The following is a 57,671-nucleotide window of genomic DNA, read 5'->3' on the forward strand; positions in this document are numbered from 1 at the left end:
ATTTGATGGGCCAGCTGTATCAATTGCAGAGGTAATGACATAGCCATCAATACCATTTGCTAACCAAACCCCAGCGATACCAAATAGAGCAGCAAGAGCAACACCAGCAACTTGGGCAGCTTTTGCACAGCGAACTCTTAACTCGCCTTCCGTCTTCATTTGTAACCAAGCGGCACCTTGTAGCATCACCATTGACACAGCGACTAAGCCAGCTAATAGTCCAAATGGATTAAGTAGACCCAGTAAACCACCATGGTAAGTTGCACGTAAATACTCATCAAAGTTGAATGGTACGCCTTGTAATAGGTTACCAAATGCAACACCGATAATGAGTGGAGGCACAAAACCACCAACGAACAACGCCCAATCCCATGACTTACGCCATCTTGGATCTTCAATCTTAGAACGATAATCGAATCCAACAGGGCGAAGGAACAAGGCAAACAATACCAACATCATCGCGACATAAAAGCCTGAGAAAGATACTGCATACACTGTTGGCCACGCGGCGAATAACGCACCACCAGCAGTAATTAACCAAACCTGGTTACCATCCCAATGCGGCGCAATCGAGTTAATCATAATGCGACGCTCAGTGTCATCTTTACCTACAATAGGCAATAACGCACCAACACCCATATCGAAGCCATCAGTGACTGCAAAACCAATCAGCAGCACACCAATTAAGGCCCACCAGATAAATCTTAAAACTTCATAATCAAACATAATTAGGCCCTCTGATTACGCATCTTGGTTTTCAAAGTGATAACGCCCTGTCTTTAAGCTACTTGGGCCTAAACGCGCGTACTTAAACATTAAGAACATTTCAATCACTAATAATACGGCATAGAACAAGGTGATTGAGATGATACTGAACCAGAGATCTGAAACCGTTAAGCTTGAGGCAGACATATGCGTCGGTAACACTTCTGAAATGGTCCATGGTTGACGACCGTATTCAGCAACGAACCAACCACACTCAATGGCAATCCAAGGAAGCGGTAATGAGTATAGAGCAGCTTTAAGTACCCACTTCTTCTCTGCAATCTTATGACGCGTGCTCTGCCAAAATGCTGCAGCGAATACAAATAGCATAATTACGCCACATGCAACCATGATCCTGAATGACCAGAATAGTGGGGCAACGTTTGGAATTGAATCTTTAGCAGCGGCCTTAATTTGTTCTTCTGTCGCATCAACTACGTTTTCTGTATAACGCTTAAGCAATAAACCATAACCTAAGTCGCCTTTGGCTAGTTCAAATGCTTCACGTACTTCAGGCGCATCATTACCTGACTTAATTTGTTCAAGTAGAGAGTATGCAATCATACCGTTACGGATACGGATTTCATGCTCGTCAATTAAGTCTATAATGCCTGTCACTTGCTCATCTAAAGAACGTGTTGCGATAATCCCCATAACAAAAGGGATCTTAATCGCAAAGTCAGTTTCCATTTTTTCTTGATTCGGGAAACCGAACGCAGTAAACGCTGCTGGCGCTGGCTCAGTATGCCATTCAGCTTCAATTGCTGCTAACTTAACGCGTTGAACTTCACCAACTTCATAACCTGATTCATCACCGAGTACCATTACAGATAGAATTGCAGCCATACCGAAGCTGGCACCAATGGCGAATGAACGACGTGCAAAAGGCAAATCACGACCTTTTAGGATGTAGTATGAGCTGATAGCTAAGACGAACATAGCACCTGCTACATAACCCGAAGCGACGGTATGAACAAACTTAACTTGTGCAACAGGGTTGAAAATCACCTCTGCAAAGCTGGTCATTTCCATACGCATGGTTTCATAATTGAATACCGCCCCAACAGGGTTTTGCATCCAACCATTTGCAACAAGAATCCAAAGCGCTGACATATTAGAACCAAGCGCAACTAACCAAGTTACGGCCAAATGCTGACGCTTACTAAAACGGTCCCAACCGAAGAAGAACATACCAACAAGCGTAGACTCTAAGAAGAACGCCATTAGGCCTTCAATAGCGAGCGGAGCACCAAAAATATCACCCACGTAATGCGAGAAATATGACCAGTTAGTACCAAACTGGAATTCCATCGCCAAACCGGTTGTGACACCTAGTGCAAAGTTAATACCGAATAATTTACCCCAAAACTTGGTCATGTCTTTATATATTTGCTTATCAGTCATCACATACAGTGACTCCATGATGGCTAATATAAATGCCAAGCCTAGCGTTAATGGAACAAATATAAAGTGATACATGGCTGTCAGCGCAAATTGCAAACGCGATAGCTCAACGACCTCTTCAATAATCATTGGCGACTCCTTACTTCAGTACGACCAAATTTATTTATGACTTCCTAAAAGACAATGTTTGCAGTTTAGGTTCCCTAGACAACTCACCCAATAAAACGTAGCAACTCAGAAATCGCTTGAAAGCCTATTTGTTAATATTTTGTATTAACCAGTTAATTTCTCGTGCTACGCTTCGTTTTTTAAAATTCCTTCACCAGGCAGCAAACTTAGATGAAGGTCACGCTTTATTGAAAACTGTGACTTGCAATGCGCAACCTTAACTTAACAAGATTACTATATCCTTGAAAATCATAAGCTTAACAACTTACAATTCCTCATCAGACCTTAAGTTTATACCACTGCAATTTGATTCAAATCAATTGAATAAAGCGGTTTAAGTGGGTTTTGAGGGGAGGCGCAAATTACAATAATAGAGGTATTGAGATAGGCGAATATCTATGCTAGGGATTTTTTTACAAATTTTCAATAACCACCAACAAACACCAAAAACCACACAAACTCTTCCGCCAAGCAAGATTTAACACAAATTAACAATTCTCTTCATTATTTATGCGAATGACAACAGCTACAACGAACATATGCAAACGCATGTAATACAACATTAAAAACAAGTGAGCGGTTAACTAAACAACTAAAACACCATTGATTCAGATTAGAATAACTAATCAAATAAATTCATTTTTATCGTTTGTCAGCTTATAGACTGGCACGTATCATATGCCTTAAGTTAAGTAGACGTATGCAGTCAATGCCAGGGAGTCGTTCGCTTAACCAACTAATGACTGTTTTACTGACGAGATAATGAAATGACCAAATTAATGCAAAACCTAGCGAACCTATACAAGCGTGCATTTTCCGAGATGTATAGAGCAAGAGAGCTTTAAATAGCAATTGCGACCAGCAAAAAGAAAGGGCCACTTCAATTTGAAGTGGCCCTTCTTAGTTTGTATCTGTTTACACAAGCCTATTCTTCAGTTAGGGCAAGCTTCACAGCATGTTGTGAGTGAATCCTAGCCGTATTCAATAGAGGTATTCCAATATCAGATTGATTAACCAGCAAACCAATTTCGGTACAGCCTAAAATCACAGCTTCAGCACCTGATTCTGATAAATGGCTAATTATCCTAAGGTAGTCAGCTTTAGACTCTGCTTGAACTTTCCCTAAACAGAGTTCTTGATAAATAACTTGATGTACCCGGAGTCTGTCAGCTTCATCTGGCACAATAACGTCAATACCAAATTTATCCTTTAACCTTGCTTTATAAAAATCCTGCTCCATTGTGAATGCAGTGCCTAGTAAGCCAACTTTACTCACTCCAAGCTTTAACACTTCAGCACCAGTGGCATCAGCGATATGTAATAACGGAATAGACACTGATGCTGCAACTTCGTCTGCCACCTTGTGCATCGTATTGGTACATATTACTAAAAAATCTGCACCCGCAGCTTCTACATTTTTTGCGGCTTGGCTTAGTATCTTTGCAGTGGCTTGCCAATCACCTTGATGTTGCAATGCTTCAATAGGTGCAAAATCAACGCTATACATTGCAATTTGGGCTGAATGTAACCCACCTAAAGCCTGGTTAACCTCATTATTTATAGCCTTATAATAATCCTGAGTGCTTTCCCAGCTCATGCCACCCAATAATCCTATGGTTTTCATTGTTAAGCCCTATTCAACCTGCGTGGTATTATCTTAACTAAAAAAATGACAAAAAAAACACCGCTAATTAGAGCGGTGTTATTCATAATGATTTAGTTGTATTGAAGTCTACTTAGCATGCAAACGAATAATTAATTCTGCCTCAGCTTTAGGTAACTCACATTCTTGCATGAGCTCATCTATACCTGCACCCAACTCAACCATCTTAAGGGCTCTAGAGTAGAGTTTTGCCTGTGGATCTTGTTGGCTAGCCTCTTCAATGACTTCCGATTGTTTAATCAGTTTCTTTTCTAATTCAACAATCCTGCGCCCCATGCCAATGGTGCCACTGCGTAATTCATTTAGTTCTCGTTTTACCGTTTCACGCTGTTTGTCAGACTGCTTAACCAGTACAGTTAGCGCTTCTACCTTTGTCGATAATTTAGTGATTCTTTTAAATAAGAAAATTACTAAAATAAGGCTGACTATGACACAAGCCAGCGCGGCAATTAATAACTCATCACCCATTAACACTTCCTATAAAAACCAAGCAAAGCCGACATGAAAACTGGCTATTATGGATGAAAATCTTACTAAATATGAGACAACTCTGCCCACTCTTCATCAGAGAGTAACTTATCTAGATCAACCAAGATCAATAGTTCATCATCACGATTACTCACACCTTGAATAAACTTAGCGCTTTCTTCAGTACCAACATTTGGAGCATTATCGATTTCTGAACGGCGTAGATATACAACTTCTGCCACACTGTCTACAAGAATACCTATCACTTGCTTTTCAGCTTCGATTATTACAATACGTGTGGAATCATCTACTTCAGACGAAGGTAAGCCAAAACGTGAACGGGTATCAATTACCGTCACAACGTTACCACGTAAGTTTATGATACCTAGCACATAATGCGGCGCACCTGGGACAGGTGCAATTTCGGTATAACGCAAGACTTCTTGCACTTGCATTACATTGATACCGTAAGTTTCATTATCTAATTTAAATGTTACCCACTGTAGCACTGCGTCATCATTACCCGCAGCAACAGCTGCAACACTTCTAGAATCACTCATAGTCAACCTCTGTCAATCGTATCCTGACAACCTAAACCTGCTTCCAGCATTTCAATTAATGCTTTGACATGTAATATCCCACACATTTGTTCTTTTACCACGCCGGCAAGCCATGGGCGCTTTCCGGGCTTCTCACGCCAATTCACGTGAGATTTATCAATTTTTACTGCATTGACCAAAGACTCACAGGTCAGTCCCCACTCGCTGTCTTCTAACATGACAATATATTGATAATCCAAAGTTTCTGCCAGTTCTGGGGTATATTTTTCTGGCATTACCCAAGCACAAGAATCGACAACATTAATTTGCCCATCTCGATGAGGCTGAACCCCCATAAACCACTTCGGACGACCAATGATATTATTAATTCGTTCCCTTTTAACTATGCCGCCCAAACTTACTAAAGGAACGGCTAGCGTCAAGCCCGCAACGTTAAAAAACAATACTTGGAATTCATCATCTAAGACATCTTTTAAATTATATACCACCTCTGGTGGCATACCATCTTTACCTACTTGAGTCTGGGCAACATTTTGCTGTTCACTATTAATAATAGCTTCTTTTGCCGGTTCAAGTGCGCTTGGTACTAATTTAATATCGGCTAAGGAGTTGATTTCTTTATCAACTACCTCAGCTTTCTGCACTACTTGTTGAGCTTTTGGTGCAGGCTTTTCTAAAATGGCTTGACGTACTTTAGCTGCACTAGCTTTAATCTGCTGTTCTGTCGCTAGGGTTTCTGGTTTAACCTTTGTCTCAACAGTCCCAACTGTGGGTTTAGACACTGCTGAGAGTAACTTTTCAAGCGCTTGCTTATCAACAGGCTTCTCGACTGTGGGTTGTGCAAATGATGCATTAGGCGTTGCCCTAGCCACCTGCGGTTGAGCTTTTGGATACTCGTCAGGTGTTGAAACCTTCAAAGGATCACGGTTAGTTTGATTCGGCTGCCGAGTCTCAACAGTCTTATTAATCAAAGCGGCTGCTACTTCATCTAAAGGCTGAGTTTGATTCGTCGTGGCTGAAGATTTTTTAGTGTAAACCTTGTTAGACTTCTCAGCTGCCAAAGGCGCTGGATCAGGCTGCTTATTTTCCTTCAGCTCTGCCGTAGCGTCTGTTGCAGGTTCTTGCAACAGCATAGCAAAATAATCAAAAACAGTTTCATCAACCGATTTTGACATGTGAGAACTCCTGAGAAAGCAGATAATCAAGCAGACGATTATACGCCTTTACGCCACGGCTACGTGAAGAATAATGAGATGCTGGTAAATGGGCGAGACTTGCATCACGAAATTTAGTATCTACCGGTATGACATCAGGCCAGAGTGTTTTGGCATATTTATCCTGTAAATAAGCTAATGCTATAGGCGATGCTTTAGTTCGTTTATCAAACATAGTCGGTAAAATACTAAAGCTATATTTGGTCTTTTTCGAACGACCCATCAGATCCATCGTTTTAATCATACGATCGAGTCCTTTAATCGCCAGAAACTCCGTTTGTACCGGAATGATAATATGCTGACTGGCTGCTAAAGCATTAACCATTAATACACCTAATACCGGTGGGCAATCAATAATCGCCACGTCATACTCATCTTTTAGTAAATTGAGTAAATTACGCAATACCAACCCCATACCTTCTTGATGACCTAACGCTCTATCAAGCGTGGCTAATGCCATAGTCGCTGGCATAATATCTAAGCCTTCAACTTGTGTAGGTAGAATATGTTGTTTTACAAACTCAGTGGTTAGTGATTGGTGCTTAACGAAAACATCGTACAATGAACCAGGTATTTCTTCTGAATCAATACCTAGATAATAGCCAAGTGATGCGTGGGGATCAGTATCAATCATGAGTACACGTTGCCCACGCTTAACTAAAGCCCCCGCAAGGCTGGCCACTGTAGTCGTTTTACCTACACCACCCTTTTGATTTGCTATTGTCCATACTTTCAAAGCTGCCTCACTGAGTTTTCTGAGTTTTCAAATGACTTCAACTAACCCTGATTATTATTTTGTTGCTGTTCTCGTGTTGTAACCCGAATACCACCATGGGGTAAACGAATAACTTTTACGCCATCTTCATTTTCAGAGACAACCTGAAGTTGATTAGCCCCTTTTTGCTCTTTTTGAGAGTTGCCCTCTAAATTCGATGTTGCTTCTGTTTCAGCTTTTGGCGGTACTGATTGTTGCTCCACCGTCACTGCTTGATTAGGCGTTTGACTTGCCATATCAAAAATGGCTTGGGTTTGCTCAGGGTGAGAGTCAAGCCAAGTCGCTAAGGCTTGCGCTTGATCTTCTGGCACCATCAGCAACACTTGTGATTTTTCAAGTTCACTCACCTGAAACTCAAGTAATTCTATCTTCTTAACAGCATCAAAATATAAGCTAACCGATGTCACACTCGCCACAACCAGCAAGAGCATACACGCTTGTTGCCATGGTCGCATTCTCATAGGCTTAGCCACGAGAAGTCTCTTTGAGTATCGATTCAGCCATATCATCAAGGGCAATTGAATGACTAGCTAAGCCAGCTGAAGTAACAGCCTGTGGCATGCCATATACCACACAACTTGCTTCATCTTGTGCCCAAATATTTGCACCTTGGGCCTTCAACAATCGAGAACCTTCTCGACCATCTGCTCCCATACCTGTTAATACAACAGCGAGAATGTCGCTGCCATAAGCTTTTGACGCAGAGGCAAAGGTAATATCTACACTAGGCTTATAATTCATATCTTCTTTGCCAGCTAACACCTTAAGACGACCACTCACGCCACTTTTTTCTACCAATAACTGCATCCCGCCTGGAGCCAAATAAGCGCAACCAGGGCGAAGTGCATCGCCATTCTCGGCTTCTTTGACACTGATTTTGCACAGGCCATTTAGACGTGCGGCAAAAGCTGGGGTAAAAGCTGCGGGCATATGCTGGATCAACAATATTGGATGTGGGTAATCTGCAGGGAATCGCGTCAAGATTTTTTGTAATGCGACTGGCCCACCGGTTGAAGTGCCAATTAACAGTAATTTATACTGTTTACCACTGGCTCTGATCGACGTTGTTACCTTAGCTTGAGCCGGCGTCGACGCTTTAGGTGCTGCTGGTGAGCCTATAGGCGTACGAGGAGAGACACCTCTGAGAGGACGATTTACCTCACTAGTAGAAGCTAACGACTTTCGTGTGGTTAATGGCTCTTTATCTCTTTGACCAAGTGGTGTTCTTGGCGCTGCACGATAAACTCGACGACGACCAATAGCCTTTATCCGTTGTTGGAGAAGCGCAATGGCATCTGCTTTATTCGTTGCAATATCTTCAAAACGTTTAGGTAAAAAGTCTACAGCACCTGCTTCAAGTGCATCTAATGTCGATTGTGCCCCATCATGGGTGAGTGAAGAGAACATTAAAATTGGAGTAGGACTATCAGCCATAATATGACGGACAGCAGTTATACCGTCCATCACAGGCATTTCAATATCCATTGTGATCACTTGTGGTTTCAGCTCTTGAGCAAGTTTGACAGCCTCTTGGCCATTAACTGCTACACCGATAACTTCGAGGTCAGGATCTTGATTGACAATCTCACTGACTCGTCGGCGAAAGAAACTTGAGTCATCAACAACTAAAACTTTTATAGCCATTTAATCCCTTAACACTTGGAACTTTTAATTCTTATTCTTGGCGTAATGTTTTAATAGACCAGGCACGTCAAGGATCAGAGCGATGCCGCCATCAGAAGTAATTGTTGCACCTGCCATCCCTGGAGTACCTTGTAGCATACTACCAAGTGGTTTAATCACAACTTCTTCTTGACCTATTAAAGCATCGACCACAAAACCAATTTGCATTGTGCCTAGTTGCACAATCACCACGTGGCCATGTTGCTTGTCACCATGCTTGAATGACGTTTTATTGCGATGCAACCAATGCTCAAGATAAAATAACGGTACAGCTTTTTCCCGCACGATAACGGTTAACTGGCCATCAACGATATTGGTTTTGGTCAAGTCTAAATGGAAAATCTCATTAACACTCGATAATGGCAATGCAAAGACTTGCTTAGACACGTCAACCATCAATGTCGGCATAATCGCCAATGTTAATGGGACTTTGATTTCTAATAACGTGCCCTTGCCCGGCATAGAATCGATATGAACAGTACCATTTAACTGAGTAATGCGAGTTTTCACCACGTCCATACCCACGCCACGGCCTGAAATATCAGAGATTTCTACCTTAGTAGAGAAACCTGGGGCAAAGATGAGGTTATAAGCTTCATTGTCTGTCATTCTTGCTGCGGCATCTTCATCTAACACACCACGGCTGATGGCAATTTCCTTGAGCTTTTCAGCATCCATTCCCGCGCCATCATCTTCAATTTTCAATAAGATGTGGTCACCTTCTTGGCTAGCAGATAAAGTAATCGTACCCGTTCTTGGCTTGCCATTCGCTTCACGCGTGAGCGGCATTTCAATACCATGGTCAACCGAGTTACGCACTAAGTGAACGAGGGGATCGGCTAATGCTTCAACAAGGTTTTTATCGAGATCTGTGTCTTCACCGACCATTACCAAATTAATTTCTTTATCGAGCGAACGTGCAAGGTCGCGAACAACCCTTGGGAAGCGGCCAAAGACTTTCTTAATTGGCTGCATACGGGTTTTCATTACCGCACCCTGTAAATCAGCCGTCACCAAGTCCAGGTTCGCTAACGCCTTACTCATCTCTTCATCTTCACGAGTAATGCCAAGGCTGACTAATCGGTTACGTACTAATACTAATTCACCGACCATATTCATAATTTCGTCAAGGCGAGAAGTGTCAACACGAACCGTTGTTTCACCTTGTGGTACTGCTGTTGCGGCTTTACCGGCTTTATCTTTAACTGGTGCTTTAGCTGCAGGTTTTGCAGCTACTGGCGCAGGAGCTTGAGCGGCAGGTGCTGGCGCTGCTGGTTTCGCGACAGGCTTGCTTTGAGGCGCAGCCGCTTGTGGTGCTTTAGCCGCTGGTGCTGCAGGCTCAACACTGGCATTAGTCACTGGCGGCTCTATGCTTTTCTTCGGTGCACTACCTTTACCGTGAAGTTCATCAAGCAATGCTTCGAACTCATCATCGGTAATATCGTCTGCATCGACTTGCGGTTCAGGTGCTACTTCCGCTGGTTTTTCATCAGCTCCCGCCGCTTTAAAACTGCCGCTACCATGAAGTTCATCCAGTAATGCTTCAAATTCATCGTCAGTGATTTCATCACCAGCACCTTCTGCGGATTCAGCTTTAGGCTCTGGCGTTGCTGCAGGCGCAGACGTAGGGGCTTTACCTGAACCATGAAGCGCGTCTAATAAAGCTTCAAACTCTGACTCATCTATTTCATCGATAGTGTCGTCGCCGGATGTAGGTGCAGCTTCAACCACTGTTTCAATAATAGGCTCGGGTTCTGGTTCAGACTCTATGACTTCAGGCGCAGGTGCTTCTCCCATTTCGGATGGTAATGGAGCACCAGAACTAAGTAGTTTTAATTTTTCAAGTAATTCTGGAGAAGCGGGGTCTTGTTCAATGCCCTGTTGAGTTTGCTCAAACATACTATTAATGGCATCAACAGCCTGCAAGATGATATCCATCAATTCTGCATTTACAGGGCGTTTGCCCGTACGTAGCAAATCAAAGGTATTTTCTGCTTCGTGGCAAACATCGACCATAGGGGTCAAGCTTAAAAAGCCTGCACCACCTTTAACGGTATGGAACCCACGAAAAATTGCATTTAGTAAATCACTGTCATCAGGATTATTTTCAAGAGCGACAAGCTGCTCTTGCAGAAGCTCTAGTATTTCACCAGCTTCAATTAAAAAGTCCTGGAGTATCTCTTCATCAACATCAAAGGACATTAAATTGACTCCTAATTAGAAACCAAGACTCGATAGCAGATCATCAACTTCATCTTGACCCGTCACAACGTCTTCACGCGTTTCTGCATCCATAATAGGGCCTTCGGCCTCAATCTTATTATCATTTTGTTCTGCATCTTGTGCGGCTTGCTCACCAAACACCGTCAGCATGGAGACTAAGTTACTTTCAACTTCTCTCACTAGATCAATCACTCGGCGGATCATTTGTCCCGTTAAATCTTGGAAATCCTGAGCCATGAGGATTTGATTTAACAGCTCTCTCAAACGGTTGGAATCTTGTTCACTGTTAGCCATGAACTGCTGAACATCGTGACAGAGTGTTTTAAATTCACTCAATTGAATATCACGGCGCATCAGCTTATCCCACATCGGAGTCACTGTTTGTATATTATTAATTATGGTATCGGCCAAAGGTAAACATTCTTCAACCGCATCCATGGTTTTATTTGCTGCTTGCTCTGTCATGTCAATAACATAGTTAAGACGTTCTTTAGCATCAGGTATTTCAGTGTTAGCTAATACTGCTAGACGCGTGTCTAATTGGAAATCTTGCATGGCAGTGTGAAGTTGTCGTGTCAGTTTCCCCACTTCTTCGAATAACTCACGCTGCAATGGCGCTGCAAGGTCTCGAATCACTTCATCAGCCTGCTCTTGTAAACCTGCACCGAGCAACTCAACAAGATGTTGCGCCTGTTCGAGAGTGATTAACCCCGATTGATTTGCCTGCATGGACAGTCCTTGTTATGCGAGTCGTTCGAAAATTTTATCCAGCTTTTCCTTAAGAGTAGCTGCTGTAAATGGTTTTACGACATAGCCATTAACACCCGCTTGCGCTGCGGCAATAATTTGCTCACGCTTAGCTTCAGCAGTTACCATTAACACTGGAAGGTGTTTTAACGCATCATCTGCACGTATAGCTTTAAGTAAATCAATACCCTGCATTCCAGGCATATTCCAATCTGTTACAACAAAGTCAAAATCCCCTTTTTGTAACATAGGTAAGGCGGTCGAGCCGTCATCTGCTTCTTGGGTATTGTTGAATCCCAAGTCTCGCAACAAGTTCTTGATGATACGTCTCATTGTTGAAAAGTCGTCAACAATAAGAATCTTCATATTCTTGTCCAAGGTTTCCTCCGGTGAGCTAACACTCTATAGTGCTCTAATTAATAATTATTCTTGTGTCCAATGCTTGAGCTTGCCTTTTAATCTGAGCATTGCCTGACTTAATATCTGACTCACCCTAGATTCACTTACTTCAAGTATTGCGCCAATTTCTTTTAAGTTTAATGCTTCGTCATAATACAATGATAGTACTAAAGCATCACGCTCTGGTAATGTTTTAATGGCTGCTACCATAGCGGTTTGAAACTGAGTTTCTGCTAGCGCTTCAAACGCCTCATTCGGTGTATCGTTATCTACAACTAACACATCTTGCGAAACGCCTAAATCTTCTATACCAATGATCTTTCCTACTGAAACATCATTAAGAATATGATGATATTCATCTAACGACATATCAAGTTTTTCTGCTATCTCAGAGTCTCTTGCATCCCGCCCAAGGGTTTGTTCTAACTCTTCGATAACTTGTGAAACTCTTCTGCTGTTTCGGTGCACTGAACGTGGCACCCAATCGCCGCGACGAATTTCGTCAATCATTGCACCCCTTATGCGGATCCCAGCAAAAGTTTCAAACTTTGCCCCTTTGCTACCATCAAACTTTGATGAAGCTTCAAGCAAGCCCATCATCCCAGCTTGTAACAGGTCATCGAGTTGTACCGATGCCGGTAGACGAGCAAGCATATGGTGTGCAATTTTCTTTACCAACGGGGCATACTGTTCAACAATCGACGTTTTGTTATCGAACTGAGTATACGCAGCGGCTTTATTCACTCGCTCTTTCCTCTGCTTTCACTGGACGTTGCACTAAACGTTCTACAAAGAACTCTAAGTGTCCACCAGGTTGTTGAGGAATTGGCCAACTCATGATCTTATTGGCTAATCCGTGGTATGCAATAGCTGCTGGCGATTTAGGGTACGCCTCGATGACCAACTTTTGCTTTCGAACCGACTTTCTCAGGTTCTCATCAAATGGCACCGTTGCGACTAACTCTAAAGCAACATCCAAGAATCTGTCAGTCACTTTACTGAGTTTAGCAAATAATTCCATGCCCTCGCGCAAACTTCGTACCATATTTGCAACAATTTTGAAGTGGAACACGCCATGCTCACGACTTAAAATCTTAATTAAAGCATAAGCATCGGTAATTGAGGTGGGTTCATCGCACACGACGATGAGTACATCTTGTGATGCACGAGAGAAGCTTAACACCATATCAGAGATACCGGCGGCAGTATCAACAATGAGTACATCAAACTGAGTACGCATTTCACTGAAAGCCCTAATTAACCCAGCATGTTGTGCTTGGGTTAACTCGACCATGGCTTGTGTACCTGATGTTGCAGGTACAATTCCGATCCCTTTAGGGCCTCGGACAATAATATCATCTAATTCAGCATCACCTGATAGTACATGAGATAGGTTCTTCTCAGCCCGAATGCCCAACATGACATCGACATTGGCTAAGCCTAAATCCGCATCAAGTACTAAAACACGTTTGCCCTTTTCAGCTAATGCAACAGCAGTATTGATGGAAACACTCGTTTTACCGACGCCGCCTTTACCACCTGATACGGCAATGACTTTGACTCTTTCATTATTTGGTTGATTCATCATACGTAAACCACTTGCTTGATCTCGGGTCATATCTTTACTCGAATGCGTAAGCCATATCTTGCGCGTTGTGAGACGCAGTTGGCATTTGTTGTTCTGTTTCATTTAACGCTGCGAGTGCTTGTTTTGCGAGCGCTAGCGTATCCGCGACCTGCATATCCTCAGGAACACGTTGACCATCAGTTATATAACTCAATGGTAACTCATTTTGAATCAATACGCTCAATGCACCTGCAAGAGAGAGTGATTCATCTAACTTTGTCAAAATTGCGCCAGACAATGGAATGCGTTTAAATTGATTAACGGCATCTTGTAACACACGGCGTTGTCCGGTAGCTGACATCACTAAGTAGCTTCGAATGGGAATATTGCTATTCGCAGTTAAATTATCAAGCTGTTGATTTAAGCGCATATCTCTTTGTCCCATGCCCGCCGTATCAATCAACACTAGCTTACGATTACGGAATTGGTACAAAATTTGTTCTAATTCATTTAAATCATGCGCTTGCTTTACTGGACACCCCATTATTTTGCCATAAGTTGCTAATTGCTCAAAGGCTCCAATGCGATAATGGTCAGTTGTGATAAGTGCAACTTGTTCAGAGCCATGATGTGCAGCAAATCTTGCTGCAATTTTAGCCAAAGATGTTGTTTTGCCTACACCGGTTGGACCGACAAACGCGACCACGCCACCTCTTTTTACAATATCGTCACCTTGGTTATCTAATAGATTAGCTAAACTCTGCGGTAATGCTCGGACTAGATCTGCAGGAGTATAGTTTTGGCTTAATGAAGCAAGGCTTGCTGCTACAGAGGGGGAAAACTCAGCGGCTAGTAATTTGCTTTCAAGCATAGCGCCAACTGGGTCATTGCGTTTTTTCTGATCTTTCATCAAAGAGGAAACTTGATGAGTCAGCAAACTGCGTAATGAAGCCATTTCTTCACGTAGTTCATCCATTTCTGCAGAGCTAGCTTTAGTCGTTCTAGAAGTGCGTTCCATTTGCGGTGCAGGCTTTGGCTTCACTTGTTGAGGTTGACGACTGGCTTCTAGCTGTTTTGCCCACTCAGGTAAGTCACTATCATTTGATTTCGGAGTCATCTGCTCAGTCAAGCGGTTATGCTGTTTCTCAAGCAATGCTTGTAATGAATCTGCAACTGGAGGTGGACTTAACTTTGTTTGAGCTTTGACTGCTGGCTTGGCAGTATTTAACGACACTTTATCGTCAGAGATATCCATAAACCCAGGAGTCGGCGTTGCGGTAGCGGCTTTTGGCTCGTCATAATCAACAGCTGCAACAATTTCAATACCGCCAGTCACCTTCTTATTGGACATAATAACAGCATCTGAGCCCAGTGTTTCTTTCACTTGAGCAAGTGCTGCACGCATATCCTTGGCAAAAAATCGTTTAATCTTCACTTGAGCACCTCATGAACAGACTCTATTTTTATTGTCCCACTGCTGACACGATTCTAATTTGTTTCTCATCTGGTATCTCTTGATAAGAAATCACCCTTAAGCTTGGGATTGTATATTTTACAAATCTCGACAAGGTGGATCTCAACATGCCTGATGTCAATAATATGGCTGGTTGACCGACCATTTCTTGCTTCTGTGCTGCATCAATAAGTGACTGCTGCATTCGTTCTGCAAGGCCTGGTTCAATATTTGGCCCTTCACCACCTGTCGCCTGCATAGACTTATGCAACATCTGTTCCAACTCAGGCGCCAATGTTATGACAGGGATTTCTAATTCAGGGCCTGAAATTTCTTGGACAATCATGCGTTTCAGTGCAATACGTACAGCAGCTGTGAGCACCTCAGTGTCATTACTTTTTGCGCCATATTCAAGTAGTGTCTGCACGATTGTTCGTAAATCGCGCACTGATACACCTTCATTGAGTAAATTCTGCATAACTTTTACAACATTACCTAATGGCATGACTTCTGGAATAAAGCCATCAACAAGCTTAGGTGATTGCTTACCTAGCATGTCCATCAACTGTTGAACTTCTTCGTAGCCCAATAGTTTCGCAGCGTTATTGCTTAAAATCTGACTAATGTGTGTTGCTACTACCGTCGCAGTGTCTACTACTGTATAACCTAATGTTTGCGCATGTTCACGCTGCTCAGGTGCAATCCAAACAGCTTCAAGACCAAAGGCTGGATCTTTTGTTTCAACACCATCTAGCTTGCCATACACTTGGCCCGGATTAATAGCAAGCTCGCAATCATGACGCACTTCAGCTTCTCCAACAACTACGCCCATTAATGAAATCTGATAAGCATTAGGAGAAAGGTCAAGGTTATCGCGAATGTGAACCGCTGGCACTAAAAAACCTAGCTCTTGTGACAATTTCTTACGAACACCTTTAATTCGGCTAAGTAACTCTCCACCTTGGCCTTTGTCAACTAATGGGATTAAACGGTAACCGACTTCTAAACCAATGGTATCGACATGCCTTACATCATCCCAACCCAACTCTTTTGGCTCTTTATCTTTTGCTTCTGCCGGTCCTTTTTGAACCTGCTCTAAAGCTTGCGCTTTCTTATCTTGAATACGCTTATGAATAAAGTAAGCGGCACCTGCGGTAATACACGCAAATGATAAAAAAGCAAAATGCGGCATACCAGGCACGATACCCATTACAAACAAGACACCTGCTGCAATGGCCAATGACTTGGGGCTGTCAAACATCTGACTGATCATCAATTGTCCCATGTCGCCAGATTCGTTTTGACGCGTCACCATCAATGCCGCTGCAATCGACAATAATAGACCAGGAATTTGCGCAACCAGACCATCACCAATGGTCAATAAGGTATAAATCTCTACTGCACTAGATAAGTCCAGACCATGCTGCACCATACCAATGACAAAACCACCTAAGATATTGATCACTAGAATTAAAATACCGGCAATGGCATCACCTTTTACAAATTTTGAAGCACCATCCATCGCACCATAAAAATCCGCTTCTTTAGTCACTTCAGCACGGCGTACTCTCGCCTGTTCTTGGTTTAAAATGCCTGCGTTAAGGTCGGCATCAATGGCCATTTGTTTACCAGGCATAGCGTCTAAGGTAAAACGTGCGCTCACTTCTGAAATACGCCCCGCACCTTTGGTGACTACGGCAAAGTTAATAATGATTAAAATCAGGAACACCACGAGACCAACGGCATAATTACCACCGATGACCACAGAGCCAAAAGCTTCAATAACTTTACCAGCGGCATCACCACCATTATGTCCTTCAAGTAACACAACACGCGTTGAAGCGACATTAAGAGCCAGCCTTAACAGTGTGGCGACAAGTAATACTGTGGGGAATGCCGCAAAGTCGAGCGGTCTATCGGTATATATCGCCACCAGCAAGACAACGAGTGCAAGCGCAATATTAAATGAAAATAAGATATCCAAGAGGAATGCTGGCATTGGCAAAACCACCATCCCGAGGGCAGCGAGTACTAATACAGGGGTACCAATACCTTTAAAGCTGGAAAGTTTGACTTGTTTAAACTGCCCGAGTGTGGCTTTTACATCCATTCTACAAACCTTTGCTAAAAACGAGAGTAAGCTGTCTTTTTGACGCGTTACCTCTTTAAAGCAAAAAGCAGGCCAGTAAGTGGATTAATGCTTTAATTCATCAGGGATCGGTTGATTTAACGGCACGGGAGTCGGTTTGCGGCCTTTGCCTTTTTGGTACTGACGCAACTGAAAGACATAGGCGAGTACTTGTGCAACCGCCGTAAATAAGCCTTCAGGCACTTGTTGCTCTACTTTAGTTGTATGGTATATCGCCCTTGCTAAAGGCGGTGCAGAAACAATTGCCACATCATGCTCACGTGCAATTTCACGAATTTTAAACGCCACATCATCCACACCTTTAGCAATTAAAAAAGGTGCAGATGAGCGAGAAACATCGTATTTAACAGCTACAGCATAATGTTCTGGGTTAACCACAATCACATCCGCATTGGGTACTTCGGTCATCATGCGGCGTTGCGCCATTTCACGTTGTACCTGCCGAATACGACCTTTCACTTCTGGCTGACCTTCAGTGTCTTTATGCTCGTCTTTAATTTCCTGCTTGGTCATTCTTAACTGTTTATTGTGATTCCATATCTGAAAAGGCACATCAATGATCACGATAACTAACATGGAACAACACAAGAGGATGAACATCCATACCAGCATATCTAGTGCTTGGTACACATTGCCTGGTAAGTGCCCACCCGATAAGCTAAGGATGTCATAGAAGTAAAAACTAAGAAGTAAATAGGCAGTAACCACCACAACCGAAAACTTAGCCAACCCTTTAACAAGTTCAATTAATGCTTGCGGACCAAACATCCGCTTAAAGCCATTGACAGGGTTAAGTTTGCTGCCTTTTGGCATGAAGGCTTTAACTGAGAATGAAAAACCACCGAGTGCCACATTACCCAAAAAAGACATGAACGCCAGAAAACAAATAAAGCCTAAAATAGGCCATGCCAGTTCATTGCCAATGATCCCCCAAACCTGCAACATATGGTTTTTATCAAATATTTGAGCCCGTTCTAAGGTCATCATTTTAGTCATGATCGCATGCATAGCCCCTGCAATAGCAGGGCCTGTCATGGCAAAACCGACCGCCGCAGACAGTAATACCGCTGCTGTACCTAGCTCTTTTGAACGAGCAACTTGCCCTTTTTCACGCGCCTGTTGAAGGCGCCTACTGGTGGGTTCCTCGGTACGTTCCTGACTGCTATCATTCTCTGCCATCGACTCTCCTTAGAACGTCATTGTGCCAGATGTTTGGCATTGCAGAAGTAATATATCGCACATCAAAATTTGTGCCTCATGCCACACTTCACCGAAGTGAGCCATTATCGGGCCAAGTGTTAACCAAAGAATAAACAAGCCGCTCACCATGGTCACAGGGAAACCAATGGCAAAGATATTCAGCTGAGGTGAAGCACGTGTCATGACCCCGAACGAGAAGTTAATCAAGAGCAAAGCAACAATGGCACTAATGGACATGGTTAATGCCGCACCAAACATATAACTCGCCCACATGGCCATTGCTCGGTAGTTTTCAACACGTATACCTTCAATAGAAATTGGAATCGTCTCAAAACTGGCGACAAGCATTCGAAACATCATCAAATGGCCATCTACAGCGAGGAAGATAAGCGTCGCGAGCAATAGAAACATGTTACCGACGATGGGTGTTTGCTGCCCTGATGTGGGATCAACCATCGATGAGAAACCTAAGCTGGTTTGCATACCGATAATTTGACCTGTTAGTACAAAAGTTTGCATGACTAACTGAGTTACAAATCCCATTGCCGCGCCAATCAGTACTTGTTGCAAAATGATAAAGGCGGTACTAAATGCAATGAGTTCGATAGGTTCAATAGGTGGAATGACGGGGGCAACAGCAACTGTAATCGCCACACTCAGCATCAAGCGTATACGGGTTGGGGTGGTATTTGCGCCAAAGACGACCATTACCATCAACATGGAAGAAATACGAAATAGCGGCAATATATATGACGCTAATGTTTGACTGATTTCATCAAACAAAATCTCCATGCTCTAGCCTATGACAATTGGAATTAAATTAACCATACGGATAAAAAACTCCATCATGGTTTGCACTAGCCAATGACCCAGAAACATTAAGGCACTAAGCGTCACTAATAGGCGGGGTAAAAAACTTAACGTTTGTTCGTTAATGGACGTTGCCGCCTGAAATACCGCAACAATTAGTCCCACGAATAGTCCCGGCAAAATAATGGCCGAGACAATCATCACGATGACGGCAAGCGCTTCTCGGAAAATATCAATTAACGATTCTGGAGACATAATAGGCTCCTATATGCCGAAACTGTTTGCTAATGTGCCCATCACTAAACTCCAGCCATCAACTAATACGAACAGCATGATCTTAAAAGGCAAGGATACGATCATAGGCGACAACATCATCATACCCATGGCCATCAGAATACTTGCTACCACCAAGTCTAAAACCAAAAATGGTACAAATAACATAAAGCCAATTTGGAAAGCAGTTTTCAGCTCACTGGTAATGAAGGCGGGGATCAAAACACTCATTGGCACTTGCTCAGGAGACTCAATATTTTGATAACCGGAAATTTCAACAAAAGTGTGTAAATCGGTTGTACGTACTTGGGAAAGCATGAACTCTTTTAAAGGCCCCTTACCCACTTCATATGCCTCTGTTAATGTAAGAGATTCATTAACATACGGTTCTACAGCCTGAGTATAAATTTTATCAAACACCGGTGCCATAATGAAAAATGTTAGAAATAGACTAATACCGATTAATACCTGATTAGATGGTGTTTGTTGCAAGCCCATCGCTTGACGAAGAATCGATAACACCACAATAATTCGAGTAAATGAAGTCAGCATTATGACCATTGCAGGAATAAAGCTGAGCGCTGTCATTAACAGCAAAATCTGCATAGTGACAGAATATTCAGTCGCGCCATCAGCCCCAGTCGTCACTGTGACAGCAGGTAACACACCATCTTGTGCTAACACTTCAGGCGAGATGCTAACACCGACTGAAATTAACAAAAATAACAGGCTATGACTGATCCACTTTGGCATTTGATGCTTCCTTGGCTTTTTTTAATCGTTCGGCAAACGTTGTATTGTCTACCACTATCGGTGTCTCAAGTTTATCTATCAAACTGATTTGCTGAGCCGTCACACCGAGAAAATATTGCTGGCCATTAAGTTCAACCACCATCAACTTCTCTCGTTGACCAATTGCTGAAACAGCTACCGTTTTGAACGTATTATTTTGAGTCGGTGTTAAATTGAGTTTCCTGACAATATAAGCCATGACGAAAATCAGTATAAGTACCACGATAAGGCCGCCAATCATATTGGCAAATGTGGAGATTTGCGACAACTCTGAAGAGGTATTGATGCCAGTGCTAGCAACTTCAGCGACATCTGCTGATGAGACTTGAGTTGTTGCTGTCAATGTTGACATGAATTGGAACACTCAATCATCCTTAATTAATGATGGCGCCCAATCACGAGCGCCGCTGATGATATCAAGACTTTAAAAAACGCTTAAGCCTATTATTTTAGTTTTTTGATCCGCTCAGTTTGGCTAATGACATCAGTCAGTCTGATACCAAATTTGTCATTGACCACGACCACTTCGCCATGAGCAATTAGGGTACCATTGACCATCACATCTAATGGTTCACCAGCAACACGATCTAGCTCAACCACTGAACCTTGGTTTAATTGCAGCAAGTTACGAATGCTGATAAAACTGCGCCCTACTTCCATGGAAATCGTCACTGGAATATCAAGGATTGAATCAAGTTTTTCGGCTTCTTCTTTACTTAACGGTGCAGACTCATCTTTTAACTCGTCTAATTCGACTTGCGAAGCTTCTGCCTGCTGGGCCTCTTCAATAGCCTGCTCAGCCATTGCTGCAGCCCAATCGTCACCGGTATCTTCTGTACTCATTTTCTCACCTTATAATTCCGACATACTACGTGACTTCCCTTTGCGAGTCACAAGTTGCAATTCAGATTTAACTGTTTCTGGGCGTGAGATTTTCTCACTCACTTTCAACGCCAAATTATCTCGTGATTTACCCATCTTACAGCGGAAAGTCGGTAAATCTTCAATTCGCATCATCACATGTTCAGGCAGTTCGACGGGAATAATATCACCCGGTTTTAGCTCCATAACCTGACGTAAACTGAGCTCATGCTCAACAATATTGGCATCAAAGCCAACGTCTACATCCATGATTTCATCACGCAATGCTTGAGACCAACGCATATCAGTGTCTTGTTTATCACTTTGTACACCTGCATCGAGCAATTCCCGAATGGGCTCAATCATGGAATACGGCATAGTGATGTGGAAATCACCACCACCGCCATCAACCTCAATATGGAATGAGTTAATCACAACCACTTCAGTGGGGCTCACGATATTTGCCATCGCAGGATTCACTTCTGAGTCTAAATACTCAAACTCCACATCCATGACAGGTGCCCATGCATCTTTGTAATCTTCAAATATGATTTTTAGTAATAACTGCACGATGCGACGTTCAGTAGGCGTAAACTCGCGACCTTCAATTTTTGCATGAAAACGGCCGTCACCACCAAAAAAGTTATCCACCAAGATGAACACTAACCGGGCTTCCATTGTGATTAAGCCAGTCCCCTTAAGTGGACTGAAACGCACCATGTTCAAACTGGTTGGTACAAACAATGTGTGTACATACTCACCAAACTTCAGCATCTGTACACCGTTAATGGAAACTTCCGCCGCGCGACGCATCATGTTAAACATGCTGATGCGTAAATGACGTGCAAAGCGCTCATTAACAATTTCCAGTGTCGGCATGCGGCCACGGACGATTCGATCTTGCGAAGAGAAGTCATAAGTACGCGCATCCGCGGCCCCTTCATCAATTTCTTCTTCGTCTACGTCATCCACGCCGTGCAATAGCGCATCGATTTCGTCTTGGCTTAATAAATCACTCACATTCAGACCTTATATAATCTTGAATACTGTTACCGCTTTACTGCATTACAAAACCAGTAAATAGCACTTGTTCGACAACTTGCCTACCCGTCACAGCCTGCAGTGTATTTTGTACATTCAATAATGCTAATTGACGTAACTCATCTTTTCCGGCTTGGGTACTCAGTTTTTCTACGTCTGCGCTACTGAATGTTGTTAATAGGGCATCTTCGATTAACGGAATATGCTGCCTTGTTAACACGTCATCACTACCACGCACCATTAACTGCACTTTTATTTCAACCAAACGAGCACGATTCGCCCCAGGTAAATTGAATAAAAATGGTCTAGGCATCCCTACATAATTAGCTTTACCGGTAGGCGCTGCCGTTGCAGATTCCATTGATTGTTGAGGATCCGCTGAAGCATCAGCTTCAGGCTCACTCGAGCCTAAAAAGAACCAAACAGCCCCGCCAATTGCCAAGAGTAATACCAACCCAATGACGCCAAAAATAATCATTTTCTTCTTTTTACTGCCAGAATCTTTTTCGTCTAACTCTAATTCTTCAGCCATGGAAAATCCTGCCTTTAAAAAATAGGTTACATAATCTCAACAGATGTCATGTAATGCTTTAGCAAACCAATTCACATTACTATAGGTTAACCGCTTATGCATAATAATCTATGCCCGAATGCGAGTTTGACGGCGATTTTTCCATCAATACAGACTCTTGCACGGTTGTTTCGTCGATATGTTCACCTTGAGTATGGCCTGCTGACTCTTCTCGATGGTCTTGTTGTCCACTCTGCCCTTGCTGTGAAACATGGCTATCGGCTAATGCCAACCCTTGTTGCTCTAGCATTTCTCTTAACCTAGGCAGTGCCTGCTCTAAAACATCACGTGTTTGACTTTGGGCTACCTGAAACTGCACCTGAGTTTGATCACCTTGTACTTGAATCTTGACCATCATTGAGCCTAACTCTGGTGGGTCTAAGCGAATTTCAGCCTGACCAATACCTTTACTTACCATCGACATGAGTTGCTGCTTCATCACGGGGGCAAAGCGCTGGATCATTTGCTGCATAGACACATTCGCATCTGCTTGTTGTCGCAATGAAAGCTGGACTTGTGGCACGTCAGTCTTAATGAGATTATTTGAAGAAGATTGATTCTGTAGTGAAGATAACTCAACGGTATCATCAGCGAGTTGCGCATGAGCTATTTCAGACTGTACTTTGGGGATAAATGATTCAACATTCGCCAAGGGAGCGGAGGCAACTTTACGCATAACCACGGATATTTCGGTGTTGACAAAAGGTTTATCACCACCCAATTCAAGCTTATTAACGCTAGTAACATCAGCCTTAGTCGCTAACTCCAAAACCGATTTTTCGCCCAGTATGGCATTAGGTATACTCAGACTTGATGCTTGAGTGTTTGTGGTTTGCTTTACATTTTGTGTGCTCATTTGGGATGAAAGGGTAGCGACTTCTGCGATGACTTTAGCGTCAGTTTTGTCAACTTTCATCGCGTTCAGGTCAACTGTTTGATTGGATAATACTTTGCTTTGCGCCTGCTCGGCTTGATTTGCCACCTGGACGTTATTGATCAAAGGTCGTGAATCACCCGTTTCTTTATTAGCTTGATTAGCTTGGCTTTCTTTGCCACTGGCTAACTGCGATTTATCAGATATTACGTTTTGCGCTGTTAATTTATCGACGGATACTTTATCAACTGGTATTTTCTCAAATAGCAATCTATCAATAGGCAAACCTTCCCTATGTTTCTCACTATTTTGTACCAAGCTTGTGTCTCGCATTAATTCAGCATTGCCTTGAGTGAAAGAAACATTGTCTAGTGGGACGGCCCCTGATACTTGAGCAACACCTTTTTGTTGACTTAGATTACTGACCAATTGAGTTAACTCTGCTTTCGTCATTACGCCAAGCTCAGTAAACGACTGCCCAGATAAGGCGATTAATTTCGAACTTTGGGCATGGCTTAGACTCGACAAATATTCTTGTGATGTTTGCGAAGCATTCAACTGAGGAATGATTGTGTCATCGGCTTTGACAGTGTTACTTAATTGCGCTATTTGCTTGGTAAGCGTTTCATCTTCAGTTGTATCACCTGAAAGCGGCAATGTTTTTCCGTCACTCACAATGGTTCCAGATCCTTGCTCAGCATTGCTGTCCGCTAATTTTATATGCTCAGCCATGTCAATTTGAGCAAATACTAATTCAACATTTTGCTCAACGTCTAAATTATCTGACTGCAGTTCATCAATAGGTAAAGTAATCATTTTACCATCTTGTAAAAGCTGATCTTTAGCTGCAGATGTAAGCTCAGCTTGATTAGCGTCAGTCAACAGAGCGTTATTAGCCTGATGAAAAAGCTCGGTAAACTCCTGATTAGTATCAGATTTAGAAACATTAATCGCAGTTTTACCTGAGATCTTAGTTGACTCACCTAATAGAAAGTTACCCATCTGCTGCATGATGTTGCCTCATATCAATAGAATGCTTACTCGCGCCAATGCGCTAAGTGGTGCCACAGCGATATTAATCAGCAATCAGCTTTGAATAGCACTTAAAGAGTTGCTGTCATTTGAATGACACACTACGACGACCAATAAAAACAAAGCAATTTAAATGCCAAAAATAAAAATACCGCTCGATTCATTCGAGCGGTATTCGTCGTTTAAGCTATTTAAGGCTTACTCAAACGATTGTGTATTTAACACCTTGCATACCAAAGCCGTTAACTTAAGGTCTATTGATATTCTTGATAAGCTTCACCTTCAGATAGCCACAATGGCGCTGGCTTACCTTTCAAGTAATGCTCAAAATACTCCATCATTTTGATTGAGTAATCCAATTTGTTTGGATACTTTTTCAAATGATGTGGCTCATCTTGATACTGCAAGAACACCACATCTTTGCCAGTACGACGCATGGCCAGATACATTTCGACACCTTGCTCCCAAGGCACCGCATCGTCTTTGTCACCAAACATAATCATCATTGGCGTTTGAATACGCTCTGCGTAAAACACTGGAGAATTCTCAATGTATTTTTGAGGACTTGAAAATAAGCTAGAGCCGATACGACTTTGTCCAGTTTCATACTGAAACTGTCGAGCTAAACCGCTGCCATGGCGAATACCACTGTATGCACTGGTCATATTGGATACTGGCGCACCACTTACTGCAGCTTTAAAAATATTGGTTTGGGTAACAGCAAATGCTGTTTGATAGCCACCCCAAGAGTGCCCTTGAATACCAACAGCATCTGGGTCGGCAATACCCATATCGATAATTTTCTGTACCCCAGCTGTTAATGCCTTCACAGCTGAAATCCCAGGATAACCTTCCTCAAAACGAATATCCGGTAAGAAAATGGCATAGCCGTTGTCTGCATACCAAGCAAAATTCGGACGATGGTTAATTTTCATATCAGGAAATGCATGTAAACGGTCGCTCATAAATCGATAGAAGTACACCAAAACCGGATACTGTTTCCCCTCTTGATAATTGGTTGGCTTAATTAATACACCGTCAGCAGGTAAACCATCACCATCTCGCCACTGAACAAGTTCAGCTTGTCCCCAAGCAAAAGCCTGTCTTTGCTTATCCAGTTGTGTGATTTGCTTAGCATTTTCAAAGGAGCTTAATTCTGTAACTTGAAGGTCTGGATATAGATCATAGCGTTGCTCGCTAAACACTAAGGTTTCAGTGTTTTTCGCTCTAGCCAATATTTTGCGCTTTTTCTCACCTGTTGTTACCTGCTTAATTTCTGCAATACCTTCTTTACCAAGGTAAAACTGATCGGCTTTATTGATATGGCTATAACCATGGAATAACAGGGTTTGTTCATTACTGATTGTTGGCTGGAAAGGCGTGTTATCAGCTAGAGCAACTAATCTAAACTGAGTGCCCGTTTTACGCCCTTCACCGTTAGTCAGCATGAAGCCACTATGAGAAGTGCTATTAAATTGCCACGCATCATACTTGTCATAAACGATCACGCTGCTGCCATCTTCAATCCATGGACCAAAACCATAACCAGGAGCGGGGCTTGGGTAATCGTGATCTTCATTAGCAAACGGCGTTGCAATATTCTGAGTCAGATTAATTTTGCGGCCATTGGCTATATCGAATATAAACACATCACCCATTTTAAAATAGGCCATGAAGCGTGCATTTGGTGACAACGTTGGCATTTGGTAACTAGATTGCTGTGGCAAAATCAGTAATTTATTACCCGTGTTGATGTCTACAAGGTAAATATCACGGTAAAAGCCTGCCCAAGTTATCATTTTTTGGTATGGCAGATCAGAGCTACCAATGAGGTAACGTTTTTGCTCACCTAATTCAATATCAGGTACCTGTTGATCTGCTAGTTGAACGATGCGATTTGCTTTGACATGTAATACTGCCAAGTAAGTACGTGCCAACTCATCTTGATACTCTTTCACTTCCTGCGGCTTAATTTTTTTATCTTCACCGTGCCATACGCGTAAATTTCTTTTACCGGTGATGATATCGATATTAAGCACATCAGCTTTATCTTCAAATTCAGCGATGCTTGCTTGTTCATTTACACTAGGAACACGGCCAAAGAACAAACGCTCATTATCTTGTGAAAAGTTCAAATTTGAATGTTGATTTAACGTCCAGTTCTTCTCTGCTTGCGGTAACGATAGTGCGGCATGATTATTGAGGTCATATAAGCCTAGTTGATACTCGCGCCCCCACCTTTTATTGGCTTGTTCACCGTAAGTAAAAGCTAACTTACTGGCATCAGGGCTGATCGCCAGCTCACCAATAAAATCTGTTGCGGAAGTCAATAATGTTGTCGTGGTTAGCTGTTTTAACTCAACGGCTAACAACTGGTGTTGTTTTGCTTGTGCGTCGTTGATAGCAAGTGCTAACTGCTCACTTGAACTATTTATCACAAATTGGGTGACATGTTGAAAATCAAGTTGTTGTTTATTGGCTAGCGCTATCACACTCAATGGCGCACCAACATCAGCATCTTCTACTTTAACTTTGTCTTCAGATTCTTTTTTCTCAGCATCTTTATCTTCTTTGGGCGGGCTAAACCACACCACCAAGAATTGACCATCTTCACTGAAACTGGCTGACTTTACATCTTCAAATTGCTGCTGCGTACCCGTTTGTGTATCCAGTAGCACTAATGCATCTGATAATTTGTCTTCTTTTTTGGCCGTTTCTTTACTAAACAAATCAGGCGACATTGTAGCAATAACAAAACGACCATCAGCTGACGTTTGTGGTTTAGATGCACCAACTAAATCAAAGGTTTTATTGGTTTCTAGCTGCTTTACAATTGATCGGCTATTGCCTCTATCAGGTTTAGCTTCAACAGCAACCACTGAACCGTTATCAGCAATCACAGGTTTTTGCAGAGATTCAAACTGCATGATGTCCTGTAGTTGTATCGGTTGAGTCTGGGAAGCATGAACCGAGGCGGTCGCAGCTAATAATGCGATAGGTAGTATTTTAAATCCTTTCACAATCGTCCTCTTATTATTGTTTTATAAGGGTATTCGACCAAAGTCGTCTTTCTAAACATCAGTTGAATCGTATGCTATTAGCAATCATCATAAATTACACGACGCTATTTAACTAGCATGTTTGAGCATCAGAGTGAGTCATCTCTAACCTCATATTCTCGGCTAAATTGATTACGATTACGCATTTGTTGCCAAGCATCATAAATCAATCTGGAGATGAATAATTGCCAAACCACAAAATTTATGTGATTTAGCTCACTATTTTCTGTAAATAAAGATGAAAAGTCGTTAAAATACGCCGCAGAAATTAGAAGACTTTCAGTGTCATGTAACCGTGAGTAACACGGAATGACCATCGCAGTAACCACAACCGTGGAAGGACAATACATGTCAAAACGTAAAATAACCGTGATCCCAGGTGATGGGATTGGTCCAAGCATCATTGATTCAGCTTTAAAAATTCTAGACAAGGTGGGTTGTGATTTCGAATACGAATTCGCAGATGCAGGCTTAACAGCGTTAGAAAAACACGGCGAGTTACTCCCTCAGCGCACGCTTGATTTAATCGAACAAAATCGCATTACCTTAAAAGGACCACTCACCACACCAGTAGGTGAAGGTTTCACTTCAATCAACGTTAGCTTGCGTAAAAAGTTCAGCTTATATGCCAATGTACGTCCAGTGAACTCTTTCAAAGGTACGCAAGCCCGTTACGAAGATATCGACATTATTACTATTCGTGAAAACACAGAAGGTATGTACTCAGGTCTTGGCCAGAAAGTATCTGATGACGGTGCGACTGCTGAAGCGACAAGTATCATTACTCGTCAAGGTGCAGAACAAATCACGACATTCGCATATGAACTTGCCCGTAAAGAAAACCGCAAGAAAGTGACTATCGTGCATAAAGCAAACATCATGAAGTCAACCTCTGGTTTATTCTTGAAAGTTGCCCGTGAAGTTAGCGAGCGCTACCCAGATATCACGACTGAAGAAATGATTGTTGATGCGACTTGCATGAAACTAGTGATGAATCCTGAAAACTTTGATGTGATTGTAACCACTAACCTATTCGGCGACATTCTTTCAGATCTTTGTGCGGGATTAGTTGGCGGCTTAGGCATGGCACCTGGTGCAAACATTGGTAAGGATGCGGCAATTTTTGAAGCGGTACACGGCAGCGCGCCAGACATCGCGGGTAAAAACCTTGCTAACCCGACTTCTGTTATTCTAGCTTCTATTCAAATGCTTGAATACTTAGGTATGGGCGATAAAGCAGAGCAAATCCGCAATGCTATCTCAGCTGTCATTGAAGAAGGTGACCGTACTACTCGTGACCTTGGTGGTACGCATGGTACAACTGATTTCACTCAAGCTGTATTAGATAGACTCGGATAAAAAGCTACACATTTACAGCAAAAAGCCCTTGGATCATTCAAGGGCTTTTTTATTGAGCAAGCATTAGACTTGTTAACCCTGAATACTTGCTCAGGCGTAATTTACACCCTTTTCAGGGAACAACCACAAATGAACAGTGACTTCATCTCGGTCATGGTACAAGTGCTTGCACTGCATTTCGAAGTCGATATTATTTTCGGCTAAAATGTCGCTCATAGTAGATAAAATGACTTTAACTTCTTTATAGCGGCTTTTCATTGGTAACTTTAGGTTGAAAATGGCTTCTTTAAACCAACCATTAATCGCCCAAGCTTCCATTAACTCAGCCACACGAGATGGCTTTTCAACCATGTCACACACTAGCCAGTAGATATTTTTTCTTGGCGGTTCGAAACGAAAACCATCAGCGCGGTAATGTTTAACCTGCCCCGTCTCCATCAGCTTTTCATTCATTGGGCCATTATCAATCGCCGCAACCATCATACCGCGGCGTACTAATTGATATGTCCAACCACCTGGACACGCACCTAAATCAACGGCGTTTAAACCACTTCGGCATCGTTTCTCTTGCTGCTCTTTTGTCAAAAATGCGCCAAACGCTTCATCTAACTTCAATGTTGAACGGCTCGGGGCATCAGCTGCCATTTTAAGCCTCGGGATCCCCATAAAGTGAGGTGAGCTATTGTGGCTCAAAGAATAGCCAACATAAGCTTTACCAGGTGCGATAAAGCACACATGAATAATAGGTCGCTTAGGGTTTTCTTTGTTTAATAGAATTTGCTGCTTTTTAAGTTGCAGCCTTAACGGCACGGTAAACTTACGGCAAAATGCGGAAAGCTCTTTTGCTTCATTGGTATCGGGCGTTTCAACTCTTAAATCACCGCACTGCGTTAACTCAGATAACGCTTCAGCAATAGGACTAACGCGATCTTGCTCAGGTAAGTTGCTCAGCAACTCGGCTGCGGCAAACATTTGTCTCGCAAATACAAGTGAGTTCAGCGGTAAATTAAGCATTAATGTGTCTGCACCATCGTCTTCAAAACATTGAAAAACGACAAAAGCATCATTCACATTGGTTTTTACAAAACCGCCCACATTCAACTGTGCTGCACGATCTTGGATTTCCGCAGCACAATCTTTCTCATACCCTGCACGGCAATATAAAACGAGGTTTTTCATCTTTAACCTTATACCAGAAACAAACGCTGGCGATTATAACGCATTACCCTGCCGAGGTACTATGTCCATTCTTGGCTATTCGCTACTTTCTTTAAAAGTGCTACTGATCAATACAAAGGCAAATAATCCCCAGCCTAATAATAGTAAGCAGCCCCCAATCGGGGTGATGGGACCGACCCATTTAACACCAGTCAATACGTACAAGTATAGCGATCCCGAAAATAGTACGGTACCGAGCACAAAGCTATATGCTGACCAGATAAGTTGCTTTGAAGGAATGTGTGCATAACTGAGCGCTAGCGCAACAAGTGCAAAGGTATGATAAAACTGATATTCAACTGCGAGCTTAAAAATACTGATGAGTTCAGGTGGCGCAATATGCTTTAATCCATGGGAGCCAAATGCGCCCAATGCAACAGCAATGAAACCTGAAACAGCAGCGACTAACATTATGTTCTTATTCATCATTAATTTAAATACTCTGTTATATAGTTAACGGCGACATCCAGATTGCCCTCAAAATCAAAGCCGGATTTTTTACGCGGTTTAAAACTATGGTCGCCATCTCCAATCCATTTAATTTCCACGCCGTGGCGTATTGACCATTGCGGCAATTGTTCGCGATTGCCAAACGTGTCACGCTCACCTTGAAGAATCAGAATTGGCATTTGGCTTTGGTTTAATGGGGATAACCTTGGCTCCTTGCCTTTCGGTGGCAAAAATGGGTATCCAAGGCAAATAACATGTGACACCTCTTTTTGCACCAGCTTGGCAACGTCATTTTCAATTTGATGTTCATCTGACATCAAAATAGCAGACATGCGCCCGCCCATGGATTTACCGACTAATACAATACGATGGTAATGCACTTTGCCTTCTTGCTTAAGCGAATCAATCTTTTCCAGCACAGACTCATAATGCGCCAGCAACTTAGGCGCTCTATCAGGCGGTCTACGTTTACCATCTGCCATATTGGCTTGCATGTATAAGAAGTTAAAACGCAGTACTTGGAATTGGGCTGCAACTAATTTTTGCGCCATTTGCGCCATAAATTCATGGTGCATATTGGCACCAGCACCATGGGCAAACACAATCAAGGTGTCTGAAGGAGTGCCTTGTAAAAGATAATCTGACACTAAATCTTGCGTAGGGATATTCGTTTCGCCTGAGATATTATTATTTTGACTCATGCTTTATCCTGCCAAAAGGTCACTACGTGACTCTTCTGCAAACATATCGACCATCCACTCTCTAAATGCAGATACTTTGCCTAACTCTGAATGGCTATGTTGACACACTAAATAATAAGCATCCTTACTCATCAGCACTTCTGAAAACGGACACACAAGACGACCAGCTTTAATATCAGGCCTCGCTAATACACTGTAACCTAAAGCAATTCCCTGACCATGGGCGGCTGCTTGTAATACTAATGATGAATGACTAAAGATTGGCCCTTGGTTAACATTAATATCGCTAATGTCACACTGCCGAAACCAGGCTTGCCAATCATGGCGGCTAGAGTCGTGTAATAAGGTGTGATGTTTTAAGTCTCTAGGCTCTGCCAATGGCTTAGGGCCATTGAGTAATAATGGCGAACATACTGGTATCAGCACTTCGTTACGCAGTTTATCAGCACGTAACCCCGGCCAATTTCCCTGACCATAAAAAATAGCAACATCCACATCATCGGTTAAGGCACCTTCATCACTATCAACCGCCTTGATACGCACATCAATGTCAGGATTTTTCTCACTAAATTTTGATAAACGAGGCACAAGCCACTGAATAGCAAAGCTCGGAGACATGCTTACTGTCAGTGAGCCAACAGCACTTCTTGCCAGTAGCCTGTCAGTTGCTTCACCTAATTGAATAAAGATATCTTTTATGTCAAGAAAATAGCTCTGACCTTCTTCTGTTAACAATAATGATCTATTTTTACGTCTAAAGAGCTTAAGCCCTAAAAAATCTTCTAATGCTTTGATTTGATGACTCACAGCAGCTTGTGTCACGAAAAGCTCTTCTGCAGCCCTTGTAAAGCTTAGGTGTCTTGCTGCGGCTTCAAATGCTTTCACTGCATTTAACGGTGGTAATCGTCTAGACATAGTGATCTATCTCAAAATTTTTAATTAGTTTTTCTAATGATTATGGTTATTTTTTGTCGTTTGTAAAGAACACTGCGTTTGCGTAAAATTTAGCCATTGAAATTTGAGGTTGGACAGTCTCTACGACGTGAAAGGGAATGTCCGACAGATGAAAAGTTATCTGCCCGGAGGCAACCCATATGTTTAACACAAAAACTGTTTTAGCAATTGCTCTTACTAGCGCACTCTCGTTCACCGCTTCAGCTAACGAAACATTAGCCCTAGATTTTGATGACTTACATGCCAGCATCAACGCTGAGCTGACTCAGGGTATGGAAGACATGCAAAAAGCAGCGACAGCATCAACTAACCTAGAGTTAAAAACTGAAACGAAGCAAGAAGTTGAAACTGTTCAATTATCACTTGCTGACTAAGCAATGCTTAGATTAACGATATAATTCGTTAACACAACAAAAAGCCGCATTTATTGCGGCTTTTTTAGTATTTAACTGTCAATCGTCTTCACCCAGTATACGTTCACTCACTTTTCTGTGCTCAGTATTCCCCACACTGTAAAAGCAAGGTCATATAACTAAGTACGCTAATATTGCGTTCGAAGCACAAATACAAAAAAGGCACTATCAAAATAGTGCCTTAAAAATTAATCGCCTATTAGACATCAAACTTTCGAGCTAATAGTCACCAAAACGCGCTTATGGTCGATAAACTTTAACGTTAGTATTGCCTTGTTCAATCAAATACAGCGCCTGAAGCTTACTCATCACACCACGGTCACAATATAGCAGGTAAGTTTTAGATTGATCTAAGTCAGCAAATTTTGTGGCCAGCTTAAAGAATGGAATCACTTCAACATCAACACCATCAATATCCAGCGGTGATTGCTCTTCTTCTTCTGGTGCTCGAACATCAATAACAACCTCGCCTTTGGCGATGTCTTTAACCGTTTCGGTTTCTGTAATTTGCTGATTCATTTCGGCTTCAATATCTCTAATGTCCATAACGACGGCTGATTCAACGACTTTATCAATCATATCTTCAGTAAATTTAGTTTCTTCAGCTTCAATCTTTGAAAGCACCGCCTTAACGGTAGGCTTTTGCGAAATCACACCACAATATTCAGGGATAGATTTTGCAAAGTCTTCAGTACCAATTTCACGGCTCTGATTGATAATATCTTGCTTGTCCATCGCGATCAGAGGACGCATGATTAATAAATCAGTACAACGGTCAATCACATTTAAGTTAGTTAAGGTTTGGCTAGATACTTGACCTAAGCTTTCACCTGTAACCAAAGCTTGAATACCATATTTGTCAGCAATTTTAGCCGCAGTACGCATCATTACACGCTTGAGAATCACGCCCATTTGGCCGTTATCAATTTTCTCAAGAATTTCAGCAACAACAGGCTCAAATGGCACAGAAATAAAGCGAACCTTATGAGATTCACCATATTTTTTCCATAAATGGAATGCAACCTGCTTCACACCAATCTCATGCTGTGCACCACCTAAGTTAAAGAAGCAATAGTGGGTACGCGCACCTTTTTTAATGAACTGATAACTTGATACACCAGAGTCAAAACCGCCAGAAATCAGCGATAATACGTCTTCTTGGGTGGCCATTGGGAAGCCGCCTAAACCAGGAATACGTCGCTCAACCATGTACAATTTATCTTGGTCTATTTCCAGATTGACTGTCATATCAGGATTTTTTAAACGCACGCCAGACGCTTCAGTATGTTGATTTAACCCGCCACCAACATAGCGCTCAACTTCAATCGAATTAAAATCATGTTTACCACTACGCTTTACCCTGACACAAAAGGTTTTACCCGCTAATAAATCACGGTATTTAGGGAGTGCTTGCTGGTAAATATCGTCAATTGAAGTAAATTCTGACTCACTGACTTGAATAACGTGAGCAATACCCGGAATACAAGATAAACGCTCTGCAAATGCATCAGCTAAATGAGCTTTATCACTTGGCGCTTTGACTAATATACGGTCATATAAACGCTGTACTTTTGCGTCTTCATCAACCTTTTTCAAAACATTTCGAATATTCGTTTCGAGTATTTTCGTAAATCGCATTCTTACCGATTTACTTTTCATCATAATTTCTGGGTACAGCTTAACGATAAACTTCATTAGATATCCGCAGGCATAAGCATAAAAGCTTTCCAGTCAAACATTCTTTGACAAGAAAGCTTTAAGATTGTGCATTAAGGTTTAAACACGGCTTGGCACTGTTTATGTGTGAGCTCCAAGTCAGATTTCACTGCTTTGCTTTTATCATTTCAACACTGAGTATTAAATAAAAAAAGCGACTAAATTCCTTTTGAATCAAGGCATAAAGTCATAAAAAACAGACAAACCAAACAGACCAAGCAAAATAATCGCGTGATTATATCAAAATTAACTACTTTACCAAATCAATTCCCATCAAAAAGCAAAAAGCACCTCATAAAGGTGCTTGTAATGATTAAAGAGTTGTTGCTAACTTGGCTGATTACTGTGCAATGGTAATTTCATCAGATTCCATGGGTTTGCCTTGCTCTATGGAGATCTCAACACGTCTATTGCGAGCACGATTCCCGTCTGAGTCATTCTCAACCAATGGCTTGTTAGAGGCCTCACCCACCACTTTCATTCGTGCTTCATCAAAGCCACGCACTAGCATCATTTCATGAGCGACGGCTACGGCTCGTTGACTCGATAAATCCCAATTAGAGCTATAAAGCTCATTATTAATATGCGCGCCATCGGTATGACCAGAAACCGTAATAATGCCTGGTACGTCTTTCAACAACTCGCCAATTGAACGCACGATGGGTTTGAATCTAGGCTGTAAAAAGCCTGAGCCAGAAGCAAACGCGCCTTTTTCTCTGATACGAATAATGATTTGCTGACCCAGTGATTCAATTTCAATTGCGCCATCGACAATTTCTTCATTCAATTGCTCAGCCATTTTCTTGACTTGCTCATTGATATTATCTTGCTCAGATGCCGCACTTTGTTGTGCTGATTGAGCTGCTTGTTGCGCTGTAGCGGATGCATTACCACCACGTTGTTCACCAGATTGTTTCTGTACTCCACCTGCACTGTCATCATCACCAGCTTGATACTCAATGGTTTGCTGAGTCATCTCATTAGTCTGCTGATTAATAATCTCAATGGGTGTGGGATCAGGGCGACCAGGTCTAAACTCCAGTGCGATGACAGATGTCCCTTTGGGGATGTCTTTGACTTCAACTTTATTTTGTACACCAAATGCATACTTCATTGAGCCTGCAATTTGCTTAAATTTGAGCACATCCATTTCTGAAAAGGCTAACAGGAGAACAAAGAAGCACATCAATAGCGACATCAAGTCCGCAAAGGTTGCTAACCAAAGCGGTGCGCCTGGTGGTGGGCAATCACATTTTTGTGCTTTTGCCATGGGCTATTCCCCGTCCGTGGTATCAATAACACGGGCTTTTTCAGCAAGGTAGTTTTTCAAGAAGCCTTCAATAACACGAGGGTTCTGACCGTCTTGAATGGCGAGCACAGCATCCATAATTAAATTGCGATTGAGCAGCTCCTCTTTCATTCGCAGCTCAAGTTTATCGGCCATGGGGATTGCCACCATATTCGCAATCATGGCGCCATAAAGGGTCGTCAACAATGCCACTGCCATCGCAGGACCAATGGTTTTTGGGTCATCCATGTTTGACAGCATGGCAACTAAGCCCACCAGCGTACCAATCATACCCATTGCGGGAGCAACATCTCCCAAGGCTTTAAAAATGCTCACCCCAAGTTTGTGGCGTTCTTCAGTGAGTGATATATCTTTTTCAAGGGCATTTCTTACCACTTCGCCATCATGGCCATCTACCAACATATCGACAGCTTTTTGCATAAAACTGTTGGTAATTTGCGCTTCTTCCAAAGCTAGGAAACCACCTTTTCGGGCAGCATCAGCCATACTAACTGATTGCTCAATTAACTCTTCCGGCTTATCAATTTTGAACATGAAAGCTTTTAGACCGATTTTAACCGATCCGAGAAACTGTTTTAGATTGAACTTCATCAATACAACAAACAGTGACCCCATGACCACAATCAACAAAGAAGGCACGTTAATGAACAGTCCCACGCCCCCACTAGAAGCCATTGAACCAATCACAAATCCAAACGCACCGATAATTCCGATTAGGGTAGCTAAATCCACATTATTTCCTTAATCATGTTTCTTGTTGATTGTATTGCTGTGTTTACTGGTACTCACGTGTAATATAATAACTTAGGCTAACACACAAGAATTGGCTTAAATTGTGTTCTACAGGCCAAATGAGACACATAAGTATTTTAGGCTAACAAACAGCGATTACAATTACTTATCGGTCATAGTTGTCTCAAGTTTAGCCTTTATTTACAGTTTATTACTAAACTTGGTCACTAAAGCGTGTGCTTGTGCAAATATCCATCGACTTAATTTGACCCACAAGACGGCCTGATATACCTTGTCACTCGCAAAACTATAGGAACAAATACAGTGGCTAAAAAACCTGAAAACCTCAGTTTCGAACAAGCAATTTCTGAACTTGAGCAAATTGTTGATCAACTAGAACAAGGCGATGTCTCTCTTGATGACGCCCTTAAACAATTTGAACGTGGAATTAAATTAGTCCGTCAAAGTCAAACCAAATTAGATCAAGCACAGCAGAAGGTCTCTATCTTAATGGAAGAGGATTCCGAGTCATTACAACCAATGCCGACGACAGCTGAATAACACATTCATGAACACAAAAGCTCAAGTAACGCCTCAATTATCAGACGCTCTTACCCAGATTCAACAGCGGGTAAATGGTGTACTGGCTGATAAAATCGATCAACTAGATGAAGCAGCTCCAGCCCTCAAAGCCGCAATGAAACATGGCGCTTTGCTCGGCGGCAAAAGAATTCGCCCCTTTCTGGTTTACAGTATTGGTCAAATGCTCGGTAAATCTTTGTCATCGCTTGATAATGCAGCGGCTGCAATTGAGTGCATTCATGCGTATTCGTTAATTCATGACGACCTTCCGGCAATGGATGATGATGAATTACGTCGCGGTCAGCCTACTGTACATATTGCATTTGATGAGGCAACGGCCATTTTAGCCGGTGATGCTTTGCAATCTATGGCCTTTGAATTAATCACTGAATCTCATCAAGATTTAACTGCTCAGCAGCAACTAAACATGGTGCAATCATTAGCTAAAGCAGCAGGCTATCGAGGTATGTGTGGTGGGCAAGCAATTGATCTTAGCGCTACCAATTGCCGTATTGATTTAGACAGGCTAACTGAACTCCATAATAAAAAAACGGGTGCATTGATCATTTGCGCCGTAGAACTGGCATTAATTGCGGCTCAAGCAGACGACAAAACAACGGCATCCATGATTGATTATGCCAAGGCGTTAGGCTTAGCGTTCCAAGTGCAGGATGATATTTTAGATATTACATCCAGTACGGAAGAACTAGGCAAGCCACAGGGCAGTGATCAGGACTCAAACAAAAGCACTTTCCCTCAGCTGCTCGGACTGCCAGGAGCACAAGATTGTGCTCAGCAACTAATTAACGATGCACTATCAGCGTTGGCTAATATACCTTACAATAGCCAACTAATTGCTAACTTCGCTCGCTACATCATTGAGCGTCGACTATAACAGAGCAGATTATCACCAATGAGTTTTGATATGTCGCAATACCCGGTGCTTGCTAAAGCCAATACACCGGAAGAGTTAAAACAAATACCGCAGAGCCAATTACCGCAATTGTCAGATGAGTTACGTCAGTTTTTATTACAATCTGTTGGTAACTCAAGTGGCCACTTTGCATCAGGCTTAGGTACGGTTGAGCTCACTGTCGCACTTCATTATGTATACAACACACCATTTGACCGTTTGATCTGGGATGTTGGCCATCAAGCTTACCCGCACAAAATTTTAACGGGCCGCCGCGACAGAATGCACACCATACGTCAGAAAAATGGGTTGCATCCCTTCCCTTGGCGTGAAGAAAGTGAATACGACACTTTCAGCGTAGGTCACTCAGGCACATCCGTCAGTGCCGCATTAGGCATGGCTGTTGCCGCAGAGCGCGAAAACAAAGGCCGTAAAGTGGTCTCTGTTATTGGCGACGGTGCGATGACAGGCGGTATGGTTTTTGAAGCCATGAACCATGCCGGCGATCTACACAATGACATGTTAGTGGTCTTAAATGACAATGAGATGTCAATCTCAGAAAATGTGGGTGCATTAAATAACCATCTAGCTCAACTGATGTCTGGTCGCTTTTACACCACGATTCGAGAAAATTCAAAGCGCGTGTTAAAAGACATGCCTGCCATTAAAGAAATCGCTAAGCGCACCGAAGAACACTTAAAAGGCATGGTGGTGCCAGGTACTCTATTTGAGGAGCTGGGCTTTAACTATATTGGCCCAATTGATGGCCATGATGTGGAAGCATTGGTTGAAACGTTACGCAATATGCGTAGCTTAAGCGGCCCACAATTTTTACATATCATGACTAAGAAAGGTCGTGGTTATGAACCTGCAGAGAAAGATCCAATCGGTTGGCATGCCGTTCCCAAATTTGACCCAAGCCAGTTCAAAAAACCAGTTGCAAAACCATCTGATCCAACGTTCTCACAGGTATTTGGTAAATGGTTATGCGATACCGCAGTCCAAGATAGTCAACTGATGGCCATCACACCAGCAATGCGTGAAGGCTCAGGTATGGTCGAATTCTCACAGAAATACCCTAAGCAGTATTTTGATGCGGCTATTGCTGAACAACACGCTGTCACTTTAGCGGCAGGCTTTGCTACTGAAGGTCTAAATGCCGTTGTAGCTATTTATTCTACCTTCTTACAACGTGGCTACGATCAGCTCATTCACGACGTTGCCTTACAGAAATTACCGGTGTTATTCGCAATTGACCGCGGCGGTATTGTTGGCGCTGATGGCCCAACCCATCAGGGGGCATTTGATTTAAGCTTTATGCGCTGTATTCCCAATATGGTTATCATGGCGCCATCTGATGAAAATGAGTGTCGCCAAATGCTGCACACAGGTCATTTATACCAAGATGGACCGTGTGCCGTTCGTTACCCACGTGGTTCTGCCACTGGTGCTGAGCAAGTAGAACAAATGACTCTGCTACCAATCGGTAAAGGTCTGTTGAAGCGCCAAAGCGAAAGCAAGCGTATTGCCATGCTAAACTTTGGTACCACGCTAGCTGCCACCTTAGCTGCAGCAGAGACCTTAGATGCTACCGTTGCCGACATGCGGTTTGTGAAGCCGTTAGACATGGATTTACTGCTCGAGCTAGCCAACACTCACGATGTAATAGTGACAGTTGAAGAAAATGCCATCATGGGCGGCGCGGGTAGCGGTGTCATTGAGGCATTGATGCAGCACAAAATCGTTAAGCCATGCTTGCAAATTGGTTTACCCGATGAGTTTATCAAGCACGGCGCACCGGATGAAATTATTGCAGAGCTGAGACTTGATGCTAAAGGCATTACAGCACAGGTTTCTGAGTTTTTAGCAGAGTAAACCTCACTTTGCTTAAACCCTAAAACACTGAAGTTTTTGTATCTTAGAAACAACAAAGCCCTTGATAGCTAACTATCAAGGGCTTTTTATTTGTCATAATATTTATTCGAACAGCTTTAATAAATGAGAATTTAAAGCACAAAAAAGGGCTGAAACATCAGCCCTTTAAACATAATTCAACTATGATAATTATGCTTCAGTATCAACGCTACCACCACCTTGAGAAACCATTACCATTGCAGGGCGTAATAAACGGTCATTTAATAGGTAGCCCTTTTGCATCACCATCATCACAGTATTGGCAGGGAATTCATTGCTTGGCTGCATACCAATGGCTTGGTGGTGATCTGGGTTAAACTCTTCACCTTGCGGGTCAACCAGCTTAACGCCAAATTTATCAACGGTAGATAAGAAACCTTTAAGGGTTAATTCAACACCTTCATGAACGGCTTTAGTTGCTTCATCTTCAGCCGATGTACCTTGCAGTGCGCGCTCCATGTTATCAATCACAGGTAGCAGCTCATTTGCAAATTTTTCTAAAGCAAACTTACGGGCTTTTTCTACTTCTTGAGCTGAACGAGTACGAATATTTTGTGTCTCTGCAGCCGCACGTAACTCAACATCTTTACGCTCAGCTAATGCAGCCTGAGTTTCTGCAAGTTGTTGTTCTAACTCTTCGATACGGAAATTAGCTTGGGTTAGCTCGTCCATTAAGCTTGCTTCTGATTGCTCACCAGACTCAACTTCGGTATTCACTACTTCTTCCACATGCTCTTCAGGGGCATTGTTTGACTCGTTGCTCATTTTCACTCCAGCTAAAAATGCTCTATTTTCACATTCTGTATAAATCGACGCCCGTTTAACGGTTTTTCACCTCTAAACTGACACAAATATCTAGTTTGGGTATATTATGGGGATCAATCTTGTGCTTTCAAGGGCTGTCGGCCGAACTAATCAATTTATGAGCAAAAAGTTTACTACCATAGGTTTAATTGGTAAACCTCATCACAAAGGCACCAATTTAACCTTGAAACGGTTACATCATTGGTTGTCTATGCAAGGCTACGTTGTCATTGTTGAAGAACGTGTCGCAGCTGAGCTTGGTACTGATATAAAAGCCGTAGACTTGTTAGAACTTGGCGAGTGTTGCGATCTAGCCATCGTGGTCGGTGGCGACGGTAATATGCTGGGTGCAGCAAGAGTACTGGCGCGCTTTGATATCGCTGTAATCGGTGTCAACCGTGGCAATTTAGGTTTTTTAACTGATCTGCCACCAGATAACTTCGAAAATGCTTTATCTAATGTACTTGATGGCGAATTTGAAACTGAGCACAGATTCCTATTGGAAGCTGAAGTGCATCGCCATGGCAAAATTACTTCAAGTAACACAGCTGTCAATGAAGCCGTTTTACACCCAGGTAAAATTGCCCATATGATCCAGTTTGAGGTGTACATAGATGAACAGTTTATGTACAGCCAACGCGCCGATGGTATGATTGTATCAACACCTACTGGTTCGACTGCCTATTCACTTTCTGCAGGCGGAGCAATACTTACCCCAAACCTACAAGCACTGATTTTAGTGCCTATGTTCCCTCACACACTTTCATGCCGCCCAATAGTGGTTGATGCAAGTAGTACAATCAAATTAGTTGTTTCGCCTGACAATGGTGAAAACCTTGAAGTAAGCTGTGATGGTCATGTTCACTTAGCAGTTTTACCCGGTGATGAAATCGTATTACGACGCTCGACTGATTGCCTAAGGTTGATCCACCCTAAAGGTCATAATTACTTCCACGTGCTACGTAACAAACTAGGCTGGGGTTCGAAGTTATTTTAACGATTATTTTTTAATACTTCCTTCCCCTTCCGCCCTCAAAGTTAGACTAATCGTGAGCCGATTAAACGGTGATTAGATAAGAAGTGCTATCAGGGTTTTAGCCATCCCCTAACGTAATACATACCGATTTCTCGTGACCCAATTCACATCTAAATCAAATGAAAAAAGATAGTATAAAAGAGCTTAATAAAATAACTTTTAGTTATTACAAACCCTTAACTACTCCTTTATAGATAGTTGACAATTGTGACAAAAATCACAGCCGGTTTAGCATAAGTTAGACCTAGCTCTCACTTATTAGGCTGTGGTCATGTGTTGCGGCAATAGATGATCTTGATCAATTAATTAACAAATGAAATAGCGTCTATTAGACGCGCATTTTTAGTAAGCAGTAATTTAGTCCAATAATAATATTAAAAGACTTAACTCTATCGTTCTCAAATTGAGGCAAGCATGACAACTCTACAATTAATCGCAAGTTTAACACCCATCATTAGTGTGATGGTGTTCCTGGTTTTTCTACGCATGCCAGCGTCGAGAGCCATGCCAATATCAATGGTTGCTACAGCACTAGCCGCAATCTTTATTTGGCAAATGGACACAACCTTCCTAGCCGCATCTGTGGTTGAGGGGCTATTGTCGGCAATCACCCCACTTTCCATCATTTTCGGTGCTGTTTTCCTACTTAACACACTCAAATATTCCGGTGCGATGGACACTATTCGCTCTGGCTTCACCAACATCAGCAGTGACGCTCGCGTTCAAGTCATCATCATTTGTTGGCTATTTGGCTCCTTTATTGAAGGTTCTGCAGGTTTTGGTACACCCGCTGCCATTGGTGCACCGTTACTTGTGCTACTTGGTGTGCCGCCAATTGCCGCGGCAGTAGTTGCCTTGATTGCTGATTCCACATCAGTGTCTTTTGGTGCCATTGGCCTGCCAGTGCTGTTCGGTATGGAACAAGGCTTAACAGAAGGCGGGATAAATATGGCCGCTGAACAAGTGGCTGCACATGGTGGTAACTTTGCTGATTATGCGCAGTTTATTGCAATGCATATGATCACCATTGACTTAATAACCGGTTCACTCATTCCACTGGCATTAGTGATGATATTAACTGGCTTCTTTGGTAAGAATAAGTCGTTCAAAGAAGGCTTACAGGTGTGGAAGTTTGCCCTATTTTCTGGTTTTGCCTTTACTGTTCCAGCATGGTGTATTAACTATGTCGCAGGCCCAGAGTTTCCATCAGTTATTGGCGCACTGATCGGTATGGCAATCGTTATTCCAGTTGCTAAAAAAGGCTGGCTACTGCCAGACACGCCTTGGAATGATTTTGAAGAGTCAGACTCAACAGGTGATACGCAGCAACAAACGACTCAACAGCATACTAAATTTAGCCAAATCGCCGCTTGGTCTCCATATTTAATTATGGCGGCATTATTGGTACTGTCTCGCGTCATCGAGCCATTCAAGTCATTCTTAACCAGCTTTAATATCAGTTGGACAAACCTGCTTGGTACTGATTTAGGTGCCAGCTTTGCGACGTTCTATGCTCCGGGTATTTTCTTTGTGGTGGTGTGTTTAATTGGCTTTGTATTGTTCAAAATGAAAAGCGATGCCATTAAACAATCATTCACAACGTCTTGTTCATCCATGTTACCGACTATTATTTCATTAGGCGCGTCAGTGCCAATGGTTAAAATCTTCCTTAACTCAGGTGAAAATAGTGCCAATCTCGCATCGATGCCAGTCGCGCTTGCGGATTTGCTAGCGAGTAGTATGGGCGCAGTATGGGCTTGGGTTGCACCTGTGGTAGGTATCTTTGGTGCATTCTTATCTGGTTCTGCCACCTTCTCCAATATGATGTTCTCTGGTCTACAATATTCAGTAGCAGATAATATCGGCATGAACCACGCACTGGTACTTGGTTTACAGGGCATTGGTGCTAACGCCGGTAACATGATGTGTGTAATGAACGTTGTTGCGGCTGCGACAGTTGTTGGTATGGCTGGACGTGAATCAGAGATTATCCGTAAAACAATGCCAGTCGCCCTTGCTTATGCCTTTATTGGCGGCACAGTAGCATTCATTTGGGGTGGTTTCTAATCCCTGCCTAATTTAGGCCAAAGCAAGGCTTTGGCCTCGTTAACCTGTCAAAAATATGAGTACAGTTTATGAGTATTAATTATCAAGCTGTCATGGATGAGCTAGTTTTAAAATTAGGCAAAGATGCCGTTAGTAATGACCCAGTGCGCCGTTTCGCATGGTCAACAGATGCCAGTTATTTCCGCATCGTACCTGAAATTGTGATACATGCCGATGATACGGAACAAGTTAAAGCAACCTTAGAGATCGCCAACAAATATCAAGCGCCCATTACTTATCGCGCTGCTGGCACTAGTTTGTCTGGCCAAGCTATCGGTGAAGGTATTTTGCTAATGCTAGGCCATGATGGATTTAGAAAAATCGACATTAGTGATGACCACAGTAAAGTTACCTTGGGCTCAGCAGTCATCGGTGCTGATGCCAATACCGCATTAAAACCCTTTGATAAAAAAATTGGCCCCGATCCTGCCACCCTTGCCTGTGCAAAAATTGGCGGTATGGTATCAAATAACGCCTCAGGAATGTGTTGTGGCACCGCGCAAAACACTTATCAAACCATCGATTCTGCCAAACTCATTTTCGCAGACGGTACTGAGTTAGATACGGGTTGTGAACAATCTAAGGCACGCTTTTCAGCAACACATGCAGAACTATTAACCGCTTTGAGTGATCTCGCTAAGATGACTCAAAATAATCCAACATTGACGGCACGTATTAAGAAGAAATTTGCCATCAAAAATACCACGGGATATAGCATCAACGCGCTGGTCGATTTCAGCGATCCTTTTGATATTATTAATCATTTGATTGTGGGCTCAGAAGGTACGTTAGCCTTTGTCAATGAAGTGACCTACAACACCGTTGACGAAGCTAGATTCAAAGCTTCAGCGATGGCTGTATTTTTCAATATGGAAGATGCAGCGAAAGCCGTACCACCATTAAATACCGATGCCGTTGCCGCGGTAGAGTTATTGGACTGGGCATCAATAAAAGCCGTTATGGGTAAGCCTGGCATGCCTGAGTGGTTATCAAATTTACAAGAAGGCGCTGCCATTTTGCTCATTGAGTGTCGTGCAAATGACAAACAAACGCTTGAGCGAAATACTCAAACCGTTATTGAAAGTATCGCACATATTGAAACTGAACGGCCTATTGCCTTCAGTGACGATCCAGCTGTTTATGGTCAATACTGGGCAATGCGCTCAGGATTATTTCCAATCATTGGCGGTGAACGCCCTAAAGGGACTTCCGTCATTATTGAAGATGTGGCATTTGAGCTACCTCACCTTGCGCCAGCTGCAGCAGACTTAACCGAGTTGTTCCATAAACACGGCTATCCTGAAGGTGTGATTTATGGGCATGCCCTAGCGGGCAATTTCCACTTTATCATCACGCCAACATTCTCGAGTAAAGAGGATATCGATCGTTTCCATGCCTTTATGGAAGATGTAGCCGAAATGGTGATCAACAAGTATGACGGTTCGATGAAAGCTGAGCATGGTACTGGCCGAGCTGTTGCCCCGTTTGTTGAAATGGAATGGGGAACCGATGCATATACCTTAATGAAGCAAATCAAACAGGTATTTGATCCTACAGGCTTATTGAACCCTGGTGTCCTGCTCAATGACGATGCCAACATTCATGTTAAGAACATTAAGCCATGTCCGGTGGTTGATGACTTAGTTGACCGTTGTATCGAATGTGGCTTTTGTGAGAAAACCTGCCCTACATCGGCACTCAACTTCTCGCCACGTCAGCGTATTGCTACATTACGTGAAATAGAACGTCTAGAGCAGTCAGGCGACAGTGTTGCAGCAGAGAAAATGCGCGCAGACTCAAAGTATGACGTGATTGATACCTGTGCAGCTTGCCAGTTATGCACCATTGCCTGCCCTGTTGATAACAGCATGGGCGACTTGGTTCGTAAACTGCGTACACCTTACATCACTTCAACTGAGCAAAAAGTACTTGATTTTCAAGCCAATCATTTTGGTAAAGTCAATCAAGTGATTAGTTCAGGCTTTGATGCCTTAGGCGTTGTGCACAAAATAACCGGTGCTAAGGTGACTAACAGCCTAATGGGTGTTGGCCGTATGCTGAGTAAAGAAGTGCCTTATTGGAATCCTGATTTTCCAAAAGGCGGTAAAGTCGCTAAACCTTCTCCGGCCAAGTCAGGACAAGAAACAATCGTTTACTTCCCTGCGTGTGGCGGTAGAACTTTTGGTCCAACTCCGAAAGACCCAGATCAACGTTCTTTGTCTGAGGTTGTGATCACTCTATTGGAGCGTGCGGGCTACAATGTGTTGACACCAGATAACACACGTCATTTATGTTGTGGGCAGATGTGGGAATCAAAAGGTGACTTCAACAATGCCAATGCTAAACGCGATGAGCTAATTGAAGCCGTTAGCCAAATGACAGATGGTGGTAAGGTGCCAGTGGTTGTGGATGCATTATCATGTACATACCGCACCCTAACAGGTAACCCTAAAGTGGATGTGATTGATCTCGTGGAATTTATGCATGATAACATTTTGCCAAATATCAACATTTCCAAGAAAGCCAATATCACCTTACATCAAGGCTGTAGTGCCAGAAAAATGAAGCTTGAGCCTAAACTCCAAGCCATTGCTGATGCCTGTGCCGAACAAGTAGTACTGCCAGCAGGAATAACGTGTTGTGGTTATGCAGGTGAAAAAGGGCTATATAAGCCTGAAATTAATGCCAGCGCATTACGCAATATCAAAAAGCTCATTCCTACTCAAACTAAAGAAGGCTATTACGCCAACCGTATGTGTGAAGTGGGGTTAACCCAACACAGTGGGATTTCTTATCGCCACTTAGCCTATTTACTCGAAGAGTGCACTCGTTAATAGGCTAAACGCAAGTGTTAATGGCACAAAACCAAAAAGGCATTGAATACATCAATGCCTTTTTTAATGAGTGAAATACAAGGAACTAACTCAAACGATATTACGAACAATAAACAGCGAATTAATGACCACCGATACACCCAAGCAGTGCTTGTTCGACTTGTGCTTTATCAAATGGTTGCGCGCAAGGGTTCGACTCATTAACAATAATTTCGACACGTGAATCAAAGGTTTCATCTAGCTCACTCAAGCACAAATCACTGTCAACCCAATTTACACCTAAAATACCATCATAAGTTATCACCGCGCCCTTGAGCCTAACCACATTGGCATGTTGCTGTGATTTCACCCATGTCATAAACCGGTCAAATCCGAAACTCACTTCCGGCGCGAATACCCATCCGTGGCTGACATATTCTTGCTGTTGATGAGTAAAGTACTGCATCATCTCACCTTGCCAGTCAATGTCAGCCAATAGCGTAGGTTCAACCAAGTTGTTATCGGTAAATAATCCAGGCGCTTGTGGTGCAACAAAGCTCGTTCGCTGAGTTTGGATGGGTTTAGCTGCAATACGCGATGTAAAGGTGCTAGGGTGACAAATAAGGTTTTGGAGCTGTGTTAGCGCTTCGGTTTGTAGAGGCAGTGTTCCTGCTATTGTGTGCTGCGGGAATGCGCCAATGACTGATAACCAATCACTTAGAGAGCTTAAATCATTATCACCATAGGTTTCTGATTTACTGGCAATCACAACATCAGCTACTCTGGCCTGCTGTATAAAGGTATCGTTAAGTGCGTATTTCTCATCTGCTACCTTTGTGGCATCTATCAGGGTGATAACAGAGTCAAGTTGTAACACAGGTGAGAAATACTCATTGCAAAGCGTCTGTATGATTTGCTTAGGGTGTCCAAGCCCTGTGGGCTCAATCAATATTCGGTCTGGTTTTGCTTGTTGAATAAGCTGGCTAATTGCCACTTGAGTTGGTAAACCCGCCGCACAGCACAAACACCCCCCTGGCACTTGCTTAATTAATAGCTCACCTGCAGCTTTATCTTTGGCGCTCATTAAGCTGGCATCAATACCAACTTGGCCAAACTCATTCACCAACACCGCCCATGTTTCATTATCAGGCTTATGCTGCAACAAGGTTTTAATCAAGCTGGTTTTACCGACGCCTAAAAAGCCGGTGATCACATTCACGTTAATCTTTTTTGTGGAGATCTTCATAGTCTTCCCTGAAACAAGCTATCAATTCAAGCTAATCATAACTGACGTCAAAGGCAAGTTAGCCCTTCGCATATTTGCCTCGACGACTTGGTTTAGCTTTTACCTTACCGTTGCCTTTTGAGCTTGAGTGTTTATTTTTTCCGGCATGTTTAAATGATGCCTTTTTCTTAGGTTTCTCACTCACCAACTCACGATATCTCGCAGGTAGTGGTGCGCCAGCCTCATAGCCTTTTGGCACATCGACTTGAATTGATTGGCCAATCAATGCTTCGATTTCGGCAAGTTTATTTCGCTCTTGTGGGCTGAAAAATGAAATAGCCTCACCCAATTTTCCAGCTCTGCCAGTACGGCCAATGCGATGTACATAATCTTCATTTTCTTCAGGCAGTTCAAAGTTAACCACCCTAGGAAGAGCTTCAATATCTAAACCACGAGCAGCAAGATCAGTTGCAACTAATACGCGCAACTCACCCGCTTTAAACTGAGCCAAGGCTTTATTGCGCGCACCTTGCGTTTTATCACCATGAAACACAGCCGCTTTGATGCCATCTAAAGTTAGCTCTTTAATCAAATATTCAGCGGTTTCTTTGGTACTGGTAAAGACTAATAATTGCTGCCAGTTATGGATCCCGATTAACTCAGATAACAACTCAGCCTTTCTTCTTTTATCTAATAGATAAGCCTTCTGAGTAATGGTGTTCGCAGTAGATTGCCTTTTTACATTCACCACTTTCGGTGACTGGAGCATACGTGTGGCAAGTGCTTCAACATCACTAGAGTAGGTTGCTGAAAACATCATAGTTTGGTGCTGTTTTGCCACCAGAGATTGCACTTTTTCAATATCTCTAACAAAGCCCATGTCTAACATTCTGTCAGCTTCATCAATAACCAAATGATTTACCGAGCTCAAATCTAGACCGTATTGGCCAATGATATCGAATAAACGCCCCGGTGTTGCCACCAAAATATCAACACCACTTGCTAGGGATTTTCGCTGTGGATTAATACTCGCCCCACCATAAACAGCAACACTTTTTAGCGATAAATACTGGGCATACTTTTCAAAACTTTCATGAATTTGAATCACTAATTCACGCGTAGGAGCCATCACTAGCACTTTAAGGCTATGTTGTTCGAAATCATCCGAAGCAAGCTTTGTTAAAAGCGGTAAGGCAAAAGCAGCAGTTTTGCCCGTACCAGTCTCAGCACTCGCCAAAATATCTTCACCTTGAATGACCCAAGGAATAACGGCCTGTTGAATAGGTGTTGCAGCGACATAGCCGACTTCATCAATGGCCTGACATAGGGCTTGGGGGAAACAAAACTCAGAAAATGGCATGGTAACTAACTCAGAATGATAAAACGTTATTATATCCCTAACTCAAGCTGTTACAGAACATAAACGCTAAATTCGTTGTAATGAGTAAGTTAATCGGCGCAACGGTAACAACTTGTATCTATAAGTGTGCATTTGGTTAATTAGACTTGAAACAAACAAGAGTTACCAACAAAATCGCAACTGAACAATAACAAACCGTTTGAATCGAAATTATTTATCAAAGGCATAGAATGAAACATTTATTACCTGTTGTATTTGTGACTTGTTTAACTGCTTGCGGCGGTTCAAGTGACTCTGGTAACCCAGCTCCAGATCCAACCCCTACTCCTGATCCCGTTGAAATGGTTATCAGTCAATGTTTCCTCATGGAAACCACCATGGGCGATTTAACACTCGGTATTGATACAACTAATACCCCAATCACAGGTAACAACTTTATCGATTACGCCGAGTCAGGCTTTTATGATGGCACTATTTTCCACCGTATCGTTAACAACTTCGTTAACCAAGGTGGCGGTGCGACCGCTGAACTGGAATTCAAAGACACTCAAGATCCCATTACAAATGAGTCGAGTGTGGGACTTAAAAATGAACGTGGCACTATTGCAATGGCAAGAACACAATCACTTGATTCAGCCACATCACAGTTTTTCTTTAACATTCATGACAACACTAACCTAGATTACCCGAATCAAGGCGGATACGCCGTATTTGGTAAAATCGTCCAAGGCATTGAGTTTATGGACACCATGAATGCGGTTAATACACATAGCGTAATAAAAAATGGTGTAACCTTTACTGACGTACCAGTGACCGATATTGTCATTAATAAAGTGAGTTCAACCACATGCCCGAGTGAATAAGATAACTTTGTATCTCAATCCAAGTGATCATGCATTGTGCTGGTAGTAACATTCATACTGCCAGCCATTTCTAACATTTACCGACCTCATTTTTTTCTGTAACCCGAAAAAGTATGCTTCACCGCCGCCTGTTATTTTTAATAAACGCATTTGAACGACTTCCGCTCATCATTAGCTTAAGCTAATGAACTATATACAATTATTCAAATATGAATTCGACTAAGTTTGATTAAAAACCACCAATTCAGGCATCATTGTCTGTGCCAATATTACACTTCGACTGAGCAATCTTTTTGTTTTTGTTATCTCATTAACATTTTAATGAAATTCATACTCCCAAAGAGTTAGTTGTCATAATTATTTCAGACCTCTGTCACAGTCCCCCTTTAATATGCCTGATATTGTGATTTCAGAATCTTAAATTTGAAACAATAGAGAGGCATACCATGGCTGCTAAATTTTTCATTCCAAGTGTCAACATCCTTGGTCAAAACAGTGTTGAAGAAGCGATTAATGACATTAAGGCACTAGGCTACAACAAAGCATTAGTTGTCACCGACAAGCCATTAGTCGACATTGGTTTAGTTGCAAAAGTAGTCGATAAGCTACAAACAAATGCCATTGAATCTGTGGTCTTTGATGGAGTGCAACCTAATCCAACGACTGGCAATGTTGAAGCAGGCCTAACACTGTTAGCGCAAAACCAGTGTGATTTTGTGATTTCACTTGGTGGAGGCTCACCACACGATTGCGCCAAAGGTATTGCATTGGTTGCGACAAATGGCGGCAAAATTCAAGATTATGAAGGTGTGGATGTGTCGGCCAAAGCTCAAATGCCACTGGTAGCAATCAACACCACAGCAGGTACAGCAAGTGAAATGACGCGTTTTTGTATTATTACTGACGAAGCTCGCCACATTAAAATGGCCATCGTTGATAAAAATACCACGCCAATTTTGTCAGTTAATGACCCTGAGTTAATGCTTGAGAAACCTAAGTCATTAACAGCGGCAACAGGCATGGATGCGTTAACTCATGCTGTAGAAGCTTATGTATCTATTGCTGCTAACCCAATTACTGATGCATGTGCAATCAAGGCCATTGAACTTATTCAAGCGAACCTAATCAACGCTGTACAAAATGGCGATGACATTGATGCACGTGAGCAAATGGCTTACGCACAATTCTTAGCCGGTATGGCTTTCAACAATGCAAGCTTAGGTTATGTGCATGCAATGGCGCATCAGTTAGGTGGATTCTACGATCTACCACATGGTGTGTGTAATGCCATCTTGCTGCCTCATGTTCAAGCTTACAACGCGAAAGTTGTACCACAGCGTTTAGCTGACGTTGCCAAAGCTATGGATGTTGATGTGTCTGGCTTAACGGCCGAACAAGGTGCTGAAGCTGCTTTAGATGCTATCCGTAGCCTTTCTAAAGCCATCGACATTCCAGCAAACCTAACTGAGCTTGGCGTGAAAGCTGAAGACATTCCAACATTAGCTGATAACGCCTTAAAAGATGCTTGTGGTCTAACGAACCCACAACAAGCAACACATGAAGAAATCTGTCAAATCTTCACTAATGCACTTTAAATAGCTTCGAGTATAAGTTGCTTGAGAAAGCGTGCGTTGAGTAAAGGTAATGACTCGCTTGTTAGCTGCTCAATTCGTCTGAGTTAGAGAACTGATGTAATTGAGCATATGTTAACAAGTGGTTCATACAAACTGCATAAAATAGAGTGCTGATGAGTGCTCTATTTTTTTGTTCATTTACCTTGCGCAATGAGTGAGGTTATTTGCTGGAGACCAGGAAGGTAGTAGCGTAATGTTACATTTCAAATTACTGAATTAACTATCCATTTAGCGCTTATTTCTTGCATTATTCAAGTGGTTTTATCGATAAATATTAGCATTTGATATAAATGATTAATAACTGTTAAACAAGTCTAAAATAATCAGTAAATTCCTTGTTGCTTTGTCATTTTCAGGTCTATGATTGAACCAAGATCATCCAGATAGGTAGAAACAAATGACAGCAATCACCCATGTCTACAACTACACAGTAAGATGCCCGCATTACAAAGATAAAGACAAACCTGCTAGCTGGTTAAACCATATTGAGATCAACCACTCTTGCGAAATTGCACTAAACCGCATCACCAAATGGCACAACAACTCTGGCAGTAAATTCTTAGATATCGATAACTATATTGTTAGAAAAGCTGAGAATGAACATGCTTACTTTGTCGTACAAAGTAGCCGGTTACCCAATGATGGCCACGCCTTGGTTACTTTCAAAATTTTACTTGATGACTGTTGCAACGAAGCCGATCCCAAAGAAATCACACAGCACCTCATTACAGATTATAATAATCGCATCGCAAAAGTTGAGTGAGTTCCACAAAGCATCAAACGATCCCTGCCTTAACCACTAAAGCGGCAATGGGCATTATTTAAAATAACAAAAGGAAGCCATTGCCTTCCTTTTGTATTTTCTATCTCAGCACATAATCGGGCTCAATGGGTACGAAAAATAAAACGCCTAACCTTTATCTAGCGTTTGAAGTACACTTTTTAGCGCCTCGATAAACTGATAAATTCCTTGCTCTGTAATATCTGCATGAGTGACTAACCGCAATGAGTGACTCGGAGTAACATGAAAGCCTTTCTCAATTAATTGCTGACACACCTGTCTGATATTGATGGAGTCCTTTGCTGTTGCAAAAACCATATTGGTTTGTACTTGTTGTATATCCACATCAAATTCTGGTAACTGTGCCATCAGTTGACCAAGCAATTGAGCATGTTGATGGTCTTCTTCCAAACGTTCAACTTGTTGTGTCAGCGATAATTGACCAGCTGCAGCTAATATCCCTGCTTGTCGCATACCGCCACCGAGCATTTTGCGCCAGCGTTTAGCTTTATGAATTAAGCGCTCATCACCTAATAATATTGACCCTACAGGGGCACATAAGCCCTTAGATAAACAGATAGACACCGAGTCAAAGTACTGGGTAATTTCGCTGATAGATACGCCTTGAGCAACGGCAGCATTAGCAACTCTGGCACCATCGAGGTGAATTTTAAGGTTGCGATTAAAGGCTAATGCCTGTGCGTCAGCTAAATAAGATTGCGGCAGCACCTTACCACCAATGGTATTTTCCAAACTTAATAACTTGGTATGGGCAAAATGAATGTCATCAGGCTTAATCGCCGCTTCAATATCAGACAGTAAAATACTGCCATCAGCTTGGTTAGTTAATGGCTGCGGCTGAATACTGCCTAAAACTGCCGCTCCACCACCTTCAAACATGTAATTGTGCGCTTGTTGGCCGCAGATGTACTCATCGCCTCGCTCACAGTGTGCCATTAAAGCTAATAAATTGGCTTGGGTACCAGAGCTCACAAATAAGGCACTATCAAAACCAAAGGTATCTGCAGCATACTCTTGCAGCGCATTGACACTGGGGTCATCACCATACACATCATCGCCGACTTCAGCATTGGCCATGGCTTGACGCATTGCTGCTGTTGGTTTAGTTACTGTGTCACTTCGAAAATCAAACATGTATTACCTAATGCGTTGCCGACAAATTAGCTTATCATACTCGCGGTTTCGCCGAGTGTCTTGGTCAAATCGTTAAATACATAAAAGTTGATCGCAAGGACACAAAAAAACCAGCCGAAGCTGGTTTTTAATCGCAATTCTTATGTATTTACTGAGCTGGAAGCTCTTTTACATTCAAATCCATTTGTGGGAATGGGATCTCAATGTTTGCTTCATCTAGGGCAATTTTAATTTGCTCTAACAATTCAAAATGCGCTGGCCAGTAGTTAGCAGTCTTAACCCATGGGCGAACTACAAAGTTGATTGAACAATCCGCTAGCTCACCTAAAGCAACGGTAAACGCTGGGTCTTTAAGTACATATTGATTATTCTCTAACACAGTCGAAATAATTTGCTTGGTTTGCGCAATATCAGAGGTGTAACCTACACCGATGACTAAATCAACACGACGTGTTTCTTGAGTAGAATAGTTAATGATCGTACCGTCCATCATTGCTGAATTTGGTGCGATGATAGTCTTGTTGTCACCTGTGCGAAGCTTAGTAGAGAAAATAGTGATTTCATCAACTACCCCTGCTACACCTGCCGCTTCAACAAAGTCGCCTACTTTGCATGGGCGGAAGACAACCATTAGTACACCTGCAGCAAAATTAGATAACGAGCCTTGCAGTGCTAAACCAACGGCTAAACCCGCGGCACCAATTACAGCAACCAGTGAAGCGGTTTGAACACCAACCTGACCAAGTGTAGCGATAACAGTAAATACAAAAACCAAACCCCAGACTAAATTAGCCACAAATGAAGCAACAGTTTTATCAATACCTCTACCGGTTAATACTTTATCAGTTAAACGTTTGAACACGCCTGCAAAATATTTACCGACAATAAAGATGACAATTGCTGCAACTACTTTCAAACCATATGTCATGACGAAAGTGGGCGCTTCTTGCATTAAACCCTCTAGGTTTTCCATTTTCTTACTCCATTAAGTAAGCAGATTCATTCTGCTGAAATATAAAACTCTACTCGCCGATTGATTTGTCGCCCTTCTGAAGAGGCGTTGCTAGATATCGACTTTTTGTTACTCATGCCAATTACTGAAATTGTAAATTGTGTGGTTAACTTCTGTTCAACCAGCTTTTGCACCGCTTGCGCTCGCTCGAAAGATAGACGTTGGTTCACCTCATCAGTGCCTATGTCATCGGTGTGGCCTTTAATGGTTAGTTTGACCTTTTCGAGCTGAGCAAGATCAAGTTGCGCCATCACGTCTGTTAAACGTTGAATATTTGGTACTTGTGTCGCTAATACATCAGCACTACCAAATGGAAAGTACACGGGTACGAGCAAACGATTAATACATGTCCAGTAATCAGAAAGTTTCTGACACTTTGCCACCGCTTCGGCTACTGTATCTTCAGACATCTCGGTCTGGTTAACCGCCGACTTTGCCGACTGCGCAAGTTGTTTAGCTAAAGCAATGTCATCTGGGTCTTGGCAACCATTAGCCATCACTCGCACACCTGCGGGAGTGTCTGGACAAGCATCTTTACTGTCAGGCACACCGTCACCATCAGAGTCAGTCCACTGCATCGCAAGCGCAGAAGTCTGCACCAGCAGCACTAATGCACTCCCAAACAAGTACTGTCTAACTTTGACCATAAAGACCTCAACTTATGTTGGTATCACCAATAAATTAGGAACACACGTACCTGACTGAAACCCTTTACAAAACCCGACATATTTTAACGATTTGTTGCAGTTTTGCAAAATACATTTGTAAGAATAAGGCTTATATAAGCAATAAACGGTCATAGTTTATGTGATGCAGGTAATGAACTTATATCGACTTAATGCCTAAAAACATTAATTCAGCTAAAGACAAACTTAAATAGGGATTAATCTGAATGAAATAAAGGGCGAATTTGCAAAAAATTAACAGGCAACACACAAAACCCACCTCTCGCAATACAGCCGCTAACATTGACTTTACCGCTATTAAAAGGGTATATAAGGTTAACTTTTTGATGTTTGACGCTGAAAAGGTGTCGAATTGAAGTTAAATTACATAAAAAATAAACAATAAGCGCTTTTTAACTGAGATATGAGTTGAATTATTACTCACTCATTTCTCACCTTGATAAAAACGCACTTTGCAAACAATCATTTTTCTGTGAAGTTTTCACAGCAATCACAAGCTTAAGGTGGATTACTTAATGAGTGAAGCAAAATCACCAGGGACGATGCTCGGCCATCCGAAAGGGTTGTTCCTTCTGTTTACAACAGAACTTTGGGAGCGTTTTAGTTACTATGCTATGCGCGCAATCTTGGTACTTTATTTGGTTGATAAAGTACAATCTGAAGGCGGACACGGTCTAGGTTGGACTCAAGCTGACGCCATCTCTCTTTACGGTACATTTACTGGTCTTGTCTATTTAACCCCGCTGATTGGTGGTTGGTTAGCTGATAACTACCTTGGACAACGTAAAGCTATCATGATTGGTGGCGCATTAATGGCTGCGGGTCAATTCTTACTTGCTTTACCCCACAGTTGGATCCCTGGTGCGGAAACAACCATGTTCTATGTTGGTTTATTCACCTTGATTATTGGTAACGGTCTATTTAAGCCGAATATTTCTACCATGGTGGGTGATTTATATGAAGAAGGTGATCACCGTCGTGATGGTGCATTTACTATCTTTTACATGGGTATCAACGTAGGTGCATTCCTTTCAGGTATTATTGTTGGTTCTGTTGTTGCTGCCTATGATGGCAACTTCCAAATGGGCTTCCTATGTGCCGGTATCGGTATGGTGCTATCTCTCATCATTCAATTTGTATTTGCTCAGAGACTCTTAGGCGACATCGGTGTAGTGCCAGCTGCGAAACTTGAGCGAGAAAAGAATGAAAGTAAAGGTGAAGTTCGTAAAGAGCCTCTCACAAAAATAGAACGTGACCGTATCAAAGTAATCATGGTTATGGGTTTATTTACCATTATCTTCTGGGCTGGCTTCGAGCAAGCCGGTGGCCTAATGAACCTATTCACCAATGACTTTACTGACCGCATGATTGGTAGCTGGGAAGTCCCTACGACATGGTTCCAATCTTTGAACGCAATGTTCATTGTTATTTTTGCTCCAGTAATTGCGTCAATCTGGGTTCGTTTAGGAAAAAATGAGCCAAACTCACCGGTGAAATTTGCTTTAGGCCTTGTTCTACTCGGTATTGGTTTCCTATTCATGATTGGTGCTGTACTAGAAATGGGCGGCGATGCAAATGCTAAATCAAGCATGTGGTGGCTTGTAGGTGCGTATTTCTTCCATACGATGGGTGAACTATGTTTATCACCAATTGGTCTTTCAATGGTGACAAAACTTGCTCCTCTACGTATCGCCTCGCTAATGATGGGTGCATGGTTCCTATTTATTGCAATCGCGAACAAAGTGGGTGGTATTGTAGGTTCATTCATTGGTCACGGTGGTGCTAAAGAAGAACAACTAGCAAACGCAATGGCTATCTTCGCGGGTATCGCTATTACTTCAGCTGTTGCAGGTATTATTCTTTATTTCATGGCTGACAAGCTTGTTGACTGGATGCATGGCGCTGAAGGCGATAACCATGAAACAGAAGAAGAAGCGTTAAATGAAGAAATTGCCGTGACTGCTGAGCATGAAGCAATTAAAACTAATCACTAATATTGTGTGATGAAAAAAAAATCCCCAAATATTGGGGATTTTTTTTGCCTTATGAAAATAGCAAATATAACGATTAACTAGCCTGTGATTGAAGTTTAATTAAAAAAATCAAGAATGAATAGAGTCTCACTCCCCTATCCTCTTCCCTTTCTCCACTTTCAATTTTAAGCATCTGCTTTAATAAGTTTAG

At 42.4% G+C, this 57,671-nt stretch carries 51 protein-coding genes (1 of these 51 cut by a window edge); 12 read left to right on the forward strand and 39 right to left on the reverse strand.

Annotated features, from left to right (window positions below; genetic code table 11):
* The 26 genes from cydB to ACHUGF_RS00850 form a co-directional block, all read right to left on the reverse strand.
* On the reverse strand, window positions 1–726 hold the 5' portion of the coding sequence (gene cydB / locus ACHUGF_RS00725) for a cytochrome d ubiquinol oxidase subunit II (protein ID WP_394128853.1). Its footprint begins 414 nt before the window's first position; the window shows 726 of its 1,140 coding nt (coding positions 1–726); it begins with the start codon at window positions 724–726; the stop codon falls past the left edge of the window.
* Between the two features lie 15 nt (window positions 727–741).
* The gene (locus tag ACHUGF_RS00730; protein WP_394128854.1) at window positions 742–2,298 is read right to left on the reverse strand and encodes a cytochrome ubiquinol oxidase subunit I; all 1,557 of its coding nucleotides are present in this window, start codon (window positions 2,296–2,298) and stop codon (window positions 742–744) included.
* 964 nt (window positions 2,299–3,262) lie between these two features.
* The gene (locus tag ACHUGF_RS00735; protein ID WP_394128855.1) at window positions 3,263–3,961 is read right to left on the reverse strand and encodes an aspartate/glutamate racemase family protein; all 699 of its coding nucleotides are present in this window, start codon (window positions 3,959–3,961) and stop codon (window positions 3,263–3,265) included.
* A 108-nt stretch (window positions 3,962–4,069) separates the two neighbouring features.
* Window positions 4,070–4,468, reverse strand: coding sequence for a DUF2802 domain-containing protein (locus ACHUGF_RS00740; protein WP_394128856.1), 399 nt, complete (start codon window positions 4,466–4,468; stop codon window positions 4,070–4,072).
* Between the two features lie 65 nt (window positions 4,469–4,533).
* Window positions 4,534–5,028 carry a chemotaxis protein CheW gene (locus tag ACHUGF_RS00745; RefSeq protein ID WP_394128857.1) on the reverse strand — a complete coding sequence of 165 codons (495 nt, stop codon included), beginning with the start codon at window positions 5,026–5,028 and terminating at the stop codon, window positions 4,534–4,536.
* Between the two features lie 2 nt (window positions 5,029–5,030).
* On the reverse strand, window positions 5,031–6,203 hold the full coding sequence (locus ACHUGF_RS00750; protein WP_394128858.1) for a chemotaxis protein CheW: 1,173 nt from the start codon (window positions 6,201–6,203) through the stop codon (window positions 5,031–5,033).
* Complete coding sequence (locus ACHUGF_RS00755; RefSeq protein ID WP_394128859.1) at window positions 6,187–6,978, reverse strand: ParA family protein; 792 nt, start codon at window positions 6,976–6,978, stop codon at window positions 6,187–6,189. Before ACHUGF_RS00755 ends, ACHUGF_RS00750 begins: the two co-directional genes overlap by 17 nt.
* A 41-nt stretch (window positions 6,979–7,019) precedes the next feature.
* Complete coding sequence (locus tag ACHUGF_RS00760) at window positions 7,020–7,490, reverse strand: membrane anchored protein in chemotaxis locus (RefSeq protein ID WP_394128860.1); 471 nt, start codon at window positions 7,488–7,490, stop codon at window positions 7,020–7,022.
* Window positions 7,483–8,661 carry a protein-glutamate methylesterase/protein-glutamine glutaminase gene (locus tag ACHUGF_RS00765; RefSeq protein WP_394128861.1) on the reverse strand — a complete coding sequence of 393 codons (1,179 nt, stop codon included), beginning with the start codon at window positions 8,659–8,661 and terminating at the stop codon, window positions 7,483–7,485. Before ACHUGF_RS00765 ends, ACHUGF_RS00760 begins: the two co-directional genes overlap by 8 nt.
* Before the next feature lie 24 nt (window positions 8,662–8,685).
* Complete coding sequence (locus ACHUGF_RS00770; protein ID WP_394128862.1) at window positions 8,686–10,902, reverse strand: chemotaxis protein CheA; 2,217 nt, start codon at window positions 10,900–10,902, stop codon at window positions 8,686–8,688.
* A 15-nt stretch (window positions 10,903–10,917) separates the two neighbouring features.
* A complete protein-coding gene (locus ACHUGF_RS00775) occupies window positions 10,918–11,652 on the reverse strand; it encodes a protein phosphatase CheZ (protein ID WP_394128863.1) in 735 nt (244 codons plus the stop codon).
* A 12-nt stretch (window positions 11,653–11,664) separates the two neighbouring features.
* Window positions 11,665–12,048 (reverse strand): chemotaxis response regulator CheY, encoded by a 384-nt coding sequence (gene cheY / locus ACHUGF_RS00780; protein WP_394128864.1) that lies wholly within the window; start codon window positions 12,046–12,048, stop codon window positions 11,665–11,667.
* A gap of 45 nt (window positions 12,049–12,093) precedes the next feature.
* Window positions 12,094–12,813, reverse strand: a complete 720-nt coding sequence (locus tag ACHUGF_RS00785) for an RNA polymerase sigma factor FliA (RefSeq protein WP_394128865.1) — start codon at window positions 12,811–12,813, stop codon at window positions 12,094–12,096.
* Window positions 12,806–13,687, reverse strand: a complete 882-nt coding sequence (locus ACHUGF_RS00790; protein WP_394128866.1) for a MinD/ParA family protein — start codon at window positions 13,685–13,687, stop codon at window positions 12,806–12,808. The genes ACHUGF_RS00785 and ACHUGF_RS00790 overlap by 8 nt, the downstream gene beginning before the upstream one ends.
* A 4-nt stretch (window positions 13,688–13,691) precedes the next feature.
* On the reverse strand, window positions 13,692–15,071 hold the full coding sequence (gene flhF / locus ACHUGF_RS00795; protein WP_394128867.1) for a flagellar biosynthesis protein FlhF: 1,380 nt from the start codon (window positions 15,069–15,071) through the stop codon (window positions 13,692–13,694).
* Between the two features lie 28 nt (window positions 15,072–15,099).
* Window positions 15,100–17,199: a flagellar biosynthesis protein FlhA gene (gene flhA / locus ACHUGF_RS00800; RefSeq protein ID WP_394128868.1), complete on the reverse strand. Its 2,100-nt coding sequence runs from the start codon at window positions 17,197–17,199 to the stop codon at window positions 15,100–15,102.
* Between the two features lie 84 nt (window positions 17,200–17,283).
* The gene (gene flhB / locus ACHUGF_RS00805; protein ID WP_394128869.1) at window positions 17,284–18,417 is read right to left on the reverse strand and encodes a flagellar biosynthesis protein FlhB; all 1,134 of its coding nucleotides are present in this window, start codon (window positions 18,415–18,417) and stop codon (window positions 17,284–17,286) included.
* 9 nt (window positions 18,418–18,426) lie between these two features.
* Window positions 18,427–19,230, reverse strand: coding sequence for a flagellar biosynthetic protein FliR (gene fliR, locus ACHUGF_RS00810; protein WP_394128870.1), 804 nt, complete (start codon window positions 19,228–19,230; stop codon window positions 18,427–18,429).
* A 3-nt stretch (window positions 19,231–19,233) separates the two neighbouring features.
* Window positions 19,234–19,503 carry a flagellar biosynthesis protein FliQ gene (fliQ, locus tag ACHUGF_RS00815; protein WP_394128871.1) on the reverse strand — a complete coding sequence of 90 codons (270 nt, stop codon included), beginning with the start codon at window positions 19,501–19,503 and terminating at the stop codon, window positions 19,234–19,236.
* Between the two features lie 9 nt (window positions 19,504–19,512).
* Window positions 19,513–20,274: a flagellar type III secretion system pore protein FliP gene (fliP, locus tag ACHUGF_RS00820; RefSeq protein ID WP_394128872.1), complete on the reverse strand. Its 762-nt coding sequence runs from the start codon at window positions 20,272–20,274 to the stop codon at window positions 19,513–19,515.
* On the reverse strand, window positions 20,252–20,677 hold the full coding sequence (gene fliO, locus ACHUGF_RS00825) for a flagellar biosynthetic protein FliO (protein ID WP_394128873.1): 426 nt from the start codon (window positions 20,675–20,677) through the stop codon (window positions 20,252–20,254). Before fliO ends, fliP begins: the two co-directional genes overlap by 23 nt.
* 80 nt (window positions 20,678–20,757) lie before the next feature.
* A complete protein-coding gene (gene fliN, locus ACHUGF_RS00830; protein WP_394128874.1) occupies window positions 20,758–21,156 on the reverse strand; it encodes a flagellar motor switch protein FliN in 399 nt (132 codons plus the stop codon).
* A 9-nt stretch (window positions 21,157–21,165) separates the two neighbouring features.
* The gene (gene fliM, locus ACHUGF_RS00835; protein WP_394128875.1) at window positions 21,166–22,194 is read right to left on the reverse strand and encodes a flagellar motor switch protein FliM; all 1,029 of its coding nucleotides are present in this window, start codon (window positions 22,192–22,194) and stop codon (window positions 21,166–21,168) included.
* Window positions 22,195–22,231: 37 nt separating this feature from the next.
* Complete coding sequence (fliL, locus tag ACHUGF_RS00840; RefSeq protein ID WP_394128876.1) at window positions 22,232–22,747, reverse strand: flagellar basal body-associated protein FliL; 516 nt, start codon at window positions 22,745–22,747, stop codon at window positions 22,232–22,234.
* Between the two features lie 94 nt (window positions 22,748–22,841).
* Complete coding sequence (locus ACHUGF_RS00845) at window positions 22,842–24,671, reverse strand: flagellar hook-length control protein FliK (RefSeq protein WP_394128877.1); 1,830 nt, start codon at window positions 24,669–24,671, stop codon at window positions 22,842–22,844.
* Window positions 24,672–24,946: 275 nt separating this feature from the next.
* The gene (locus tag ACHUGF_RS00850; RefSeq protein ID WP_394129128.1) at window positions 24,947–27,715 is read right to left on the reverse strand and encodes a S9 family peptidase; all 2,769 of its coding nucleotides are present in this window, start codon (window positions 27,713–27,715) and stop codon (window positions 24,947–24,949) included.
* Between the two features lie 384 nt (window positions 27,716–28,099).
* On the opposite strand from ACHUGF_RS00850, the gene ACHUGF_RS00855 reads away from it, so the two are divergent.
* Entirely contained in the window at window positions 28,100–29,110 is a 1,011-nt protein-coding gene (locus tag ACHUGF_RS00855) for an isocitrate dehydrogenase (protein ID WP_394128878.1), read from the forward strand.
* A 90-nt stretch (window positions 29,111–29,200) separates the two neighbouring features.
* Here the strand turns inward: ACHUGF_RS00855 and rlmM are convergent, their stop codons facing one another.
* The 4 genes from rlmM to ACHUGF_RS00875 all read right to left on the reverse strand — a co-directional run bounded on the left by rlmM (window position 29,201) and on the right by ACHUGF_RS00875 (window position 32,394).
* Window positions 29,201–30,289, reverse strand: a complete 1,089-nt coding sequence (rlmM, locus tag ACHUGF_RS00860; RefSeq protein ID WP_394128879.1) for a 23S rRNA (cytidine(2498)-2'-O)-methyltransferase RlmM — start codon at window positions 30,287–30,289, stop codon at window positions 29,201–29,203.
* Between the two features lie 75 nt (window positions 30,290–30,364).
* Window positions 30,365–30,754, reverse strand: coding sequence for a DUF423 domain-containing protein (locus ACHUGF_RS00865; protein WP_394129129.1), 390 nt, complete (start codon window positions 30,752–30,754; stop codon window positions 30,365–30,367).
* A gap of 2 nt (window positions 30,755–30,756) precedes the next feature.
* Entirely contained in the window at window positions 30,757–31,479 is a 723-nt protein-coding gene (locus tag ACHUGF_RS00870) for an alpha/beta fold hydrolase (protein ID WP_394128880.1), read from the reverse strand.
* Between the two features lie 3 nt (window positions 31,480–31,482).
* Complete coding sequence (locus ACHUGF_RS00875; RefSeq protein ID WP_394128881.1) at window positions 31,483–32,394, reverse strand: transcriptional regulator GcvA; 912 nt, start codon at window positions 32,392–32,394, stop codon at window positions 31,483–31,485.
* 179 nt (window positions 32,395–32,573) lie between these two features.
* On the opposite strand from ACHUGF_RS00875, the gene ACHUGF_RS00880 reads away from it, so the two are divergent.
* Window positions 32,574–32,807, forward strand: coding sequence for a hypothetical protein (locus tag ACHUGF_RS00880; RefSeq protein WP_394128882.1), 234 nt, complete (start codon window positions 32,574–32,576; stop codon window positions 32,805–32,807).
* 279 nt (window positions 32,808–33,086) lie between these two features.
* On the opposite strand, the gene thiI is transcribed toward ACHUGF_RS00880, so the two are convergent.
* From thiI to pomA, 3 genes are all read right to left on the reverse strand, one after another.
* Complete coding sequence (gene thiI, locus ACHUGF_RS00885; RefSeq protein ID WP_394128883.1) at window positions 33,087–34,541, reverse strand: tRNA uracil 4-sulfurtransferase ThiI; 1,455 nt, start codon at window positions 34,539–34,541, stop codon at window positions 33,087–33,089.
* A 361-nt stretch (window positions 34,542–34,902) separates the two neighbouring features.
* A complete protein-coding gene (locus tag ACHUGF_RS00890) occupies window positions 34,903–35,832 on the reverse strand; it encodes a flagellar motor protein MotB (protein ID WP_394128884.1) in 930 nt (309 codons plus the stop codon).
* A gap of 3 nt (window positions 35,833–35,835) precedes the next feature.
* Window positions 35,836–36,603, reverse strand: a complete 768-nt coding sequence (gene pomA / locus ACHUGF_RS00895) for a flagellar motor protein PomA (RefSeq protein WP_394128885.1) — start codon at window positions 36,601–36,603, stop codon at window positions 35,836–35,838.
* Window positions 36,604–36,927: 324 nt separating this feature from the next.
* Between pomA and xseB the strand changes: the two genes are divergently transcribed.
* Genes xseB through dxs form a run of 3 tightly spaced genes read left to right on the forward strand, consistent with a single transcriptional unit; the run spans window position 36,928 to window position 39,973 of the window.
* Window positions 36,928–37,164 carry an exodeoxyribonuclease VII small subunit gene (gene xseB / locus ACHUGF_RS00900; RefSeq protein WP_394128886.1) on the forward strand — a complete coding sequence of 79 codons (237 nt, stop codon included), beginning with the start codon at window positions 36,928–36,930 and terminating at the stop codon, window positions 37,162–37,164.
* Between the two features lie 7 nt (window positions 37,165–37,171).
* Window positions 37,172–38,080, forward strand: a complete 909-nt coding sequence (ispA, locus tag ACHUGF_RS00905; protein WP_394128887.1) for a (2E,6E)-farnesyl diphosphate synthase — start codon at window positions 37,172–37,174, stop codon at window positions 38,078–38,080.
* An 18-nt stretch (window positions 38,081–38,098) separates the two neighbouring features.
* On the forward strand, window positions 38,099–39,973 hold the full coding sequence (gene dxs, locus ACHUGF_RS00910) for a 1-deoxy-D-xylulose-5-phosphate synthase (RefSeq protein WP_394128888.1): 1,875 nt from the start codon (window positions 38,099–38,101) through the stop codon (window positions 39,971–39,973).
* A gap of 189 nt (window positions 39,974–40,162) precedes the next feature.
* Here dxs and grpE read toward each other — a convergent pair whose 3' ends face one another.
* Window positions 40,163–40,777 (reverse strand): nucleotide exchange factor GrpE, encoded by a 615-nt coding sequence (grpE, locus tag ACHUGF_RS00915; RefSeq protein ID WP_394128889.1) that lies wholly within the window; start codon window positions 40,775–40,777, stop codon window positions 40,163–40,165.
* Between the two features lie 157 nt (window positions 40,778–40,934).
* Between grpE and nadK the strand changes: the two genes are divergently transcribed.
* The 3 genes from nadK to ACHUGF_RS00930 all read left to right on the forward strand — a co-directional run bounded on the left by nadK (window position 40,935) and on the right by ACHUGF_RS00930 (window position 46,792).
* A complete protein-coding gene (gene nadK, locus ACHUGF_RS00920) occupies window positions 40,935–41,813 on the forward strand; it encodes an NAD(+) kinase (protein WP_394129130.1) in 879 nt (292 codons plus the stop codon).
* Between the two features lie 453 nt (window positions 41,814–42,266).
* The gene (locus ACHUGF_RS00925) at window positions 42,267–43,919 is read left to right on the forward strand and encodes an L-lactate permease (RefSeq protein ID WP_394128890.1); all 1,653 of its coding nucleotides are present in this window, start codon (window positions 42,267–42,269) and stop codon (window positions 43,917–43,919) included.
* Between the two features lie 68 nt (window positions 43,920–43,987).
* Window positions 43,988–46,792 carry an FAD-binding and (Fe-S)-binding domain-containing protein gene (locus ACHUGF_RS00930; RefSeq protein WP_394128891.1) on the forward strand — a complete coding sequence of 935 codons (2,805 nt, stop codon included), beginning with the start codon at window positions 43,988–43,990 and terminating at the stop codon, window positions 46,790–46,792.
* 121 nt (window positions 46,793–46,913) lie between these two features.
* Here ACHUGF_RS00930 and ACHUGF_RS00935 read toward each other — a convergent pair whose 3' ends face one another.
* Together ACHUGF_RS00935 and ACHUGF_RS00940 are read right to left on the reverse strand one after the other, a co-directional pair.
* Window positions 46,914–48,017: a CobW family GTP-binding protein gene (locus ACHUGF_RS00935; RefSeq protein ID WP_394128892.1), complete on the reverse strand. Its 1,104-nt coding sequence runs from the start codon at window positions 48,015–48,017 to the stop codon at window positions 46,914–46,916.
* 58 nt (window positions 48,018–48,075) lie between these two features.
* Window positions 48,076–49,356: a DEAD/DEAH box helicase gene (locus tag ACHUGF_RS00940; RefSeq protein WP_394128893.1), complete on the reverse strand. Its 1,281-nt coding sequence runs from the start codon at window positions 49,354–49,356 to the stop codon at window positions 48,076–48,078.
* Window positions 49,357–49,586: 230 nt separating this feature from the next.
* Between ACHUGF_RS00940 and ACHUGF_RS00945 the strand changes: the two genes are divergently transcribed.
* The 3 genes from ACHUGF_RS00945 (at window position 49,587) to ACHUGF_RS00955 (ending at window position 52,616) form a co-directional block, all read left to right on the forward strand.
* Complete coding sequence (locus ACHUGF_RS00945; RefSeq protein WP_394128894.1) at window positions 49,587–50,219, forward strand: peptidylprolyl isomerase; 633 nt, start codon at window positions 49,587–49,589, stop codon at window positions 50,217–50,219.
* Window positions 50,220–50,665: 446 nt separating this feature from the next.
* Complete coding sequence (yiaY, locus tag ACHUGF_RS00950) at window positions 50,666–51,814, forward strand: L-threonine dehydrogenase (protein ID WP_394128895.1); 1,149 nt, start codon at window positions 50,666–50,668, stop codon at window positions 51,812–51,814.
* A gap of 436 nt (window positions 51,815–52,250) precedes the next feature.
* The gene (locus tag ACHUGF_RS00955; protein ID WP_394128896.1) at window positions 52,251–52,616 is read left to right on the forward strand and encodes a cytoplasmic protein; all 366 of its coding nucleotides are present in this window, start codon (window positions 52,251–52,253) and stop codon (window positions 52,614–52,616) included.
* A 147-nt stretch (window positions 52,617–52,763) separates the two neighbouring features.
* Here ACHUGF_RS00955 and ltaE read toward each other — a convergent pair whose 3' ends face one another.
* The 3 genes from ltaE to ACHUGF_RS00970 all read right to left on the reverse strand — a co-directional run bounded on the left by ltaE (window position 52,764) and on the right by ACHUGF_RS00970 (window position 55,448).
* Entirely contained in the window at window positions 52,764–53,789 is a 1,026-nt protein-coding gene (ltaE, locus tag ACHUGF_RS00960; protein ID WP_394128897.1) for a low-specificity L-threonine aldolase, read from the reverse strand.
* 148 nt (window positions 53,790–53,937) lie between these two features.
* Complete coding sequence (locus ACHUGF_RS00965) at window positions 53,938–54,762, reverse strand: mechanosensitive ion channel domain-containing protein (protein WP_394128898.1); 825 nt, start codon at window positions 54,760–54,762, stop codon at window positions 53,938–53,940.
* A gap of 26 nt (window positions 54,763–54,788) precedes the next feature.
* Window positions 54,789–55,448: an OmpA family protein gene (locus ACHUGF_RS00970; protein WP_394128899.1), complete on the reverse strand. Its 660-nt coding sequence runs from the start codon at window positions 55,446–55,448 to the stop codon at window positions 54,789–54,791.
* 554 nt (window positions 55,449–56,002) lie between these two features.
* Between ACHUGF_RS00970 and ACHUGF_RS00975 the strand changes: the two genes are divergently transcribed.
* Complete coding sequence (locus ACHUGF_RS00975; protein WP_394128900.1) at window positions 56,003–57,481, forward strand: peptide MFS transporter; 1,479 nt, start codon at window positions 56,003–56,005, stop codon at window positions 57,479–57,481.
* Window positions 57,482–57,671: the final 190 nt, after the last annotated feature.

Source organism: Shewanella maritima (genome assembly GCF_043643735.1).
Lineage (GTDB): Bacteria > Pseudomonadota > Gammaproteobacteria > Enterobacterales > Shewanellaceae > Shewanella > Shewanella maritima_A.

Excerpts from the sequence above, each read along its gene's own strand:
- thiI (WP_394128883.1), bottom strand. The coding sequence starts at position 34,541 with ATGAAGTTTATCGTTAAGCTGTACCCAGAAATTATGATGAAAAGTAAA.
- nadK (WP_394129130.1), top strand. The coding sequence starts at position 40,935 with ATGAGCAAAAAGTTTACTACCATAGGTTTAATTGGTAAACCTCATCAC.
- ispA (WP_394128887.1), top strand. The coding sequence starts at position 37,172 with ATGAACACAAAAGCTCAAGTAACGCCTCAATTATCAGACGCTCTTACC.
- ACHUGF_RS00945 (WP_394128894.1), top strand. The coding sequence starts at position 49,587 with ATGAAACATTTATTACCTGTTGTATTTGTGACTTGTTTAACTGCTTGC.
- ACHUGF_RS00750 (WP_394128858.1), bottom strand. The coding sequence starts at position 6,203 with ATGTCAAAATCGGTTGATGAAACTGTTTTTGATTATTTTGCTATGCTG.
- ACHUGF_RS00740 (WP_394128856.1), bottom strand. The coding sequence starts at position 4,468 with ATGGGTGATGAGTTATTAATTGCCGCGCTGGCTTGTGTCATAGTCAGC.
- yiaY (WP_394128895.1), top strand. The coding sequence starts at position 50,666 with ATGGCTGCTAAATTTTTCATTCCAAGTGTCAACATCCTTGGTCAAAAC.
- ltaE (WP_394128897.1), bottom strand. The coding sequence starts at position 53,789 with ATGTTTGATTTTCGAAGTGACACAGTAACTAAACCAACAGCAGCAATG.
- ACHUGF_RS00870 (WP_394128880.1), bottom strand. The coding sequence starts at position 31,479 with ATGAGTCAAAATAATAATATCTCAGGCGAAACGAATATCCCTACGCAA.
- fliP (WP_394128872.1), bottom strand. The coding sequence starts at position 20,274 with ATGCCAAAGTGGATCAGTCATAGCCTGTTATTTTTGTTAATTTCAGTC.
- ACHUGF_RS00970 (WP_394128899.1), bottom strand. The coding sequence starts at position 55,448 with ATGGTCAAAGTTAGACAGTACTTGTTTGGGAGTGCATTAGTGCTGCTG.
- ACHUGF_RS00875 (WP_394128881.1), bottom strand. The coding sequence starts at position 32,394 with ATGTCTAGACGATTACCACCGTTAAATGCAGTGAAAGCATTTGAAGCC.
- ACHUGF_RS00770 (WP_394128862.1), bottom strand. The coding sequence starts at position 10,902 with ATGTCCTTTGATGTTGATGAAGAGATACTCCAGGACTTTTTAATTGAA.
- fliQ (WP_394128871.1), bottom strand. The coding sequence starts at position 19,503 with ATGTCTCCAGAATCGTTAATTGATATTTTCCGAGAAGCGCTTGCCGTC.
- ACHUGF_RS00730 (WP_394128854.1), bottom strand. The coding sequence starts at position 2,298 with ATGATTATTGAAGAGGTCGTTGAGCTATCGCGTTTGCAATTTGCGCTG.
- ACHUGF_RS00935 (WP_394128892.1), bottom strand. The coding sequence starts at position 48,017 with ATGAAGATCTCCACAAAAAAGATTAACGTGAATGTGATCACCGGCTTT.
- flhB (WP_394128869.1), bottom strand. The coding sequence starts at position 18,417 with ATGGCAGAGAATGATAGCAGTCAGGAACGTACCGAGGAACCCACCAGT.
- fliL (WP_394128876.1), bottom strand. The coding sequence starts at position 22,747 with ATGGCTGAAGAATTAGAGTTAGACGAAAAAGATTCTGGCAGTAAAAAG.
- ACHUGF_RS00775 (WP_394128863.1), bottom strand. The coding sequence starts at position 11,652 with ATGCAGGCAAATCAATCGGGGTTAATCACTCTCGAACAGGCGCAACAT.
- fliN (WP_394128874.1), bottom strand. The coding sequence starts at position 21,156 with ATGAGTACAGAAGATACCGGTGACGATTGGGCTGCAGCAATGGCTGAG.
- ACHUGF_RS00790 (WP_394128866.1), bottom strand. The coding sequence starts at position 13,687 with ATGACCCGAGATCAAGCAAGTGGTTTACGTATGATGAATCAACCAAAT.
- grpE (WP_394128889.1), bottom strand. The coding sequence starts at position 40,777 with ATGAGCAACGAGTCAAACAATGCCCCTGAAGAGCATGTGGAAGAAGTA.
- ACHUGF_RS00765 (WP_394128861.1), bottom strand. The coding sequence starts at position 8,661 with ATGGCTATAAAAGTTTTAGTTGTTGATGACTCAAGTTTCTTTCGCCGA.
- ACHUGF_RS00955 (WP_394128896.1), top strand. The coding sequence starts at position 52,251 with ATGACAGCAATCACCCATGTCTACAACTACACAGTAAGATGCCCGCAT.
- ACHUGF_RS00880 (WP_394128882.1), top strand. The coding sequence starts at position 32,574 with ATGTTTAACACAAAAACTGTTTTAGCAATTGCTCTTACTAGCGCACTC.
- ACHUGF_RS00890 (WP_394128884.1), bottom strand. The coding sequence starts at position 35,832 with ATGGCAAAAGCACAAAAATGTGATTGCCCACCACCAGGCGCACCGCTT.
- ACHUGF_RS00975 (WP_394128900.1), top strand. The coding sequence starts at position 56,003 with ATGAGTGAAGCAAAATCACCAGGGACGATGCTCGGCCATCCGAAAGGG.
- flhA (WP_394128868.1), bottom strand. The coding sequence starts at position 17,199 with ATGGATGTAAAAGCCACACTCGGGCAGTTTAAACAAGTCAAACTTTCC.
- ACHUGF_RS00745 (WP_394128857.1), bottom strand. The coding sequence starts at position 5,028 with ATGAGTGATTCTAGAAGTGTTGCAGCTGTTGCTGCGGGTAATGATGAC.
- ACHUGF_RS00865 (WP_394129129.1), bottom strand. The coding sequence starts at position 30,754 with ATGAATAAGAACATAATGTTAGTCGCTGCTGTTTCAGGTTTCATTGCT.
- ACHUGF_RS00930 (WP_394128891.1), top strand. The coding sequence starts at position 43,988 with ATGAGTATTAATTATCAAGCTGTCATGGATGAGCTAGTTTTAAAATTA.
- fliR (WP_394128870.1), bottom strand. The coding sequence starts at position 19,230 with ATGGAGATTTTGTTTGATGAAATCAGTCAAACATTAGCGTCATATATA.
- ACHUGF_RS00855 (WP_394128878.1), top strand. The coding sequence starts at position 28,100 with ATGTCAAAACGTAAAATAACCGTGATCCCAGGTGATGGGATTGGTCCA.
- ACHUGF_RS00925 (WP_394128890.1), top strand. The coding sequence starts at position 42,267 with ATGACAACTCTACAATTAATCGCAAGTTTAACACCCATCATTAGTGTG.
- dxs (WP_394128888.1), top strand. The coding sequence starts at position 38,099 with ATGAGTTTTGATATGTCGCAATACCCGGTGCTTGCTAAAGCCAATACA.
- ACHUGF_RS00735 (WP_394128855.1), bottom strand. The coding sequence starts at position 3,961 with ATGAAAACCATAGGATTATTGGGTGGCATGAGCTGGGAAAGCACTCAG.
- ACHUGF_RS00845 (WP_394128877.1), bottom strand. The coding sequence starts at position 24,671 with ATGCAGCAGATGGGTAACTTTCTATTAGGTGAGTCAACTAAGATCTCA.
- ACHUGF_RS00940 (WP_394128893.1), bottom strand. The coding sequence starts at position 49,356 with ATGCCATTTTCTGAGTTTTGTTTCCCCCAAGCCCTATGTCAGGCCATT.
- ACHUGF_RS00965 (WP_394128898.1), bottom strand. The coding sequence starts at position 54,762 with ATGGAAAACCTAGAGGGTTTAATGCAAGAAGCGCCCACTTTCGTCATG.
- rlmM (WP_394128879.1), bottom strand. The coding sequence starts at position 30,289 with ATGAAAAACCTCGTTTTATATTGCCGTGCAGGGTATGAGAAAGATTGT.